Genomic DNA, 52,288 nt, shown 5'->3' on the forward strand with positions numbered 1-52,288 from the left:
ACGGAAGTGATTACTTCAACCCGAGAAAACGGGCCATCAGGAGCTTTCGACATAGTCGTACTCATAGGCGGATGCCTATGCCTTATCGGCTATGCCACCTGTTCGGTCAAAACGGGGTGCGCTCCACCTGCTGCCCGGCAGTTCATCGACCGCATCGGGGCGCTCTCCGCGCAGACGACCGCCATCGCCGCGGCCGAGCGGGCGATGAACGAAGCGCTGTTCGAACTCTACGATCTCTCGGCGGATGAACGGCTTCTTGTGGAAAGGTCGAACGCATAGGCAAGGAGGCCGATGCGGGACTCGATCCCACCGGGTGCAAATGGCTAGTGTGCGGGATGAGCCAATTGCCCCTCTTCGCCAAGCCCGTCGTTGCCCCGCGCCCGGTTGATCCGGTCTTTATTCGCAAGCACTTGACTGCGCTCGTCCGGCTCGTTCGGAACGCCGAACGCATGCCCTTCGATGCCGGGGAGGCGGAGAGCTGGGAGACCCGGTTCCCCGATCTCGCGAGACTATTGCCCGGGGATGAAGGCGAGCAACTCCACGCGGCGTTCGCCGCGGAGCTTGCCAGGCTGCGTCGAGAAGACTGACCGCGACCGCGGAGGCGTCCGAGGCCCCAGTGCCGCATGGCAGCGCCGCGCTCCGGGCTTGGTACCGGCAAGCCTGGAGCCGCTAGCTATCCATCTTCAGCGCGGCGATGAACGCCTCCTGCGGGATGTCGACCTTGCCGAACTGGCGCATGCGCTTCTTGCCCTCCTTCTGCTTGTCGAGGAGCTTGCGCTTTCTGGTGGCGTCGCCGCCGTAGCATTTGGCGGTGACGTCCTTGCGGAGCGCCGAGATGGTCTCGCGGGCGATGACCTTGCCGCCGATCGCCGCCTGGATCGGGATCTTGAAGAGGTGGTTGGGGATCAGCTCCTTCAGCTTCTCGCACATGCCGCGGCCGCGGCGCTCGGCCTGGGCGCGGTGGACCAGCATCGAGAGGGCGTCGACCGGCTCGCCGTTGACGAGGACGCTCATCTTCACCAGGTCGCCCTCGCGATAGTCGGCCATGTTGTAGTCGAAGGAGGCGTAGCCCTTCGAGATCGATTTCAGCCGGTCGTAGAAGTCGAACACCACCTCGTTGAGCGGCAGCTCGTAGCTGACCATGGCGCGCTTGCCGACATAGGAGAGGTCGGTCTGGATGCCGCGGCGCTCCTGGCAGAGCTGCAGGATGTTGCCGAGATAATCGTCGGGGGTGAGGATCGTCGCCTTGATCCACGGCTCGAGGATCGCCTCGATCTTCATCACGTCCGGCATGTCGGCCGGGTTGTGCAGCTGGATGGTGGTGCCGTCGGTGAGCTTGATGTCGTAGACCACCGAGGGGGCGGTGGCGATGAGGTCGAGGTCGAACTCGCGGGAGAGCCGCTCCTGGACGATTTCCAGATGCAGCAGGCCGAGGAAGCCGCAGCGGAAGCCGAAACCGAGGGCCGCCGAGGATTCCATCTCGAAGGAGAAGCTGGCGTCGTTGAGCCGCAGCTTGCCCATGGCGGCGCGCAAATCGTCGAACTGGGCGGCGTCGACCGGGAACAGGCCGCAGAACACCACCGGCTGGGCGGGCTTGAAGCCGGGCAGCATGGTGGTGGTCGGGCGCTTGTCGTCGGTGATCGTGTCGCCGACGCGGGTATCGGCGACCTCCTTGATCGAGGCGGTGATGAAGCCGAGCTCGCCGGGGCCGAGCGCGTCGACCTGGACCATCTTGGGGGTGAAGACGCCGACCCGGTCGACCGGGTACTTGGCGTCGGTGCCCATCATGCGGATGAGCTGGCCCTTCTTCAGCTCGCCGTCGATGATGCGCACGAGGACGATGACGCCGAGATAGGCGTCGTACCAGCTATCGACCAGCATCGCCTTCAGCGGGGCGCTGCGGTCGCCGTCCTTGGGGGCGGGCAGGCGATGGACGATCGCCTCCAGCACGTCCTCGATGCCGAGGCCGGACTTGGCGGAGATCATCACCGCGTCCGAGGCGTCGAGGCCGATGACGTCCTCGATCTGCTCCTTGACCTTGTCCGGCTCGGCGGCCGGCAGGTCGATCTTGTTGAGGACCGGGACGATCTCGAGATTGTTGTCGAGGGCGAGATAGACGTTGGCGAGCGTCTGCGCCTCGACGCCCTGGGCGGCATCGACGACGAGCAGCGCGCCCTCGCAGGCGGCGAGCGAGCGCGACACCTCGTAGGCGAAGTCGACATGGCCGGGCGTGTCGATGAGGTTGAGGACGTAGGTCTCGCCGTTCCTGGCGGTGTAGTGCAGGCGCACGGTCTGCGCCTTGATGGTGATGCCGCGCTCGCGCTCGATATCCATCGAGTCGAGGACCTGTTCCTTCATGTCGCGCAGCTCCAGCCCGCCGGTCGACTGGATCAGCCGGTCGGCGAGGGTGGATTTCCCGTGGTCGATATGGGCGACGATCGAGAAATTGCGGATGTGGTCGAGGGGCGTGTTCGCGGGCATGGTGCTCATGGCCGCGATATAACGATTTTTAGCGGTGTTGAAAGCAGGGTTTCTTGCGCGGGGCGCCCGGCATCACGAGAAAAGCGGGTGGCGGGCGACCGAAACACGGCCGCCCGCTCGGGTTTCGTCAGTCGCAGATGGTGACCGGGCCGATATTGACGCAGCTGCCGCGGCGGCCGCGTCCACCGATCACCCGGCGGCAGAGATCGCGGTTGTTGCGCCGGAAGCGCGGGTCGCGCTGGCAGCTGCGGACGAAGTCGCGGCGGTTGTAGCGCCGACGGCTTTCGCGCCGGCGGCGGTCGCGGCGGCGATAGTCCCGGCGGTAGCGGCGATCGTCCCAGCGCTGGGCGACCTCGTAGCTGTCCTCGGCATCGGCGAGCGGGCCCGGCGCGGGCAGGGGCTCGGCCGCCGCGGCCGGCGCTGCCCGCAGCAGCGACGGGGCGACGACGGCGAGGCCGCCGACGACGCCAAGGCCGACGAGAAACCGGCGGCGCGACAGTTCCGCTGCCGGTGCCGGTGTCGCCCGGCCCGTAGCGAACAGCGTTCTGAGTTTATTCCACATGCTTCATTCTCCCGTCCCGCCGCAGCGGGTCTGATCGGCCAACCCTTTGGACGACCGATCGATTTTCGTCCCTTGCCGCAAGATAGAGGCGCGATGCCCCCGGTCTACGGCGCGTTTCAAATGCAGCCCATCACGGCAGGGAGATGACGCCGATTTGTTGCGAATGATTTGCAATTGCATTGACGCGGTGCGGCGGCGGGTCTATCTGGTAGACTGTAATCCTTCCAATGAGGCGAACGACCCATGCGCACCGTCCGGTGGACCATCGCCCTTCTCGTGGCAGCGGGCCTCCTCGCCAGCCCCGTGGCGGCACAGGAAAAGCTCAAGGTGGTGACCACCTTCACGGTGATCGCCGACATGGCGCGGAACGTCGCCGGCGACGCGGCGGAGGTGGAATCGATCACGCGGCCCGGCGCCGAGATCCACAATTACCAGCCGACGCCGCGCGACATATTGAAGGCGCAGGGCGCTGAGCTTATCCTGTGGAACGGACTCAATCTCGAACTCTGGTTCGAGCGGTTCTTCCAGAACCTCTCCGAGGTGCCGAGCATCGTCGTGTCGGACGGCGTCGTGCCGATGGGCATCGCCGCCGGCCCCTACGAGGGCAAGCCCAACCCGCATGCCTGGATGTCGGGCGAGGCGGCGAACATCTATATCGACAACATCGCCGAAGCCTTCGGCGCGGCCGACCCGGACAATGCCGACACCTATACGGCCAACGCCGAGGCCTACAAGGCGGAGATCGCTTCGGCGCTGGAGCCGATCCGGGTGGAACTCGCGACGATCCCCGAGGAAAAGCGCTGGCTGGTCACGAGCGAGGGGGCGTTCAGCTATCTCGCCCGCGACTTCGGGCTGAAGGAGCTGTTCCTCTGGCCGATCAATGCCGATGCGCAGGGCACGCCGCAGCAGGTGCGCCAGGTCATCGACACGATGCGCGCCAACGATATCGGCTGCATCTTCTCCGAAAGCACGATCTCGCCCGATCCCGCCGAGCAGGTGGCGCGCGAGACCGGCGCGACCTATGGCGGCGTCCTCTATGTCGACTCGCTGAGCGAGGCGGACGGGCCGGTGCCGACCTATCTCGATCTCCTGCGCGTGACCTCAGAGACCATCACCGCGTGCCTTTCCCGATGAACGAGATGGCACGATGAACGAGATGGGGCCCGATCTTCATGAAGCCGCCCGGGCGGAAGCCGGCGGCGGCATCCGCGTGACCGACGCGACGGTGACCTACCGCAACGGCCAGACGGCCCTGCGGGATGCGAGCTTCGCGATCCCGACGGGCACGATCGCCGCGCTGGTCGGCGTCAACGGCAGCGGCAAGTCGACCCTGTTCAAGGCGATCATGGGCTTCGTTCGCGTCGCCAAGGGCGAGATCCGCGTGCTCGGCCTGCCGGTGCGCGAGGCGCTGAAAAAGGGCCTGATCGCCTATGTGCCGCAGGCCGAGGAGGTCGACTGGAGCTTTCCGGTGCTGGTCGAGGACGTGGTGATGATGGGCCGCTACGGCCACATGAATTTCCTGCGCATTCCCTCGGCCAAGGACAAGGCGGCCGTCGACACGGCACTCGCCCGCGTCGGCATGGCGGATTATCGCAAGCGCCAGATCGGCGAGCTTTCGGGCGGCCAGCGCAAGCGGGTGTTCCTGGCGCGGGCCCTGGCGCAGGACGGCCGGGTGATCCTTCTGGACGAGCCGTTCACCGGCGTCGACGTCAAGACCGAGGACGCGATCGTCCAGCTGCTGCGGGACCTCAGGGAAGAGGGCCGGGTGATGCTGGTCTCGACGCATAATCTCGGCAGCGTACCGGAATTCTGCGACCGCACGATCCTGCTCAAGGGCACGGTGCTCGCCTACGGGCCGACGCCGGAGATCTTCACCCAGGCCAATCTGGAACGCGCCTTCGGCGGGGTGCTGCGCCATTTCGCCTTCGAGGCGCCGGAGGGGGGCGGCCGCGGCCCCGTGGGCGTCCTGTCCGACGACGAGCGGCCCTTCGTGCTCTACGGCGCCGGCGAGATGGCACCTGATCCGGCGGCGGCGCCCGCAAAGGTCCTGCCGTGATCGAGACGCTGCTCCAGCCCTTCGCCTATGGCTACATGGTCAATGCGATGTGGGTGTCGGCGCTGGTCGGCGCGGTCTGCGCGTTCCTCTCGGCCTATCTGATGCTGAAGGGCTGGTCGCTGATCGGCGATGCGCTGAGCCACGCCATCGTGCCCGGCGTCGCCGGCGCCTACATGCTGGGCCTGCCCTTCGCGCTCGGCGCCTTCCTGTCCGGCGGGCTCGCGGCCGGCGCCATGCTGTTCCTCAACCAGCGCACGCGGCTGAAGGAGGACACGATCATCGGCCTGATCTTCACCTCGTTCTTCGGCCTCGGCCTGTTCATGGTCTCGCTGTCGCCGGCCTCGGTGAACATCCAGACCATCGTGCTCGGCAACATCCTCGCCATCACGCCTTCGGATACGCTGCAGCTGGCGATCATCGGCTTCGTATCGCTGGCGGTGCTCGGGCTGAAATGGAAGGACCTGATGGTCACCTTCTTCGACGAGAACCATGCCCGCTCGATCGGCCTGAACCCGACGCTGCTGAAGATCGTGTTCTTCACCCTGCTCAGTGCCTCGACCGTGGCGGCGCTGCAGACGGTCGGGGCTTTCCTGGTCATCGCCATGGTGGTGACGCCCGGCGCCACGGCGTATCTCCTGACCGACCGCTTCCCGCGGCTGATCCTGATCAGCGTCGCCATCGGCGCCATCACCAGCTTCGTCGGCGCCTATGCCAGCTTCTTCCTCGACGGGGCGACCGGCGGCATCATCGTCGTCCTGATGACGTCGATCTTCCTCGTCACCTTCGTCTTCGCGCCGAAGCACGGCATGCTGGCGGCCCGTCGGCGACGGGCCGAGGCGCTGGAGCCGTCGCCATGAGCTTTTTCGAGACGGCGCTGCTGCCGCTGCAATTTCCCTTCATGCAGAACGCTCTGATCATTTCCGTGCTGGTCGCGGTGCCGGCGGCGCTGCTCTCCTGCTTCCTGGTGCTGAAGGGCTGGTCGCTGATGGGCGACGCGATCAGCCATGCGGTGCTGCCGGGCGTGGTGATCGCCTATATCGTCGGCATCCCTCTCGCCATCGGCGCCTTCGTCGCCGGCGTGACCTGCGCGCTCGCCACCGGCTTCCTGCAGGAGAACAGCCGGATCAAGCAGGACACGGTGATGGGCGTCGTGTTCTCGGGCATGTTCGCGCTGGGCCTCGTGCTCTACACGCAGATCCAGACCGATGTGCATCTCGACCACATATTGTTCGGCGACATGCTGGGCATCGGCTGGGGCGACATCATCGAGAGCGGCATCATCGCGCTCGTGGTCGCAGGGATCATCCTCGCCAAATGGCGCGATGTCCTGCTGCATGCCTTCGACCCGGCGCAGGCGAAGGCGGTCGGCCTGCCGGTGCGGGTCATCCATTACGGGCTGCTCTGCCTGTTGTCGCTGACCATCGTCGGGGCGCTGAAGGCGGTCGGCATCATCCTCGCCATCGCGCTGCTGATCGCGCCGGGCGCCATTGCCTTCCTGCTCACCCGCTCGTTCGGCATGATGCTGTTGACGGCGACGCTGGTCGCCGCCGGTGCATCGCTCGCGGGGGTCTATCTGAGTTTCTTCATCGACAGCGCCCCGGCGCCGACCATCGTCCTCCTGATGACCATCGTCTTCATCGGCGCGTTCATCGCGACGACCTTGCGAACCCGGGCGGGCGAGAAACGGCTTTCGTCCGAAAGGGCATAGGGGAACAAGCGCGCTGCTTTGCGCGTCTTCGGACATGGCACGCGAGATCGAACGAAAATTCCTGGTGGCGAACGACGACTGGCGGAGCAAGGTCACCGAGACCGCGCGCCTGGCGCAGTTCTATCTGTTCACGCGTCCCGACGCCTCGGTACGGGTACGCATCCGGGACGAGACGAGCGCCCGGCTCACCATCAAGACCGGCAGCGGCGCCGATCGCGGCGAGTTCGAATACGACATTCCCCTGGACGATGCCGAGACGCTGCGCGAGAGCCGCATCGGCAATCTGGTCGAGAAGACCCGCCACATCGTACCGCTTGGCGCCTGGCGGGTCGAGGTCGACGTGTTCGAAGGGGTACTGGCCGGGCTGGTGCTCGCCGAGATCGAGCTGACGGACATCACCGACGAACCGCCGCTGCCGGCATTTCTCGGCCGCGAGGTGACCGGCGATCCGCGTTTCCTCAATGCGCGGCTGGCGCTCTACGGGCTGCCCGTAGCGGACTGACGTCGCGGCGAAGTAACCCTTGCCGCCGCCAACGTCGGCCCATAGGTCATCAGCCAACAGAAGGACGATGGTGGATGGCCTACAGATTCGACCCCGCAGCACCGCTCGACGCGGAATTTCGGCGCATCGCCGGCGAACAGATCCACAAGGCGGAGCACGAGCTCGCCGACGAGGCGGGCGACCGGCACGAGGCGGTGCACGATGTGCGCAAGCGGCTGAAGAAGCTGCGTGGCCTGATCCGGCTGGTGCGCGACGCGCGGCCGAAATTCTACGTCGAAGAGAATGCCCGCTTCCGCGACATGGCCCGGGCGCTGTCCGGCGTGCGCGATCGCGCGGCCCTGGTCGAGTCGCTCGACGCGCTGGAGGCCCACTACAAGGACGAAGGTGCGGCCAAGGCGTTCGAGCCGATCCGGCAGCATCTGGTGGCGCAGCGCGAGGCGGCTGCCGGCGGCGATCTCGCCCCCGCCATCGAGGCGACGCTGCGCAGCCTTGCCGAGGCGCGCAGCCGGCTCGACGCTTTCGCCGTCGGCAAGAAGAACAAGGCCGGCGACGCCGCCGCCATCGTCGCCAGCGGCTTTGCCCGCATCGTCGGCCAGGCGCGGGACGAGATTCGCGACGCCGTGAAGCGCGGGGAGGCGACAACCTTCCATGATCTGCGCAAGCGCGCGAAATATCATTCGATGCATCTGAAGCTGCTGGGGCCGCTCTGGCCGGAAGCGATGGCGCCGCTGGAGAACACGGCAAAGACGCTCGGCGACGATCTCGGGCTCGACCATGACTACGCTGTGCTGCGGGCGGAGATGGAAGCCGCGCCGGACGATTTCGGCCCGCAGGACGGGCAGGCGGTGGTGCTGGCGCTGATGCAGCGGCGCCAGGCGGAACTGCGCCAGGTCAGCCTCGACGCGGCGCAGCGTCTCTTCGCCGACGATGCGTCGGCGGCCGAACAGCGCATCAGCCGGCTCTGGCACGTCGCGGAAGAGCGCGCCAAGCGTGACGAGGCGGCTGCGGCGACGGACGGAGCGGCCGCCAACGCGGCCTGACGCTGTCGGCGGGTCCCGCTTACTACCTGTGGCAAGCGGCGGCATGAGCAGGGTCATTCGAGGGGAGACAGCATGGCCGAGGCCTTCATCTGCGACTTCATCCGCACGCCGGTCGGCCGCTTCGGCGGGGCGCTGTCCGCCGTGCGGGCCGACGATCTCGGCGCGGTGCCGATCCGGGCGCTGATGGAGCGCAACGAAAGCGTCGACTGGGCGGAGCTGGACGAGGTCTTCTACGGCTGCGCCAACCAGGCCGGCGAGGACAACCGCAACGTCGCGCGCATGTCGCTGCTTCTGGCCGGCCTGCCGGACAGCGTGCCCGGCGTGACGCTCAACCGGCTCTGCGGCTCCGGCATGGACGCGGTGGTCACTGCGGCGCGGGCGATCCGGGCAGGCGAGATCGAGCTGGCGATCGCTGGCGGGGTGGAGTCGATGTCGCGGGCGCCCTTCGTCATGCCGAAGGCCGAGACGGCGTTCTCCCGCCAGGCGGCGATCTACGACACGACGATCGGCTGGCGCTTCGTCAATCCGCTGATGAAGGCGCAATACGGCGTCGACTCGATGCCCGAGACCGGCGAGAACGTCGCGGCCGACTATCAGATCTCCCGCGCCGATCAGGACGCGTTCGCGGCTCGCTCGCAGCAGCGGGCGGTGGCGGCGCAGAAATCCGGCCGGCTGGCGCGCGAGATCGTCCCCGTCGCGATCGCCCAGAAGAAGGGCGAGCCGATCCTCGTCGAGGCCGACGAGCATCCGCGCGGCGACACGACCGAAGAAAAACTCGCCAGACTGCCGACGCCGTTCCGCAAGGAGGGCGGCACGGTGACGGCCGGCAATGCGTCCGGCGTAAACGACGGCGCGGCGGCGCTGATCGTCGCCTCCGAGGCGGCAATGCTGCGCCACGGCCTGACGCCGATCGCGCGCATCCTCGGCGGCGCGACCGCCGGCGTGCCGCCGCGGATCATGGGCATGGGGCCGGCGCCCGCGACGCGCAAGCTCTGCGCGCGGCTCGGCATCGCCCCCGGTGATTTCGACGTGGTCGAGCTCAACGAGGCCTTCGCCAGCCAGGCCATCGCGGTGCTGCGCGAGCTGGGGCTCGACCCGGCGGCGGCGCATGTCAACGCCAATGGCGGGGCGATCGCGCTCGGCCATCCGCTCGGCGCTTCGGGCGCCCGGATCACCGGGACGGCGGCGCTGGAGCTTACCGAGCGGGACGGCCAGCTGGCGCTGGCGACGATGTGCATCGGCGTCGGCCAGGGCATCGCCATCGCGCTGGCGCGGGCCTGAGCCTCACCAGGCGGCGCGGTAGATCGCCAGCGCATCGGCCTCGCCGACGGTCCGCGGATTGTTGACCAGGAGCCGCTGCTGCAGCATCGCGTCCGCCGCCATGGCCGGCAGGTCCGCCTCGCCGACGCCGACATCGCGCAGGCGCTGGGGCAGGCCGAGCCGCTGCGACAGGTCGGAGAGCGCCGCGATGAAGGCGGCGCAGCGGCCTTGGGTGCCCGGCTCTTCGGCAAGCACCGGGAAGGCGTCGGCGGCGATCTCGGCATAGAGGTGGGCAGCCTCGGGCGCGTTGAAGCGCAGCACATGCGGCAGGACGAGGGCGTTGGAGAGGCCGTGCGGCACGTGGAAGCGGCCGCCGATCGGGTAGGCCAGCGCATGGACGGCGGCGACCGGCGAATTGGCGAAGGCCTGGCCGGCGAGCATCGAGCCGAGCAGCATCGCCTGCCGGGCGCCCAGATCAGCGGGGTCGGTCACCACCGTCTCGATATGCGCGCCGAGCAGTTGCAGGGCCTGGCGGGCCAGCATGCGCGACAGCGGATTGTTGTTGGGGCTCTTCGAGGCATAGGCCTCGATGGCGTGGACCATCGCGTCGATGCCGGTGGCGGCGGTGATCGCGGCGGGCAGGCCGAGCGTCAGCTCGGCGTCGAGGATGGCGATGTCCGGCAGGATCAGCGGCGAGGAGACGCCGCGCTTCTCGTTGTCGCCAACGGTGATGATCGAGACGGGCGTCACCTCCGAGCCGGTGCCGGCCGTGGTCGGGATCAGCACCAGCGGCAGGCGCGGGCCGGCGGCGTTGTCGACGCCCCAGGCGTCGTCGAGGTCCTCGTTCGAGCCGAGCAGCAAAGCGGCGAGCTTGGCGACGTCCAGCGACGAGCCACCGCCGAAGCCGACGACGCCCGTCACGCCGGCGGTGCGGCCAGCTTCGACGGCGCGCTCCAGCGTCGCGCGCTTCGGGTCTGCCTCGACGGCGTCGAAGAGAGTGACCGACACGCCTTCGGTTTCAAGCGCGGCGATGGCCGGGGCGCCGAGGCCGAGGGCGGAGAGGCCGGGATCGGTGACGAAGAGCACCCGGTCGCCGAGCCGGCCGGCGGCGATGGCGCCGAGGCGCCTGGCCGCGCCGGGCTCGCAGACGATCGACGCCGTGGTGTTGAAGATGAACGGTGTCATGCCTGTCTCCCCCATGCTCGCCCTCTTTCTGCGGCGAGCACGGGGTCCGAGGCAAGGGCGTCAGAGCATCGGGCGACCGCCGGTGACCGGGATCACCGCGCCGGTGATGTAGCTCGCCTCGTCGGAGGCCAGCATCACGTAGGCGCCGGCAAGTTCCGCCGGCTGGCCGGCGCGGCCGATCGGGGTGTTCTCGCCGAAGCTCTCGACCTTGTCTTCCGGCATGGTGGAAGGGATCAGCGGCGTCCAGATCGGGCCGGGGGCGACGGCGTTCACCCGGATGCCGCGGTCGGCGACATAGCCGGCGAGACCGGCGGTGAAGTTGGAGATGGCGCCCTTGGTCGTCGCGTAGGCGAGGAGCATCGGGGTCGGGTTCTTGGCGTTGATCGAGGAGGTGTTGATGATCGAGGAACCCGGCTTCATCTGCGGCACGGCGGCCTTCGACAGGTAGAACTGGCTGTAGATGTTGGTGCGGAAGGTGACGTCCCATTCCTCGGCGGTGATGTCCTCGATGCGCTCGAAGGCTGCCTGGTGGGCGGCGTTGTTGACGAGGATGTCGATGCGGCCGAACTCGGCGACGGTCTTCTCGACGAGGCCGATGCAGAAGGCCTCGTCCTTGATATCGCCTGGGCAGAGGACGGCCTTGCGGCCGGCCTTCTCGACCCAGCGGGCGGTTTCCTTGGCATCGTCGTGCTCGTCGTAATAGGAAATCAGCACGTCGCAGCCCTCGCGGGCATAGGCGATGGCGACGGCGCGGCCAATGCCGGAATCGGCGCCGGTGATCAACGCGGCGCGGCCATCGAGCCGGCCCGAGCCGCGATAGCTCTCCTCGCCGTGGTCGGGCCTCGGGGTCATGGCCGAGGTCTCGCCCGGCATGTCCTGCTTCTGGGACGGCTGCGGCGGCTGCGGATGGCCGGTGTTGGGGTTGGTGGTCATGGAAAAGCTCCGTGGAAAAGCGTGAGCCCGGCGCAGGTCCGCCGGCTCGGTCCCCCGGTCAATCCCGGTCTTCGCCATGTGTTCCCGGCCGCTTGCGTAGCTGCCACTTGGCCTGCGCCATGATGGCGTTACGGGCGGCGCGGCAACCAGCCGAGCCCGTCGGCGGTGGCACCGGCGGGGACGTATTCGCAGCCGATGAAGCCGGCATAGCCGATGTCGGCGAGGGCCGAGCGGACGGTAGCGAAGTCGATGGTGCCGCTGCCCGGCTCGTGGCGGCCGGGATGATCGGCAATGTGGACATGGGCGATCGTGTCGCGGCTCGCGTGGATCGCCGTGATCGGATCGTCGCCGGCCGCGACGGTGTGGAAGATGTCGAGCAGCAGGCCGAGATTGGCGTGGCCGGCTTCTGCGATCGCCTCGCGCGCCGCGGCGGCGGTGGGCAGGAAGTAATCCGGCACGGCGCCGGGGCTCATCGCCTCGACGATGATGCGGATGCCGCGCCTCTCGGCTTCCTCTGCGGCGAGGGCGAGGTTCTCGAGATAGCAGGCGCGGTGTTCGGGCCGCCGTTCCGCCTCGGGCAGGACGCCGGCCATGGCGTGGAGCATGCGGACGCCGATCGCCTCGGCGTAGTCGAACGCCTCGGCAAGGTTGGCGCGGAACTCGTCGCGGCGATCGGGAAAGATCGCGATGCCCTTCTCGCCGCGGGCGGCATCGCCCGAGCGCAGGCCGAACTGCACGTAGGGCAGGCCCGCCTCGCGCAGCAGCGCGGCCATCGTCTCGGCCGGCACCGAATAGGGCGCGGGATGCTCGATGGCGGAAAACCCTGCGGCGCGGGCGGCCTCGATGCGGGCCTCGAGCGGCCATTCGTTGAACAGATAGCCGATATGGGCGCTGTAGCGGGACGTGTCGGTCATCGCGGCTTTCGTTCGGGTCTGGCTCAGCTCGGGAAGGCGCGATTGATCTCGGCGATCTGGGCGGCGTCGAGCGGGCTGGTCTTGCGGTCGCCGAGCAGGAAGAACAGCTTCGCCGTCTCCTCCAGCTCCTCGTAGGTCCAGGCGGCGTCGCGCAGCGACTTGCCGGCGACGATCGGGCCATGGTTGGCGAGCAGCATCGCGTGGTGGTCCTTCGCGACCTTGCGCACGGCACCGGCCAGCGCCTGGTCACCCGGCCGGAAATACGGGACGAGCGGCAGCCGGCCGACGCGCATCACGTGGTAGGCGGTGAGCGGCGGCAGCACGTCGTCGGTCGTCTCGTGGCAGAGACACGAGACCGCGACGCAGTGCGTCGAGTGCAGATGGACCACGGCCTGCGCCGTCGGCCGCTCATCATAAACCGCGAGGTGGAAGAAGGCTTCCTTGGACGGCGGGTCGCCGTCGAGCAGGCGTCCGTCGGAGGCGAGATGCGACAGGCGGGCGGGGTCGAGATAGCCGAGCGAGGAATTGGTCGGCGTCAGCAGTAGCGTTCCGTCGTCGAGGCGAATCGACAGATTGCCGGCGCTGCCGTGCGCCAGCTGCCGGTTATAGAGCGTCTCGCCGGTCCGGGCGATCAGCTCGCGCGCCGCATTGATCTCGTGCGGCGCGGTCATCGCGGCGCGTCGCCGGCGAGGGCCGAAAGGGCGCGGGCGAAGAAATCGGGGCCGCCGAAATTGCCGGATTTCAGCGCCAGCGCGACGCGGTGGCGTTCGCCGGTGAGGATCGGCACGCCCGGATCTATCTCCGGCCCGACGGTCAGCGCACCGAGGTCGAGCGCCTGCGCCACGGCGCCGGAGGTCTCGCCGCCGGCGACGACGAGGCGGGTGACGCCTTTGGCGACGAGCGCCCGGGCGGTTTCGGCGAAGAGGGCGTCGAGCTTTTCCGCCACTGCCTCGCGGCCGAACTGCGCCTGCGCGGCCGCGACGTCTTCCGGCTTGCCGGAGGAGTAGACCAGCGGCGCCGGATCGGCGGAGCCCTGCAGGAATTCGCAGAGGGTCGCGACGGTGACGGCGCCGGACATCACGTCGCCGACGGCGATCGCCAGCGTCGGGTGATCCTTGGCATGGTGTTCGATTTGGCCAAGCGTCGCGCGCGAGCAGCTGCCGGCAAGGATCGCGCCCGGGCCGGCAATGGCGACGGGGCTCGGGTTGCGGCCCTGGGCGTGGCCCTTCGCGATGAAGTTGGCGGGCAGGCCGATGGCGATGCCGGAGCCGCCGGTCAGGAACGGCGCGTCGGCGAGCGCCTCTCCCAGCGCGACCAGATCGTCGTCGGTCGCGGCATCGGCGATGACGAGGATCTCGCCGCGATCGCCGGCCTCTCGCAGCGCGTCGCGGATGGCCTCTGGCCCGCGCCGGACGACCGGGGCGGCGACGAGCCCGACCGGCGCCTGGCACTGGCGGGCGAGCCAGCGCCGCAGGTCCGGGTCGGTCATCGGCGTCAGCGGATGGTTCTCCATGCCGCTTTCGCTGAGCAGCCGGTCATGCACGAAGAGATGGCCCTGATGCACGGTGCGGCCGACCGTCGGGAAGGCCGGGCAGGCGACGACGCCGCTGACGCCGAGCGCATTCGCCAGCGCCTCGCCGACCGGGCCGATATTGCCCTCGGGGGTCGAATCGAAGGTCGAGCAGTATTTGAAGACGATCTGCCGGCAGCCCTGGGCCTGCAGCCAGGCGAGCGCCGCCAGCGACTGCGCGACGGCCTCGGCGGCGGGGATCGAGCGGCTCTTCAGCGAGACGACGCCGGCCTCGATGTCCTTGGGCGCGTCTTCGCCCGGCACGCCCATGAACTGCGAGACCTTGAGCCCGCCCTGGCCGGGAAGTCCCTTGGCCAGCGTGTTGGCGATGTCGCCGGCGCCGGTGAAGTCGTCGGCGATGACACCGATCAGCATGGCCCTGTCTCCCCAATCATCTGCTTCATGCGCGTTACCGCCGCTTCCGGCGCCGTGAACACCGGCACGCTCACGGCGGCGCGTACGGCTTCGGCGGCGCGCGAGGTCGAGAAATGCGCCAGCATGATTGCGTCGTGGCCGGAAAGTTCCGGCGCACGGTCGGCGACCAGACGGTTGTGCGTGGCGGCGTCCCCCTTGCGCAGCAGGTCGATCGCCTCCGCCACGACGATTGTCTCGAGCGTCGCGTCCGAACCGGTCTCGGCGGTGAAGCTATCGAACTCGGCTTCCATGGTCGAGACGGCCGGGCCGAAGGTCGCCAGCATGCCGATGCGGCTGCCGGCGGCGATCGCCGCGCGAAACATCGCCTCGTTGGGTCGCAGCACCGGGATCGGCAGGATTTCGCTCATCCGGTCGATCGCCGGGCCGAAGGCCGAGCAGGTGACGAGGATGCCGTCGGCGCCGATGCGCAGCGCATAGCGGCCGAAATCGACGAAGCGCTCGATCAGCTCTTCGGAGATCGTCGCGCCTTCCTTGGCCCGGTCGAGCGTCAGCCCGTCGTCGAGGAGGTTGACCGCCTCCGCCTCCGGCCAGAGCGCCGCCATGGCGGAAGCGACCGGCTCCATGGCGACCGGGGTCGCGTGGTAGAGGACGATACGGGGTCTGGCTGCCATCGGTCGGTCTTTCGATACGGTCAAATGCGGGCGAGGCGCGAGGTCAGGCCGCCCGCCTCGTAGGCCGCGCCGGCCGCGGCCGAGGTGAAATGCGCGATCAGCCGGGTGGCATCATCCGGGTTCTCCGCGTCCGCGAAGGCGGCGACGGAGAAATCCGTGCCGGCCTGGACCGCCTCGGGCAGCGGGCCCGCGATCTGGATGCCGTCAACCGACATCAGCTCGCTGATCTGCTGGATGGCGAGGTCTGCCTTGCCGGCGACGATCTGGCCGGCGGTGAAGCCTTCCGGGATGATCGTCGCCCTGGCGTTGACCGCCTCGGCGATGCCGAGCTTCTCGATCAGCTTGGCGAAATAGATTCCGCTGGCGCCGCCGCGCGAATAGGCGACCGAGCGCGCCCCGAGGAGGGCGGCCTTGAGGTCCTCGACCGTCTCCAGCTTCGGCGCCGGCGCGTCGCCGGCGACCGCTACGCCGATCTTCGCCGTGGCGATGGGGGCGACGCTGGATGCGACGACAATGCCGCGCTCGACGAGCTCGGCCATCGACTTGTCGATCAGGATGATCGCATCGGCGCGGGTGCCCGCCGCGATGCGCTGCATGATGACGGTGGTGGGGTTCCAGGTCACGTCCGGGGTGATCCCAGTCGTTTGCGTGAAGGCCGGCAGGAGGCGGCGCTTCAGGGCGACCTCGACGGCCAGCGTGCTCATCAGTTTCAGGGGCATGATGTTTTCCTTGGGTGGGCGACCATTGCCGGTCGCCTGCATGGCTCGGGCGTCCGGCTCAGTCGCGCGGGCGGACCGGGGCGAGGTAGCTGGAGTCGAGGTCCTGCGGCCGCTTGACGCCGATGAGGGCGAGGTCGCGGTCGATTTCCGCGCGCAGGATGCCGATCGCATGCGACACGCCGTCGGCGCCGCCGATCGCCGCCGCATAGAGGAAGGGCCGGCCGAGGAAGACGAAGTCGGCGCCGAGCGCCACCGCCTTCAGGACGTCGGTGCCGCGGCGAAGGCCGCTGTCGATCATCACCTTCATCGCGCCCTTCTCGGACGCGACCTCGGCGAGGCAATCGAGCGGGGCGACGGCGTAGTCGAGCTGGCGGCCGCCATGGTTCGACAGGATCACTCCGTCGACACCGCATTCACGGGCGATACGGGCGTCGCTGGCGGTCATGATGCCCTTGACGACGAGATTGCCCTTCCAGTTGCGGCGGATCGCCTCGACATGGGACCAGGCGAGTTCGTCGCGCTTCTTGGTGTTGCGCACCAGCTTCGACATCATCGGCGGCCCGCGCTCGGCGTCGGTGTTCTCGAAATGCGGCGTGCCGTGCTTCCAGTAGGTGCGCAGCACCGTGCCGAGCAGCCAGGACGGGGCGAGCGCGCTCTGCAGCATGACGTTCGGCGTCATCTTGATCGGCATCGAGAAGCCGCTGCGGATATTGTGCTCGCGGTTGCCGAGCAGCGGCGTGTCGCCGGTGACGACGAGGGTCTCGTAGCCGGCCGCACCGACCCGATCCACCAGCCGGTCGATGCGCGGCTGGTCGCCGGCGAGATAGGCCTGGAACCAGGCATCGGGATTGGCGGCGTGGACGTCCTCGAGGCTGATCAGCGAGGAGCCGCTGAGGATCATCGGGATCTTAGCGTCGCGGGCGGCCTCGGTGAGCTGCAGGTCGGCGCGGTAGGCGATGAAGGCGGCGCCGCCGAGCGGCGCGATGCCGAAGGGCGAGGAATAGTGTTTGCCGAACAGGGTGACGCCCTGGTCGCGGCCGGACACGTCGACGAACATGCGCGGCAGGAAGCGGTGCTCGGCGAAGGCGTCGCGGGCGGCGCGCAGCGATGCGCCGGTCTCGACGGCGCCGGAGACGTAGCCGAAGACCATGCGCGGCAAATGGCGTTTCGCGTGGCGCTCGAAATCGTCGAGAGCGAGGAGGTCGCGGAACTTGCGCGGCGTCGGCTTCTGCGGCTGCGGCAGGCCGGCGCCCGGATCGGCGCGGGTTTCACTGGCCGGGGCGGTCGTTTCGGCAGGCGCTGCGGTCGGCGCGGCCGGGCTCGGCGAGGGGGCGGCCTTGGGCGCATCGCCCGCCCGTCTCATTGTATCAACTTCCATACCTGCCTCCCGACAACGCTATCGTCCTCACGCCTACACATTGTCAACAATATCGTCAACATCCTTCGGCGGCGCATTCAGGCCGTGGCGAGGTCGGACAGGCGACGGTGGGCGGGGCGGCCCTTCTCGGACCGCCCCGTCGTTTCAGATCGTCAGAATGCCGCCCGACGGTCGGTGCGGGCAAGCCTTGCGAGCAGGCGCTCGACATCGGCCTTGGTGGCGGCGCTGAGCTTCGGCCCCGGCGTGCGCAGCGTGTCGTTTGCGATCGCCCCGCGCCTGGCCAGGATGTACTTGCGGACCGACAGGCCGATCACCGGCTGCTGCTCGTAGCGCAGCAGCGGCAGATGCGCGTCGAACAGGTCCTGCGCCGCGTCGATATCGCCGGCGAGGCTCATGTCGACGACATCGCGCAGCATCTCCGGGAAGGCGTAGCCGGTCATGGCGCCGTCGGCGCCGCGCTGCATCTCGAGTTCGAGGAACAGCGCGCCGTTGCCGCAGAGGATCGAGACGTGACGGAGCGAGCCGTCGCGCTCCCAGTCGCGCAGCGCCGAGATCTTGTCGAGGCCGGGCCAGTCCTCGTGCTTCAGCATCACGCAGGAGGGGCTGTCGTTGATGATCCGCTTGATGACGCCCGGCGTCATCTGGACGAGGGTCGCCTGCGGATGGTCCTGCAGGACGAAGGGGATGTCCGTGCCGATCTGGGCGATCGCCTGGGCGTAGTAGCCGACGATCTGGTCGTCGGTGCGCATCGAAGAGGGCGGTGCGATCATCACGGCGGCGGCGCCGGCCGCCATCGCCTCGCCGGCGAGGCGCCGCATGGCGGCAAAGCCCGGCGCAGAGACCCCGACGATGATCGGCCGGCTACCGGCGCGGGCGATCACCTGGCGGACGATCTGCAGCGATTCCTCGGGCTCGAGCTTCTGCGCCTCGCCCATGATGCCGAGGATGGTCAGCCCGTCGGAGCCGGCCTCCCAGTAGAAGTCGGTCATCCGGTCGACCGAGGCGGCGTCGAGCGAGCCGTCGGGCAGGAAGGGCGTGGGCGCGATGGCGAAGACGCCCCTGGTGTCGGAAGAAAGCATGTCTGTCATATCCTATTTCGAGGCGTCGTAACGCGCCTTGGTCTCGGCATTCATCGGGTAGAGGCCGGGCAGGCTGGCGCCGTTCTCCACTTCCTCGACGATCCAGGCTTCCATGCGCTCCTGCTCGGGGCCTTCGGCGAGGACGTCGTCGAGCAGCGCTTTCGGGATGACCACGGCACCGTCGTCGTCGGCGACGATGACGTCGTCGGGGATCACCGCGACGCCGCCGCAGCCGATGGTCTCCTGCCAGCCGACGAAGGTGACGCCGGCGACCGAGGGCGGGGCGGCGAAGCCGCGGCTCCAGACCGGCAGGCCGGTGCGCGTGACGCCGGCGACGTCGCGCAGCACGCCGTCGGTGATCAGCCCGGCGACGTTACGCTTGGCCATGCGGGCGCAGAGAATGTCGCCGAAGATGCCGGCATCGGTGACGCCCATGGCGTCGGCGACGACGAGGCAGCCCTCCGGCATCGCCTCGATGGCGGCCCTGGTCGAGATCGGCGAGCCCCAGGAGGCCGGCGTCGCCAGATCCTCGCGCGCCGGCACGAAGCGCAGCGTGAAGGCGGGGCCGACGAGGCGGGGCTGGCCCGGCCTGAGCGGTATGGCGCCGCGCAGCCAGATGTTGCGCAGGCCCTTCTTCAGAAGGATCGTGGTGATGGTGGCGGTCGAGACATCCTTGAGGACGGCGATCGCTTCAGCGGTGAGTGTCATGTCGGTTCCCCTTGATCAGATGCTCGGAACATAGCCGCCATCGACGCGGATGACGCTGCCGGTGACGTAGGACGACCGGGTCGAGGCGAGGAAGGCCACGACGTCGGCATATTCCTGCGGGTCGCCATAGCGGCCGAGCGGAATGGCGCCGGTGCTCTCGGCCACGACGCTCTCGAGGCTGCGGCCCTCGCGCTCGGCCTTCTTCTCGTCGAGGAAGCCGATGCGGCCCGTGGCGATGCGGCCGGGCAGGACGACATTGGCGGTCACGCCGTCGCGGCCGACTTCGCCGGCCAGCGTCTTCGACCAGCCGAGCAGCGTCGAGCGGAGCGCGTTGGAGAGGCCGAGATTGGGGATCGGCGCGACCACGCCGGACGAGGTGGAGGTGATGATCCGTCCCCAGCCGCGCTGGCGCATGCCGGGCAGCACGCAATCGGTGATGGCGAAGACGGAGAGCACCATCGCCTCGAAATGCTTGCGCCAGAGATCGACGGGCTGGCCGGCGACGCCGCCGGGAGGCGGGCCGCCGGTGATCGACACGAGGATGTCGACGAGGCCGAGCTCGGCTTCGATGCGACGGACATTGGCGGAGACCACGTCGAGATCGGCGAGGTCCCAGGCAAGCGCCATGGCCTTGCCGCCAGCGGCCTCGATCTCGCCGACGGTGCGCGCGGCGGCTGCTGCGTCGAGGTCGGCGACCGCGACCTTGACGCCTTCGCCGGCCAGCGTCGTGGCGATGCGGCTGCCGAGCCCGCCGCCGGCGCCGAGCACCAGGGCGGTCTTCTGTGCAATCCCGAGATCCATGCAAACACTCCTTCTGCGAATCGGGCGGAGGGTGCGTGTCTCGAACACAAAGATGAAGTACGGTCTCCTTCGTTCACCCTGAAGGAAATGTTGGTTCCCATGGATAGCAGCCATCTGGCGACCCTCGTCCGCGTCGCGGAGAAAGGCTCGTTCGTCGCGGCGGCAAACGATCTGGGCATCACCGCGACGGCGGTGGCGCAGCGTATCCGAGCGCTGGAGTCGGAGATCGGCGTGGGGCTGGTCGCCCGCTCGGGACGGACGGTGCGGCTGACCGAAGCGGGCCATGCGGTGATGGCGCGCAGCCGCGAGGTGCTGCGGCAGATCAGCGAGCTGCGGACCGCGGCGCTGGGCGGGGAGATCGTCGGGGAGTTACGGGTGGGGGCGATCGCCACGGCGCTGACCGGGCTGTTCCCGCAGGTGCTGGAGCGCCTGACCGAGCGCCATTCGGGGCTCGACCTCTATCTCGAGCCGGGCACGTCCGCCGGGCTCTACGACCGGGTCGTGTCAGGGGCGCTGGATGTGGCGGCGCTGGTGCGCCCGTCCTTCGACATGCCGAAGGCGATGAGCTTCCATCTGTGGCGGCGCGAGAAACTGGTGCTGCTGGTGGCGGCCGACGACCGGCGCACCGACGTGGCGGCGATCCTGCGCACCTCGCCCTTCATCCGCTACGACCGGCGGCAATGGGGCGGACGTCTGGCGGCGTCGTTCCTCGACGCCATCGGCATCGCGCCGAAGGAGCGCTTCGAACTCGACGCGCTGGACGCCATCGCGATGATAGTGGCGCGCGGGCTCGGCGTGTCGCTGGTGCCGGACTGGGCGGGGCCCTGGCCGGACGGGGTGCGTCGCCTGACGCTGCCGGAGCCAGCGCCGGTGCGCGAGCTCGGGTTCCTGCAGCTCGGCAATTCCCCGCGGACGCATCTCGTCCGCGTGCTGATGGAAAGCGCCTGGGCCGTCGAGCCGCCGCCGCACCGCGCCGAAACCGGCGGCGGTGCTGCGTCTAGCGGCTGATCAGTCGATCGAGCCGGGGAAGCGCATGCGGTATTCCATCTCGCGGCGGCGGGCTTCAACGATGCTCGAGCCGAAACCGGCGAGGGAAGCCTTCATGCGGGTGTAGAACGTCGTGGTGCGGGGGGTCTTGGACATTGTTCGTCTCCGTCTCTTGTACGAGACAGAACCTAGGCGCTTTCGCACCGCACAGTCAGATGCTGCACTGCATGGGACCCATGCGGTCAGTGGGCAGATGGTTGGCGGGATTGTTGACAATCGCCGGGCACGAATGCGCTCGGCGACCCGATCGCGTTCAGCCTAGGCCGCCCGCCTCGCCTTCTCCGCCCGGATCAGCCTCATCATCGTCGCGGGATCCGGCAAACGGGCCGAAGAAGGCTTCGAGGCGGTCGAGGTCATCGGGGCTCATGTTGGTCAGGTCGACAGTTGGGATCGGGCCCCCGCCGGGTTCGGCATGCTGGTGGGACTGCGTCGGCTTACCCCAGCCTTAGTCGAGAACGTGGTTCGCCGCCGTGGCGCGGGCGGCTGCAGGCGCAGCCTTGTCGATCATGATCGACGTCAGGACGCGGATAGCCATCTCCGTATGTCGTATGATCGCGGGCTATCTCGGTCAGCGTGCGCTTCTGCTGAGCGTTGATTTTCGTGGACGAGCCCGACCTGCGACCGGCGCTTGGTCGCTTTCCGCCGCGAGCCGTGTTTGATTACTTTTGAAAATTTCGTTTCGCGCTTGAACCGGTTTCAGCGCTTCGTGAGGTGCGATGTCAGAGCCTGTAGGGCAGCGTTTCAGCCAGTTGTACATGCGTCACTCCGAACTGCTTCCCGATAGTGGTCGTATGCGGAACCGACTCAGTTCCCTCTATTGCTCCGTCAGGGGTGATCTCGAAACATTCGGAAGCCTGATGAGTCGGGAGCTTGGCCTGCAGCTAGGACAATACAATTATCCGTCGTCCTGGCTGCGGATAATGAATGCAATAGAGCTCCGTGATGTTCTGGACTCAGTTACGATTCGCTATCAGTGCATTGACCATTATGATGAGCATCAGCAAAGACGAGAGCGAAAGAGCTTTTTGGCTGAAGCTCGCCGAATATTTCAGGAAGAGCAGGTCCGCTATCGGATTGACGATGAAGCTGGCGTTCACTTCGCTCAGGACAGCGAATTCGAGAGGATGCGCGTTTCCACGATCGCATCTCTGACCGATGCTCGCTTCGATGGAGTTCGGGCCGCGTTCGACGAGGCGTTCGTCTGTCTTGATCGCCAGCCCGTAGACGGAAAGGGCGGGCTGCGGTCAGCATTCTTTGCGTCCGAGGCTCTTTTCCGACTGATGTTTCCGACAGCGCATCAACTAAGTGGGGGGGAGGTGCGGAAGCATCTGCAGCCGTTGGTGGACGCGGTATATGCCGCACAGAAGCCGGCGATCTATCTGGCTCAGAAGCAGGTGCAATCCTTCACGGATTGGATCGATGGCGCTCACTTTTACCGACATGAGCCTGGGACAGAAGATCCGGCTCAGCCACCCCTCGAGCTAGCCATCTTCATGATCTCGCAGGCGGGCGGGTTCATCCGTTGGCTGGCGTTCCTCGATGCCAAGCGTCCGCGCTGACAACTGTCTGGGTGACATTGGGCTGAGCATGGCAGCCGAACTAGCCAAATGCCTCCCGACACTCGGGATCGCCCTCACCACGCCCTTGATGCCGCCTCGCGCCCTGGCCTCGGCGAGGATGCGGCGGCGCTCGGCACACGATCTGCAGGCAATGTTGCCTCGCCCCTCAATTCGCTTTTCTCTTGTCTTGGGTAAAGGCCTATTGGAGCATCTGGCTGAAGATGAGGCGAGGAACAATCTCACAATGGACCCGACTCTTGTTCCGCTGCTATCCGCCTTGGCAGGTGCCGTCATCGGCTCAACCACCACACTCATTACACTGCTCGTACAGACCCGGGCGGCGGAGAGACGACCTCGCAGAGAGTTCTTGACAAAGCTCGCCGTCGAAGAAAGGAACAAGCAAGTCGAATTGCCCAACTCACCGGCAATGAATTTGCTGTTCCACCAGCGCTCGCCTATCTCGCGCATTTTCAGCGTGTCATGGATGTGCTTGAGCAAGGCCGCCTCACACCCTAAAGCTAGAGAGCTTGCGGCGCAGAATGCCGAGTTGATGCAAGAATTGGTAGAAACCCACGAAAATCTGCCAGCAGGCTAGCAGGAAGAACGCCGCCTAGAGGCCCGCCGCTCACGACTTGTGCTACAGACTAGGCACGTTTTCGGCATCCGGCCTTCCGTTCGGCTATCTGCCGGCGGCGCGGTGAACCTCTGGCCCTGCTGATTCTAGCGAGAATAATGTCGATGCAGCCTCTGAAGCTTTCTGTTCTCTTCGTGTTGGGGACAACCTCTTGGACCAGCGCGAACGCCGTCGAGTGCGAAGCCGTGATCTCAGAGCTACGACGCGCTCCCCTACCTGATTTTATCGTAAAGCCTATGGAACATGCCCCTGTAGGATATTGGGACATCGAGGGTATTGATGATATCCAGGCTGGGATAGCGTGCTCACAAGACGGTATGTTTTCAAACATCGGCGTCAGTGTTGTCGAAGGGCAGCAATTTTCATACGAGTACCTCGAAAACATGATGCGGGCAGTGATGGCTGCGGTTGTCCCTGGAATCAGCGATCCTGAAGCACTCTTCGCTAAGTTAAACAGAATTTCTGCGGAAGACGCTGCCAGAAGAGAAAAAGAAAGCGGCGCGTTCTATGGAGCTGCATACGAGACGATTGGCGGCTACACCTTGGAAATAAACTACTCCAACATGGGCGGCAGACGCTTTGGCGTAGGACTGGACTGAGCAGTACCGCCGTCAAAATTGCCGGACAAAAGTAGCCGCTTCGAAATTTGCCGCCGAGGCCCGCTTGGATCTTCAAGCTCCTGCCGTCTCGTAGATCGCACGATCATGAGGCTGGGGCCCCAGGAGACCGCGTCACATTAGTTGTTCCTTAAGCGGGAGCGATCATGGCGACGTTTACCTCGCTACACCACCAACCCGCTCCATCGGCCGGCGGCGCTCCGCTTGGCGCTCTGCCCAGCTGAAGTCCTGATTGTCGGGGTCGTTTGCGGGGATGGCATCTGCGGCGCGCCATGATCCGATGCCGTCCTGCGGCTCGAATGATGCGTTTGATGCACTCTCCCCGATCTTGCCAACAGCCATACCCGAAACAGCGGCCGAGCCGCTGGCGCAGTTCCATAACAGGCGCCGAGCGCCGGGACTCCCTGCAACCCGGCCCTTCCCGAAGCAACGCGGAAGCATGACCATGGGTTATGCGGCGGCGCGCCCTAGATCCGGCTTCCCGACGCTGCGGCTGCGGATCCTGCCGCGCAGCGGCGCCGGTGCGCGAGGCGCGCGCCGTCTTGAAATCGATGCCGGCGCGTTGCTACCCAGCATGCACGCCCGGCTCACGAACCGGCAAGGCGAGGCGCATGTGGGGCGATCTTTCGACGACGGTTCTTATCGTAGCGTTTCTGGCGGCCGGCGGGGTCATCTTCTTCTCGGGGCTGCGGATGGCTGGCCTCGCGGACAAGATTGCGGACCGGACCGGGCTCGGAGAGGCGATCATCGGCGCCGTCCTGCTGGGCGCCGCGACCTCGCTCAGCGGCATCATCGTGTCGGTCACGGCGGCCCTCGACGGGCGCGCCTCGCTGGCCTTCGCCAACAGCGTCGGCGGCATCGCGGCCCAGACGGTGTTCCTGGCGGTGGCCGACATGTTCTATCGCAAGGTCAATCTGGAACATGCCGCGGCGGATCTCGGCAACGTGTTCCAGGGCATCGTCCTGATGGTGTTGCTGACGTTGCCCTTCGTGGCGCTGACGACGCCCGAATACACGATCTGGGCGGTGCATCCGGTGTCCTTCGCCATCCCGCTGGTCTATGCGGCCGGGCTGGTTGCCGGCCGGCGGGTGCACGAAGCGCCGATGTGGACGCCCGTCGAGACCAACGCCACAAAGACCGACCAGCCGGAGGAAGAGGACGCCGAGAGCAAGGCCGAGAGCACGCTTCGCCTCTTCCTGACCTTCGGTCTCCTGATGCTGCTGATGGGTGTCGCGGGCTACGTCATCGCCAAGACGGCGTCGGAGCTCGCCGACCGGGTGCAGATCTCCGACACGCTGGTCGGCGCCCTCGGAACCGCCTACGTCACCTCGATGCCGGAACTGGTGACGACCGTCGCCGCCGTCAGGAAGGGCGCGCTGCAGTTGGCGGTCGGCGGCATCATCGGCGGCAATACGTTCGACACGCTGTTCCTCACCGCTTCCGACGTCGCCTATCGCGATGGGTCGCTCTATCACGCGGTCGGCGACCAGGACTATTTCTGGATCGTCTCGGCCCTGCTGATGACGGGACTCCTGATCGGCGGCCTGATCCTGCGCCAGCGCCAAGGGCCCGGACGGATCGGGACCGAGAGCCTCCTCCTCCTGCTCATCTACGCCGGGGCCGTGGCGCTCCAGGTCGTCGTCGGGTGACGACGCTGGCCGACGGCTGGAGAACAAGCACCGGCGCCAGGCGACATCGCCGGTTCGCCTGCCGGACCCTGCCATCGGCACGGCTGTCATCACTATCCGATATCTGCGGCAGACACCGTCGTCTCGACCAATGCGCCTGACCGGTTTCGTTCCAGCGTGATGGTGCGCCGAAGCCGTGACCGAGAATTCTCCGCTTCGGCGGCCTAGAGAGAGTAAGTGAATGAACCACTCGAACGGCGACCACGTCATCACGGAGCGCCCCTATTTCCTGAAGACGCTCGCCGCGATCGGGCTCCTCGGATGTGCGGTGCTGGTCATCGGCATGTTCATCGCGCAGGCGATGGTCCCGGATTATCACTGGGTCTCGGACACGATCAGCGACCTCGCCGCCGGCGAATGGGAGATCGTCATGGACGTTTCCCTCTACGGCTTCGCCGCCGGCCTCTTCGCGGTTTCCCTCGCGGCGGCGCATGCGCATCTGGGCGGGGCAGGCTGGTCCATCGGCGTCTTCTCGCTCGCCATTCTCGCGGCACTCGTCGTCATCATCGGATCACGCAACGAATATGGCGACGGCGACGATGACGGCGTGGTGATCCACATCTACCTCGTCTATGGGATCGGCGCGCTCTTCACGCTGGCGCCGCTCTGCATGGCGAGCGCCATCGGCGAGCGGAGCGCCGTGACGCGACGCATCCTGATCGGGCTGATGGTGGCATGGGTGGTCCTCTGCCCGGTCTTCCTCTTGTCGCCGACCAGCATCGACGGCCTGCTGGAGCGGGTGCTGGGCCTGATCGCCTGCGCGATCGTCGTCACGCTCTGCGTCTTCTTCTTCCAGCGAGGGCAGGATGCCCGCGATCTCGACGACTGATACCTGGCGCCGTCGCCGCCGATGCGGCTAGCCTGCCGGGCCGGCAGGGACCCGACCGCCTCAACCCTCCTCGTCGCCGGCGAAGCGGGAACGGTAGGTCTTGACGTAGTAGTTCTTGGCCGGGGCGAGATGGTTGCGGCAGAGCTCGACGAGGGCGGCGCGGTCGCCGCCGCGGACGGCGGCGACCATCTTGGCATGGTCCTCGGCCGCCCACAGGAGGTAGGGCTTGTCGTTCAGGAAGATGTGCCGGTAGGCATGCGACTTCTGGGCGAAATTGGCGATCGCCTCGATCAGCGCCTCGTTGCCGCAATGGGCGAAGAGCTTGCGGTGGAAGTCGATATTGTCGCGGAAGACCCGGCGCTGGTCGCCCGACAGGATCGCTTCGTGGTGGGACTTCTGGATCGCGTCGAGCTCGGCGATGGCGGCCTCGGGCAGCGGCAGCGGGATGAGCGAGGCGGCATGCGCCTCGATCAGTTCGCGCACGCTGTTGATGTCCTCGACTTCCTTGGCGTCGTAAAGCCGGACGACGGCGCCGCGGTTGCGGTAGCGCTCGACGAGGCCGAGCCGCTCGAGTTCGGCGATCGCATGGCGCACCAGATGGCGCTTGGCGCCGAAGCGGAGGGCAATTTCCTCCTCGACCAGCCGCTCGCGCGGGTGCAGGCGGCCGAAGACGATGTCCTCCTCCAGCCGGGTGACGATCTCGGCGGAGATGTCCTCGCCGCTGCGTCGCTTGCCGCCGGGCCGTGCCGGGTCGTCGCGGGTGTCCTTGGCCAGATGGGACATCATCAGGTCTTCCTTCGCACGCCGCTCCGAGATTTGCTCCACCCATAACCTCTTAGCGGGCCCAGCGGCTAGGGATCCATCCGCCGAGCTTTTCCAGACTTACTCGCGGCTTCCCGCGACGTCGCCGCCGGCGGGCTCGGCGCCCTTGACCGGCTTGGTACGGAACCGCCGGGCCAGCGAGCCGAAGAGCGGCGTCGCCTGCAGGATCGAAAGCAGCGCGAAGGCCAGCAGCGTCGCCGAGATCGGGTTCTCGATGAACACCGTCCACTGGCCGCCGCCGATCAGCAGCGACTGCTGCAGCGTCGTGTCGAGGATCGGGCCGAGGATGAGGCCGATGACCAGCGGCGGCGTCGGGATGCGGAAACTGTCGAAGGCAAGGCCCAGCATGCCGAAGGCGATCATCAGCCCGATATCGAAGACCGCGTTGTTGATCGCATAGGCACCGATCACCGACAGCACCACGATGACCGGGCCAACGACGCGGTTCGGGATCTTGGTGACGGCGACGCAGGCCCGGGTGAACAGCAGGCCGACGAGGAACAGCGCGACATTGGCAAACAGCACCGCCCAGAGCAGCGTGTAGGTGACGTCGCCATAATCCGTCATCAGCGACGGGCCCGGCAGGATGCCGTGCACCATCAGGCCGCCGAGCAGCACGGCCGTCGAGGCCGAGCCGGGAATACCGAGCGCGATGGTCGGGATCAGGGCGCCGCCGACGACGGCGTTGTTCGCCGCTTCCGGCGCGACGATGCCGGCGGGGTAGCCGGTGCCGAACTCGGCCTTGTTGCGCGAGAACCGCTTGGCCTCGTTATAGGCGAACCAGGAGGCGGTATCGCCGCCGGTGCCGGGGATCAGGCCGACGAAGACGCCGATGACCGAGGAGCGCAGGCTGTTCGGCAGCATCTTCAGGAACTCCGGTCCCGTCGGCAGCATCCGGTCGGTGACGTTGGAGACCCGGGCGTTCTTGTTGGTGTTGCCCTGCATGATCAGGCGCACCGCCTGCGGGATCGAGAACAGGCCGATCAGCGCGACCGTGAAGTCGATGCCGCCGAAGAGCTCGAGGAAGCCGAAGGAGAAGCGTGGCGTGCCGGTGGTGAGGTCCATGCCGACCATGCCGAGCAGCAGGCCGATGGCACCGGACATCAGGCCGAGAATGGTCGAGCCCTGCGACAGCGAGCCGATGATGGTGATGCCGAGGACGGCGATGGCGAAGATCTCCACCGGGCCGAAATTGAGGACGAGGCGCCCGAGCAGCGGCGCCACCGTCAGCAGCACGATCGCCGAGATGACGCCGCCGATCAGCGAGGCGGTGAGCGACAGGCCGAGCGCCTTGCCGGCCTGGCCCTTCTGCGCCATCGGATAGCCGTCGAGGACGGTGGCGGCAGCGGCCGGCGTGCCGGGCGTGCGCAAGAGGATGGCGGCGATCGAGCCGCCGTACATCGCCGCCAGATAGAGCGAGGCGAGCAGCGCCAGGCCGGTCTCCGGCCGGAAGGAATAGGTCAGCGGCAACAGCAGCGCGATCGCCATCGTCGCCGACAGGCCGGGCATCGCGCCGACGAACATGCCGACCGTGACGCCGATCAGGATGGCCGCGAGATTGGCCGGTTCGACGACGTTGGCGAGACCGATCCAGAAGAAGGATTCCATCGCGAGGTTCCTCAGAAGGCCGGATAAAGGGGGATCGACAGGTTCAGGAACCAGACGAAGATGCCGAAGATGACGGCGGTGACCGCCACGATGGTCGACACCGCCGTCACCAGTCCGATCGGACGCAGCACGGCCAGGGGAATCGCCAGGAAGAGCGGGGTCGCGATGAGATAGCCGATGCGGGTGATGCTGAAGGCGTACAGGATGATCAGCGCCAGGAAGCTCGCCCCGATGACCAGGCTGCGCCAGTCGGTCGGGGTGTCCGAGCCGGGCCCGGCTTCGGCCAGAGCGGTTTTCGGGCGCAGCCGCGACCAGACGACCTGGGCGATCGCGGCCGCGGCGAGCAGGATGATCACGACGCTGAGGAGGTCGGGCAGCCGCGCGGCGGTGGCGGGATAGGCCGCGGCCTCGCTCCTGAAAAATAAGGCAAGCGCAATGGCGGCGAGGGCGACGACGATCTGACCCATCTCGGGATTCCTGGATGCTGACGGAAGGAGGAAGCGGCGCGCCCGAAGACGCGCCGCCGGTGCGTCGCCTTACTGGGCGGCCTGCACGTCGTCCTTGATCTCCGCCCAGAGAGCCTGGAACTCGCCCTCCTGCTTCTTCAGGAAGGCGGCATACTCGTCACCCGGGATGAAATCGACCATCAGCCCCTGCTTGTCGGCGGCGGCCTGGAAGTCGGGATTCTCCATCACCTTCGCGAGGGCGTCGATGATCTGCTGGCGGGATTCCTCGGGGAAATCGCCCGGGCCGCTGTAGCCGCGCGAGGAACCGGCGACGAGATCGTAGCCGAGTTCCGTGGCGGTCGGCACGTCCGGCAGGCTTTCGAGGCGCTCCGCCGAGAAGACCGCGAGGGGGCGCAAATTGCCTTCCTGGATCTGCGAGTAGGTGACGCCGACATTGGTGAAGCTGGCGTCGATCTTGCCGCCCATGGCGGCCGTCCAGGACGGGCCGTCACCCTGGAACGGGACCTTCTGGAGCTGGACGCCGGACTCCCGCTCGAACTGCAGCGAGGTGAAGTAGTCGTCGCCGCCGACACCGGAATTGCCGACGGTCACGGTGCTCGGGCTTTCCTTGGCCGCGTTGACGAAGTCCTCGAACGTCTGGAACGGCGAGTCGGCCGCGACGACGGCGATGCCCGGATCGGTGACGATGTTGGCGATCGGGGTGATCTCGTCGATCGTGTAGGTGATCGACGGGTTCATGATGTAGTTGGTCTGCAGCATCGGCGTGTTGGTGATGCTGACCGTCGAGCCGTCCTTCGGGGACTGCTTGGCAAGGCGCGTCCAAGCGATCGCGCCGGTGGCGCCGGGAATGTACTGGTTGATGAAGTTGACGCCGAGCTCCTCGGCGAGGAACGGGTGGACGAGCTGGGCGAGGGCGTCCGAGCCACCGCCGGCCTTGAAGCCCTGCAGGACGTTGATGTCGCTGGCGGCGGTATATTTTCCGTCCTGCGCAAGGGCAGGGGAAACGAACGCCGTCGTGGCGGCAAGAGCCGCGGCGAGTACCAATTTCATAGTGAACCTCCCAGTTCTGTCATGCGCTTCTCGGCGCGAGCGGCACCATAGGCAGTCGGTTTCGTCGTTGTCAAACAGATTGTTGACAATCTTGACGGCGGTATGGTTGGTGGCGCGCAAGGATAGTGCCGGGGAGAATCGAATGACGGACCGTGACGGACGCGGACTGAAGAAGGGGCTGACGAGCTATGGCGATGCCGGCTTCTCGCTGTTCCTGCGCAAGGCCTTCATCAAGGGCATGGGCTATTCCGACGACGCGCTGGAGCGGCCGATCGTCGGAATCGTCGACACGGCCAGCGGCTACAATGCCTGCCACGCCAATGTTCCCGACCTCATCGAGGCGGTGAAGCGCGGCGTCATGCTGGCCGGCGCGCTGCCGGTGCCGTTCCCGACCATCTCGATCCACGAATCATTCTCGCATCCGACCTCGATGTTCCTGCGCAACCTGATGGCGATGGACACCGAGGAGATGATCCGGGCGCAGCCGATGGACGCCGTCGTGCTGATCGGCGGCTGCGACAAGACCGTGCCCGCCCAGCTGATGGGCGCGGCGAGCGCCAACGTGCCGGCGATCCAGCTGGTCACGGGGCCGATGCTGACCGGCCGCCACCGCAGCGAGCGCGTCGGCGCCTGCACCGACTGCCGGCGCTTCTGGGCGCGGCACCGGGCCGGCGAGGTCGACGCCACCGAGATCGCCGAGGTCAACGACCGGCTGGTGCCGGGCGCCGGCACCTGCGGCGTCATGGGCACGGCCTCGACGATGGCACTGACCGTCGAGGCGCTCGGCATGATGGCGCCGGGCGGTGCCACTGCGCCCGCCGTCTCCGCCGACCGCCGCCGCATCGCCGAGACCACCGGCCAGATCGCCGCGCAGCTCGCCACGCAACCGCTGCTGCCTTCGGCGATCATGACCGAGAAGGCCTTCGAGAACGCCCTGACCGTGCTGCTGGCCACCGGCGGGTCGACCAACGGCATCGTGCATCTGGCGGCGATCGCCGGACGGTGCGGCCTGTCGCTCGACCTCGACGCCTTCGACCGGATCGGCCGCAAGGTGCCGGTGCTGGTCGACCTGAAGCCCTCGGGGCAGAACTACATGGAGGATCTCCACGCGGCGGGCGGCCTCGTCTCGATCCTGCGCGAGCTGAAGCCGCATCTCCACCTCGACTGCCTGACCGTCACCGGCCGCACGCTGGGCGAGGAGATGGACGCCGCCCCCGCCGGCTGGCAGCAGGACATCGTCGCGCCCTTCGATGCACCGGTCTATCCGGAAGGCGGCATGGCGGTCGTGCGCGGCAATCTCGCGCCCGGCGGCGCCATCGTGAAGCAGTCGGCGGCGACGCCCTCGCTGCTGACGCATCGCGGCCGCGCGGTGGTCTTCACCTCGATCGCCGACATGGCCGAGCGGGTGGACGCTCCGGATCTCGATGTCGGTCCGGACGACGTGCTCGTGCTGCAGAATGCCGGGCCGATCGGCGCGCCGGGCATGCCGGAAGCCGGCTACATGCCGATCCCGCGCAAGATCGCCGCGACCGGCGTCAAGGACATGGTGCGGATCTCCGACGCCCGGATGAGCGGCACGGCCTCCGGAACGATCGTCCTGCACGTCACGCCGGAATCGGCGGCCGGCGGGCCGCTGGCGCTGGTGCGCACCGGCGACATGATCGAGCTCGACGTGCCGGGGCGGCGCCTGCATCTCGACGTTTCCGACGCCGAACTCGCCGAGCGCCGGCTCAGCTTCAAGGCGCCCGTGCACGAGGGCTCGGACCGCGGCTACAAGAAGCTGTTCCTCGACACGGTCCTTCAGGCCGACGAGGGATGCGACTTCGACTTCCTGGTCCCTGAAAAGACCGGCCGCGTCCCGAAGGACCGCTGAGCAGCGTCATCCGACATCCGACGAACGTGGCGCCCGCGGGCGCCACCCATGCGAGGGCCGATCGTGATCCTGTCCGTTGATCCGACCACCGGCGCCGAACTGGCGCGCTACGACGAGCATTCGAGCCAGGCCGTCGAGGCGGCGCTGGCGGCCGCCGCCGATGCCCAGGCCAGATGGCGCGGCGTCCTCATTGCCGAGCGGGTGCAATTGCTGACGCGCATGGCGAAAGCCCTTCGTGCCGGCCGCGACCGCTACGCCGCGATGATCACCGCCGAGATGGGCAAGCCGATCGCCGAGGCCGAGGCCGAGATCGAGAAATGCGCCACCACCTGCGAGTTCTATGTCGAGGCGGCGCCGCGCTTCCTGGCCGACGAGCGCGTTGAGACCAACGCCGCCGAGAGCCTGATCCTCTATGATCCGATCGGCGTCGTCCTGGCGATCATGCCGTGGAACTACCCGTTCTGGCAGGTCATCCGCTTCCTCGCGCCGGCCTTGGCGGCCGGCAACGGCGCCATCCTCAAGCACGCCAACAACGTTCCTCAATGCGCGCTGGCGATCGAGGCGCTGATGCGGGAGGCGGGCTGCCCGGAGGGCCTGTTCGCGACGCTGCTGGTCGGCTCCGACAAGGTCGCCGGCCTTATCGCGGACGACCGGATCGCCGCCGTCACCCTAACCGGCTCGACGGAAGTCGGCGCCATCGTCGCGGCGCAGGCCGGAACGGCGCTGAAGAAGCAGGTGCTGGAGCTCGGCGGCTCCGACCCGTTCATCGTGCTGGCCGATGCCGACATCGAGGAAGCCGCAAGGGTCGCCGTCAAGGCGCGCTACACCAATGCCGGGCAGTCCTGCGTCAACGCCAAGCGCTTCATCGTCGAGGACAGCGTCGCCGACCGCTTCGTCGAGGCCTTCGTGGAACATGTGAAGGCGCTGAAGCTCGGCGATCCGATGCAGCGCGACACCGATATCGGGCCGATGGCGCGCGGCAATCTTCGCGACAGCCTGCATGCGCAGGTCGAGCGGACGCTTTCGGCCGGCGGGACGCTGAAGACCGGCGGCAGGAAGGTCGAGGGGCCGGGCTACTGGTACGAGCCGACCGTCATCGACAACGTGACGCCCGACCAGGCAGCGTTCTGCGAGGAGACCTTCGGCCCGGTCGCCGCCATCGTGCGGGTCAGGGACGCCGAGGCAGCGATCCGCCTCGCCAACCAGACGGAGTTCGGCCTCGGCGCCGCGCTCTGGACGGCAGACATCGGGGCGGCGCGGGGCTTCGCGCGCCGGATCGAGGCGGGGGCGGTGTTCGTCAACGGCATGACCGCGTCGGATCCGCGCCTGCCCTTCGGCGGCATCAAGCGCTCGGGCTACGGGCGCGAGCTTGGCGCCCACGGCATTCGCGAATTCACCAATATCAAGACGCTCTGGATTGGCCCCGCCAAGGCGGCGCAGGCGCCGCTCACCGAAACCGAGAGAAAGGCCTCCTGATGACCAGCTCGAAACCCGGCATCTTCCGCCCCGACCAGATCACCCCCCGCGAGCGCGGCGGCGGCGCGAAAACGACCCCGCTGGTCAACCGCGCCAGCGGCACGACCAGCTTCATCAACGGCATCACCGAGTTCGCGCCCGGCGCGGCGATCCCCGTGCACAGCCACAATTGCGAGGAGAGCGTCATGCTCCTCGAGGGCAACGCCATCGCCGAGATCGACGGCGAGCGGCATGTGCTGAAGCCGCTCGACACGACCTTCATCCCGGTCAACCTGCCGCACCGCTTCATCAACGCCTCCGACACCGAGCCGATGAAGATCCTGTGGATCTACGCCAATGTCGACGCGACCCGGACGATCGTCGCGACGGGCGACACGCGCAGCATCGACGACGAGCACGCCGCGCCGCCGGCCGGCTGAGACGCGCCAGGCGCGAACCCCGCGTTTATGCGCCGCCAGCGGCTGACGGCGCGACACGCGCTCTGACGTCCCGGGTTCCGCTCTGCCCGGTTATCGACCTGCGCCTATTCTGCGGGCCGGCGAAGGGGCGATGTCGGCCGCGACCGGATCGGGTGCGGGCATCGGCGCGTCCAGCCGGAGGGGCGCGACGGGAGCACCGTGAGCGTCGGGCAGGGGAGCCGGACCAGCCCGAGATACGTCCGGCAACTCTTTGTGGCCAGATCGGTGATCCACTGCCGCGATGGCGTCCGGCGGTTGGCTCAGTCAACGATTTTCCGGTGACTGCACGGCGGAATCACCTCGGTGCGGATCGCGACCGGTAGATCTCACGGCGACCGCGGAGCCGGCGGCCCGGAACGGTCGTTCGAGCCTTCCCGGCAACGCAACGATCGCCGATCCGCCGCGGGGCCAGCCTGTCGCCTAGGCACCGGCGCAGCAACTTGCGCCGACGTCAGCATTCCGGACTGTGCGATAGGTCGAATGGTGCCCAGGGACGGAGTCCTTAGTAACCGCTATCCGATTGAAAACAAAAAGTAATATCTTCCATCATCAATTCGATACGTCACCGTTACGTCTCCTGGCAGCGTGCTTAGGGCAAAGCTCACTCTTTCTCACCCTGTCTCATGCGGTCTCAATCTACCGCGTTGAGCAGCCTCGGGGCGACCATCCCCGGAATGTAGGCATCGGAGATGTGGGCCTGGCAGTGGGAGCTGAACGCGGCGACGAGCTTCGTCTTGCGGAGCGACCTCAACGTTGCCACTCCGATCGTCATCGGTCGGTGGTCTCCCTCGAGGCGCACCCGCACGAGCCGCCGCCCGTCCAACGCGAAATCGGAGCGCGGCGTGACGTTGAATATCGAGAAGCCGTACCCGTTTGCCACCATCGTGCGGACCACCTCCTGGTGGGCGGAGCGCGCTGCGATAGCCGGCTCGAGCCCCTGCTTCAGGAAAAGCGCAAGGAAGTATTCCCGGCTGATGGGCAGATCGAGCAGGATCATCGGGTTTTCCGCCAGTTCCGTCAGCGTCACGGATGACAGGCACGCCAAGGGGTGGCTCTCGCTTACCAGCACATGCGGCGGCAGCTCGACCAGCGGCGTGAACTCAATGTCGTCCGGGACGTGAAGGTCGTAGCAGAGGGCAAGATCCAGCTCGGAGTGCCGGATGCCGCGGAAGAGTTCCTCGTGGTCGCCCTCCATATGCCGCATCGTGACCGCCGGAAACGCCGAGGTGAAGGAGTAGGTCAGCTCCGGCACGAGCATCGGCGCGAGCGTCAGCATGCAGCCTAGCGACAGCGAACCGCGGACTTGGTCGGTAGTCTCGGATGCCAGCAGGTAGAGACCTTCGGCTTGAGCGATCAAGCTTTTGGCCTCCCGCAGAAGCTCGCGTCCCACCGGCGTAAGCGACAGCCCCTGGGCGTGATGCCGGACGAAAAGCTGGACGCTGAGTTCCTGCTCCAGATGGGAGATGGCCGTCGAGATGGATGGCTGGGAAATGTGGATCCGCTCGGAGGCGAGCGTGATGCTGCCGGCTTCGCCGGCAGCGATGAAATATTCAAGTTGGCGCAGCGTATAGCGCATCGAGACCTCGGGCACGGGATGCTTCCCAGGCCCTATAGCACCGAATCACTCGTCGCCGGGAACGCCGTAGCTCGGGGCAGCAGAGGGATCGAGCGCCCGCGTCACGTAATCGGCAAGCTGCGGCTTGTAGATAGTCCATAGCGAGGACAGGTCCTCGATCGGGCAATTCTCGCTCCAGTCGACCCTCAGATCGGCGACCGGCCAAGACACCTGGTCGACCAGCTTCATGCCGGCAGAACGAACGGGACCAGCTTCGCCGCCGGCAGCGAGTGCCGCCTTCATGACGGCTACCAGACGGTCGCCCAGATGGCCGGAGGACGCCGCGAAGGCCTCGACCATGCGAGCCGGTACATCCGGGTTTGCCAGAAGATTTCCGCCGCAGGCGACATCCTGCCCCTTGGCCTCAGCCCAGGTGCCCAGCGCGCGCGGACCGGAATGGATGGCAGAGTTACCCTTGCAGTCCACCGAAAGGACCTGCCGGTACTCCATGTGACCCGACGATGCGCGCAGGACATCGATGGTCTGGGGGGCGCTGGCGCCCAGGGCCATGAGATCGAGCGCCCGGATCCCCAGCGCGGGGTCGGTCACGTTCTGGCTTGCGACCACACCGACGCCGGCCCTCGCATGAGCACAGCGGGCAGCGACTGCCGGGGATGAGGACGATACGGCCACACCGAACATGCCCGTGTCGGCGCAGCGTGCGACGATGGAAAATGTCATTGCGCATCCTCCGGGATGACCGCGATCGAATCCACCTCGACCAGCCACTCGGGTCGGGCAAGCGCCGAGACGACGATGCCGGTGGAGACGGGGTAGACGCCCTTCAGCCACTTGCCGACGACGCGGTAGACGTCTTCGCGGTAGCGGGGATCGACGATGTAGATCGTGATCTTGCAGACATGCTCGAGCTTGGCGCCGGCCTCGCCGAGCAGCATCGCGATGTTCGCCATCGCCTGTTCGGTCTGCCCTTCGACGTCGCCGACCGCCACGCTCTTGGACGTCTCGAGGTCCTGACCGATCTGGCCCCGCACGAAGACCATGCTGCCTTTGGCGACCACTGTTTGGCAGAGATCGTTGTCGAGGTTCTGCTCGGGATAGGTGTCCTTGGTATTGAATTTGCGGATGCGCGTGTGCGCCATGGTATCCTCCATCAGGCGGGGCAGGTCGTCGGGATCTTCAGCCGGTTCAGGTTCCAGACAGGGCCACGCGCCCGGCCGGTGCCGGACTCGTTTCGCTGTCGTGCTCGGCAGACGGCCGGTAGCTCATGTAGCCGCGCCGGGTCACGATGTGGTCGGCAATGTATTTCGCGTCATGCCAGACGCCCCAGATGAAGCTCGAACCCCGACCGGATAGCCAGGGCAGGCCGAGGAAGTAGATTCCCGGCTCGCTAGCGACGCCGCGCTGGTGGTCAGGCCTGCCGCTCCCGTCGAAAGCATCCACCTTGAGCCAGCTGTAATCGGACGAGAAGCCCGTGGCCCAGATGATCGCCGTCACGCCCGCCCGCTTCAGATCGATGTTCAGCACCGGATCGGTCACGCAGGCGGGATCCGCCGCGAAGTGGCGCGCTTCGGGTTCTTCCGGCAGGTCGAGGCCGTTTCGGGCAATGAAGGCGTCTGCCTCCTCTAGAAGGGCGAGGTAGTTCTCGTCGCCGCGCCGTATGTTTTCGGCCAGATCCGGCGCGAAGGTCAGGACGCCGGCGTCGAACGACTCCGTCCGGCCGACCAGCGTGATCCCGTTCGCGGCCAGGCGGCGGAAGTCGATCGTCTCGCCACCGTGAGCGCCGCTCACGGCGATGGTCACGTGTTCGGTGCCCGGGGCCTGCGCCTGGACGTCCCACTTTCCCAGAACACCAAGCCACCAGACGAAGTCCCTGCCGCGGTAGAAGCGTGGGGGGCGGTCGTGCGGCCCGACGGAAAGGTAGACCTGCCGGCCTGCCCGGGCGAGTTCGTCCGCAATCTGCACGCCGGATGATCCCGAACCGACCACAAGCGCCGCGCCGCTCGGCAATTGCTCGGGATTGCGGTAGGCGCTCGAATGAAGCTGGGTAACTCCGGAGTCCTCGGGCACGATCGGCGGGATCACCGGGTTCTGGAATGCGCCCGTGGCGGCCACTACGTTCTGGGCTTCGATCGTGCCTCCGGACGTCGTGACGCGAAAGCCGGGGCGGCCGGCAAGCTTCTCGACATTGTTCACCGTCACGCCGCAGCGGACGGGGCCGCCGAACCTGGCGACGTACGTCTCGAAATACTCGGCGACTTTGTCCTTGGGGACGAACGCATCGCCGTCGATGCCGGCGAACTCCATGCTAGGGAAGCGATCGTGCCATGCCGGCCCGTTGGCGACGAGGGAGTCCCACCGTCCGGTCCGCCAGCGCTCCGCAATCCGTGCGCGCTCCAGCACGAGATGCTGCAGGCCCCGCCGGGTGAGATGCTCGCTCATCGCGACACCCGCCTGCCCGCCACCAACGACGAGGGTGTCGACCGTCTCGACTGACATTTCCGTGTCCTTCTCCGGCGCCGAACGCGCACCTGATGGAAGTCTGCGTAAGGGCCTAACGGAGTGCCCGTCCTTCAGAAATTACGATTTGGTTCAGCCCTGCTTCGGCGTTTCGGAAGGCTGGTGTGGCGGCCTCCGGCATCGGTTCGAAAGCCTCAGACGAGAAGCTTCGCCAGCAGCCGGTCCATCATCCGATCGGCGCCGACAAGCTGGTCGAGGGCGACAAACTCGTCCGGCCGGTGCCCCTGATCCATCGAGCCCGGCCCGCACACGACCGTCGGAATGGCGAGGTTCGCCTGGAACAGTCCGCCCTCCGTCCCGTAGGCGACCTTGAAGGTGCGCTCGTCCTCGACGAGTGCCTTCGCGAACGCCACAACCTCCGAATCCGGGGACGTATCTAGCGCCGGGTACGCGTTCACCGTCTCTATATCGATCGCGGCGCATTCGAACCGGGTGGTCTCGCGCGCGACGATGGCGTCGGCGTCGCGCCGCAGGCGTTCCAGAATATCCGCGGCGTCGTCCGCGGCGACATTGCGGATCTCGAAGTCGAGCGTGCACTGCTCCGGCACGATGTTCAGCGCCGTGCCGCCGCCGATCCTGCCAACATGGATGGTCGTGTAGGGCACGTCGTAATCGGCATCCTTACGGCCGCCGGTGGCGAGTTCGGCCTGCCGGAAGCGCAGCCTATCGACGAAGTCGCAGGCTAGATGGATCGCATTCAGGCCATGCGGAGCGAGCGCCGAATGGGCGGCGACGCCGCGTGCACATGCCCTGGCGGCCAGCTTTCCCTTGTGCCCGAGCGCGACACGCATTGAGGTGGGTTCGCCGACGATGCAGAAACGTGGCTGCCAGGTTCGGCCCGACATCTCCTCGATCATCGAGCGGACGCCGACGCAGCCGATCTCCTCGTCGTAGCTGAGCGCGAGTTGGAGCGGCGTTCTCAGCTTCGCGCCGACTGCCCTGTCAACGAGTGCGAGGGCGGCCGCGACGAAGCCCTTCATATCGGCGGTCCCGCGGCCATAGGCGCGACCGTCCCTGACGCCCATGCGGAACGGCTCGGACGACCAGGCCTGGCCGTCGACCGGCACGACGTCCGTGTGGCCGGACAGCATGATGCCCGGCCTGTCCTTCGGACCGAGCGTCGCTAGGAGATTGGCCTTCCTGCCGTCCGGCGTGGCGATCAGTTGGCTTTCGATGCCCCGCTCGGCCAGGAAGCTCGCGACGAAGTCGATCAGGTCGCGGTTCGGATCGCGGCTTACCGTCGGGAAGGCAACGAGGCGGTCGAGAAGGTCGAGTGTCAGGGTCGACACGGGGGCTTGCCCTCACAGATAGAGATGACGGAGTTCATCGCTTGCCAGGAGGTCCGATGCTTGGCCGGAGACGACGACGCGACCCTTCACCAGCATAATGCCGCGATGGGCGATCGACAGCGCCGTCTCGGCATTCTGCTCGATCAGCAGCACGGTGGTGCCGTTCCGGTTGATCTCGGCCACCGTGTCGAAATATTCGTCGATCAGCTTCGGCGAGAGACCTAGAGAGGGCTCGTCCATCACGATCAGCTTCGGCGATCCGACGAGCGCCCGGGCAAGCGCCACCATGGCCTGCTCGCCACCCGACAAGGTGCCGGCACGCTGTGCGATGCGTTCCCCGATGCGGGGAAAGATCGCCAGCATCTCATCCAGCCGGTCCTCGAAACGGTCCGGCGCCTTCTGCGCCTCGAACCCGAGACGGATATTGTCGCGCACCGAAATTTCCGCGAAGAGCCGCCGACCCTCCGGCACGAAGCCGACGCCGAGCCCGCTCAAGGCCTCCGTACGCACCTTCGAAACGTCGTGTCCCAGGATCTCGATACGACCGCCCGTAAGCGGCAGCAGCCCCGCGATCGCGCGGAAGGTCGTGGTCTTGCCCGCTCCGTTCGGCCCGAGGATGCATACGAGCTCACCCGGCCTCACCTCGAGCGTCACGTCGCGCAACATCGCCACGACACCGTAATCGGTGTCGACCTTCTCCAGCTTAAGCATTCTGCGCCGCCTTCCTGCCGAGATAGGCTTCCTGCACCCGCGGAATCAGCCGGACCTCCTCGAACGGCCCATCGGCGAGCTTCTGGCCGTAGTCGAGCACCATGACGCGGTGTGGCAGGGCCGCGACGAGGCGCATGTCGTGCTCGATGATCATCAAAGACAGGTCGGGACGGGCTGCGCACAGCGCCCGGATATCGTCCATCAACGCGTCGGTGTCGGCATCATCCATGCCGGAAGACGGCTCGTCGAGGAGCAGGACCTTCGGTTCGCTGGCAAGAGCGCGCGCGATCTCCAGCCGGCGTCGGTCCGCCTGCGGCAGTTCTCCCGCCAGCCGGTGGCGCTGCTCGAAGAGATCGCGCGAGACGGCCTTCAGGAGTTCCTCGGCGATCGATACGGAGGCGGCCATCTCGCGGTCGGCGCGGCTGCGCCGGAAGATCGCGTCGATGACGCCGGACCGGGTCTTCGAGTGCCGACCGATGACGACGTTGTCGATGACGCTCAGGTCGGAAAACAGCCGGCTCGACTGGAAGGTGCGCGCGATGCCGCGTCCGACGATCCTGTGCGGCGGCACGCCGTTCAATCGTTCGCCCTCCAGCCTCACCTCGCCCGACGACGGGACGTAAAGCCCGGTAATGATGTTCAGGAGCGTCGACTTTCCCGCGCCGTTCGGGCCGATGATGCCGAGGATCTCGCCGCGTCTCAGGTCGAAATCCACTTCGGCCATCGCGACGAGGCCGCCGAAGCGCATGGTCAGGCTCCTGCCCGAAAGGATGACGGGTGCCACCATCTCAGCGCCCTCAGTAGCGGCGCAGGCGCTGCGGGAAGATTCCCTGCGGCCGGATCATCAGGAACGCGATCACCGTCACGCCGAAGAAGAGAATACGGTAGTCGGAGAAGGCGCGCAGTTTCTCGGGCAGGAGCGTGAGCAGGAAGGCCCCGACGATCACGCCGAGGATGTTGTCCATCCCGCCGGCGATGACCATCGTCATGATCGTGACGGAGACGAGGAACGTGAAGTTGTCCGGCGAGATGTAGCCGACGTAGAAGGCGTAGATGGTGCCGGCGAAGCCGGCCAGAAAGGCATCCACGGCAAACGCCAGCACCTTGTACCAGGTCGTGTTGATGCCCTGGCACCGGGCCGCCAGATCGTCGGCGCGCAGCGCGTTCCAGGCGAGGCCGACGCGCGAATTGTGGAGCCGGGAGGCAAAGAGTATCGCGACGGCGACGAGTAGCGCCGACAGGTAATAGAAGTTCGCCTGCGACGGGAGCTGCACCCCAAAGATGGTGAGCGGAGAGGCGAAGGAGTGGCCGAAGAGCTCCGGCACCGGGATGCCGACGAGGCCGTTCGGACCACCCGTGAATTCCAGGTTGTTGAGCAACTGGTGTACCACCACGCCGAAGGCGATGGTGACGAGCGCCAGGTAGCTTTCGCGGGTGCGCATGGAGGGCAAGCCGAGGAGAAAGCCGAAGATGGTCGCCACGATTGCCGCGGCCGGCAAAGCGAGCCAGAAGCTGACGTCGAAGTTCAGGGCGAGAAGAGCCGACGCATAGGCGCCGATGCCATAGGATGCGCCGGTGGCGAAATTCGGAATGTTGGCGCTTCCGAGCTGGAAGTTCAGCGCGAGGGCGAGGACAGCGTAGAGCTGCGCGATGACGCAAAGGTGGAAGGCATAGGTGTTGCCGTCGAGGACGAACGGGAACGCCAGGACCAGCATCAGGCCGAGCACGATGGCTGCGCCCTTCTGCCTGTCGAAAGCGTCCTCGATCCGGCGCTCGAGAGCCGGAACCTGCTGCATAAGGACGAGAGCAAGCGCGAAGATCGCGAGCAGCCCGACGACGTAGCGCCAGTCCTCGGCCAGGAGGAACTCACGCAGGAAGGCGGCGCCGAGGATTTCCGTGACGATCACGATCAGGAGCCCGGAGACGGGGAAGGCGGTGGCCCTGGCGGTGACGCGGTTCGTGCTCATCGTCAGACCTTTTCAACGACGGTCCGGCCGAAGATGCCGGAGGGCTTGAAGACGAGGACGGCGATCACGAGCAAGAACACGAAGACCAGCCTGTAGGAGGCGCCATTCGGTACGACCGCCTGGACGAAGGTGTCGAGCCCGGCGATGAGCAGGCTGCCGACAATGGCACCGGCCATCGAACCGAGACCACCGACGACGGCCGCCGAGAAGCCGATGAGCCCGACCTCCACGCTGAAATCGAAGCGCACGAGATTGGCATAGCCGGCAAAGAAGAGGGCGCCGACCGCGCCGACCGCTGAAGCGATGAAGAAGGTGAACCGGAATATCCGGGTGGGGCTGATCGACATGAGGCGCGCTGCGTCGCGATCCTGCGACACGGCACGGATGTGCAGGCCCAGCCTGGTCTTGTTGAGGAGCGCGAACAAGGCCGCGACCGCCACGATGGCGCACACGACCGCGACCATGCTGAACCAGGAGACTGTGACGCCGCCGACCATGAACTCTCCGCTGACGAAACGCGGGAAGGAGTGCGGATTGCTGCCGTTCGGAAACAGGTGGCGGATCAGTTCGCGAAGAACGATGCCGAGGGCGACCGTGGCGACCAGCGCCATCATCACGGGCGCGTCCCGGAAACGGCGGATTACCAGGATCTCCAGAACGACGCCGAGCAGGCCCGTAAGCACCAGCGCGAGAAGCAGGCAAAGAAGCAGGAGCACCGGCGAGCCCGCGACGACGGGGAAGCTCGCGATCACCGCCTGCACGGCCCCGAGTGCCACGAACGGCGCCACAAAGGAGACGTCACCGTGCGAGAAATGGATGATGTTGAGGACACCGAAAAGAAGGCTGAAGCCGACGGCGATCAGGGAGTAGATGCTGCCCAGAACAATCCAGTTCAAAAGCTGCTGGAGCAGCAGATCAGTCATTGCAATCCTTCCCGGCCCATCGTCGGCGCCATGACGCGGGTCATCCAACCTACCCCGGCGAACTTGCGGCTACGCTAAGCACGGGGTTCGCGTTCGGGCTAAATCGTTTTTTCCGAAGTGACGGATCGATTATCCTGAGCCCTGCCTTCTTTTGCGGCATCGGCAAAGTTTATGAACACGCTTCAGAAAAACCAAAGCGTGACATCCGCATATGCGATTTCCAATTCCGGGGATGGCGGCAGTAGACTTCTCTACTGCCTTTCATGATGAACCGCCGCCGGACATCGGCGGCAAAGGGATGGAGCAAGTCGAGTGCGAAACAGAACAAGCATCTTGCGCGGAACGACAGCCGCAATGGCCGTTGTGGCCGCTATCGCGACGGCAGGCGTGGCTCAGGCGCAGGAAACGGTCAAGATCGGTTTTCTCGGGCCCCTGAGCGGCGGTAACGCCCAGCAGGGCCTCACCGCCCGCAACGGTTTCCAGCTTGCCGTTGACCAGGCGAATGCCCGCGATCTGCCCTTCGACATCGAGCCGGTCATCCTTGACGACGGTGCCAATCCCCAGACCGGTGTATCGGCCGCGTTGAAGCTGACCAACGATCCGGACGTGGTGGCCGCGACGGGCCACTGGAACAGCGGCGTCGCCCTCGCCACAGCCCCGGTGATCACGCGCGCCGCGATTCCCTTCGTAATCTGGGGAGCGATCAGTCCCAAGATTACCGAGACCAACAATCCACTCCTGTCGCGTGTCGTCACGACGCTCGTCAACACGAACGAGCCGTTGGCGAAGTGGGCGGTCGAGAACGTCGGCAAGAACATAGCCATCGTTTCCGATACCAGCGACTACGGGGCCGCAAACGTGACGGCCTTCTCCGAGCCCTTCGAGGCCGCCGGCGGCACGATCGTCACGGCGGAAACCGCACCCGTCGGCACCACCGATTTCCGAGCGACGCTCACGAAGATCAAGAGCGGCAATCCCGACGCGATCTATTTCGGCGGTGTCGTGACGGAAGCGGGCCTCGTGCGCCAGCAAATGAAGGAAGTCGGCCTCGACGTCCCGATGATCGGCGTCGACGGCTTCTACGATCCCGAGTTCATCAAGATCGCCGGCGACGCGGCGGAAGGCACGATGGTCGGCATCGTCAAGGAGCAGGAGAACGACAAGCTGGCCGAAATGAACGCGGCTTACGAAGCGGCGGGCTTTGCCGAGCCGGCCGGCACCTACACCAAGAATGCCTACGACGCGGCGAACATCATCATCGCCGCCATCGAGAAGGCCGGGACGGACCGCGCCGCCGTAGCCGAAGCCATCCGCGCGACCGAATATGATGGTGCAATGGGCCGTACGAGCTTCGACGAGAACGGGCAGACCAAGCTGCCTGTCGACCTGGAAATCCGGGTCGTGCGGGACGGCAACTGGGAGACGCTCGAGCAGTAAGGCTGTCCGCACCGGACAAAGTATCCGCAACCCTAGGCCCCAGCGCGTAGCCTGGGGCCTAGGGTTGCGAGGGGACGGGCCAAAGGCGGGAGCGAATGTCGCCTGCCTCGATCGCCCCGGCAGCGGCGGGTTCGCCGCGACCTTGCAAGGCATCGAGCAGCATGGCCGCCGCTGTCTCGTGCTGGAGGCCGATGTCCGTGAGGCGAGCGCGCTCGCCGACGCGGTGGCGCGTATCGAGGCCGAGTTGGGGCCGCTGTCGGTGGCGGTGAACGCAGCCGGCATCGCCAACGCGACTGCCGCCGAAGACATGTCCGAAGAGCAGTGGCGAAACATGCTCGACATCAACCTGACGGGCCTATTCCTCACGGCGCAAGCGGAAGCCCGGGTGATGCTGCCGCGCCGGCGCGGCTCCATCGTCAACATCGCCTCCATGTCCGGCTCGATCGTCAATCGCGGGTTATTGCAGGCGCACTACAACACGTCGAAGGCGGGGGTGATCCACCTCACGCGAAGCCTCGCCATGGAATGGGCGGAGCTCCGAGCCGACCGGTCAGCCAGTGACCGAGCCGCCAGTTCGCGCCATCGGTCCAGACGTCGGTCAGCGCCGGGAAGAACGGATAGGGCCGCGCGTCCCAGGTCCAGGCGGCGCATTCCGGCACATGCACCATTCCGCCGCCGTAGACACTGGAGACAGAATTGTTCGCCGGGGTGCCCCACCAAAGATGCATCGCCTCGAGATAGGCCCGCTGGATGGCATCGTCGCGCCAGCCCCGCGAGAAATACGGTGTGAAGCTCTCGGACGACTTCGGGTCGAAGAAGACGTTCGGCTGGTTCGTGCCGCGGTCGATGGCCGGACAGCCGAGTTCGGTGAACCAGATTGGCTTCGACTCCGGCACCCATGCAGTGGGCGTCCCGCTCTCCACCCCGCCCGGACGGTCGTAGTGCGGGTTCGACCACCAAGCGCGCAGGTCCTTGTAACGAAAGACCCACGGCTTGCTGGCGGCGCCATCGCTGATAGGCGTCCGGACCTGCGCGGCGCGATCCAGATCGGAAGCGTAAAACCAGTCGAAGCCTTCGCCGCCTGCGATGTTCGCCTGCAGGTAGGCGCGGTCGTAGATCGCCGGCCAGCCGTCCTGCGCATCAAGATGCTCGAACCCGTCGCGCCAGTCGGAGAGCGGCATGTAATTGTCGATGCCGACGAAATCGATATCAGGATCGGCCCAGAGCGGATCGAGGTGGAAGAACACGTCGCCACTGCCGTCGCCCGGCTGGTGGCCGAAATACTCCGGCCAGTCGGCGGCGTAGCCGATCTTCGTCCCAGCGCCGAGGATCGAGCGCACATCGCCAAGAAGATCCCGGTACGCCTGCACGGCCGGATAGGTGGACGCGCCCGAGCGGATTGTCGTCAGCCCGGGCATCTCGGTGCCGATCAGGAAGGCGTCGACCCCGCCCGCCGCTGCGCAGAGATGGGCGTAGTGCAGCACCATGCGCCGCAGACCCCAGTCGCCAGCCGCGCCGGTCCAGCTGACGCTCTCGCCCGAGACGTTGAAACTGGCAGGTGTCGCCGCGCCGAACAGCGCTGCGACCTGCGTGGCCGCCGTGGAGGTCTTGTCCACGGCCCCGGCGTAGCCTGCCGCCGGAGAGCAGGTGATCCGCCCCCGCCAGGGGAAGGCGGGCTGGCCCGTCTCGGCGGCATTGTCGGAGTACGGGTTGGGGAGGCTGTTGCCGGGCGGCACGTCCATCAGGATGAAGGGATAGAAGGTGACGCGTAGCCCGCGGGCGTTCATCTCCTGGATGGCCTGTACGACGGCGAAGTCGGACGGCGTGCCGCCATAGACAGGGCGATCCTCTGCGTCGCGACTGACAAGAAAGGCATTGGCACGGCTGACGCCGTTGACCGTCCAGGAGGCGGGCGTGGTCGACTTTGCCGACACCTCGACACCCGGCCGCACCTTGCAGGAGCCCGCGCGCAGGTCGTCGCCGAACTAGGCCACGACGAGGCTGACGCTCTCGACGGCGGGCGCCATCGCCTGCAGCCGGTCGAGCGCCACCACCATGTCGGTCGCGTCCGGCAGCGCATTCAGGTTCTCGGCCTGCGTCGCCCCGCCGTCGGATTTGCGGATGGCCTGCGTCGCGTAGGTGAACTCACCTGAGGCCGGGATCATGGTGACGGCGCGGATCAGCCCCTCGGCGGTGTCGGGATCCGCAAGCGGACGGAAGACCTCAAAGGAGAGCTGCGGCAGGCGGTTGCCATAAGTGGAAAGCGCCAGCTCCTCGAAGACGACATACGCGGTGCCGAGATAGGCGGGCGTGCTGGCCGCGCCGGTTTTCGCGGCGATGAACGGATCGGGACCTTGTGCCTCGCCGCCGGGATACCAACGCCACGTGACCCCGGAGAGGTCCATCGGCTTTGCCGTCGGCCCAGATGCGGCCGATGCCGGTGATCGGGCCCTCGCACAAGGCGACGGCAAAGGACGCATAGTAGAGATACTCGGTGGTTTTGACCTTGCCGCCCCCGCCGCCCTTGCCGCCGCCCTGAGTGGTGGTCTTCGTCTCCTCGCGGAAATCTGTCGCCCAGATGATGTTGCCACCCATCCGCATCCGGCCATAAAGGCGCGTAATGACGGCTCCTTCCGTGGACGAGGTGATCCGCAGCGTGTCGAGCCGCGCGCCCTCGATCCGCTGCGTGGGCGCCAGCGACGAGACGATCCAGCTTTCGACGACTGAGCCGATGGCGGAGCCGATGAAACCGCCAATGGTGGCGGCACTGACGCCGAGGATGGCACCGCCGATGCTGCCGCCGATGGCAGCGCCAACGGCACCGAGAACGAGGGTGGCCATGTCAGGGTCTCAGCGTTGCGGGAACAGGAAGGCGAACGCGATGCGCCGCCGCCAGGCGTGCGCCAGCGGTTCCTCGACCACGCCGAGCCGCTCATAGGCGTGGAGGAAGGTGTCGTTGCCGGTCAGTATCCCGACATGCTTGGTGATGGCGCGTGGCTTCATGCGGAACAGGACGAGCGCGCCGGGGCCGGCCTCCGAGGCAGTAATCTCCGGCATCATCCGCCGCACCCCCTCGGCCAGAACCTCGCGCGGGCCGGTCTCGCCCCAGTCGCGGCTGTAAGGCGGGATCGGAAACGGCTCAGGGCCCACCACCTCGCGCCAGATGCCGCGCGCCAACCCGAGGCAGTCGCAGCCAACGCCCTTCAGGCTGGCATGATCGTGATAAGGCGTGCCGCGCCAGCTGCGGGCTGTGGCGACAACGCGGTCCGGATCGGCCCCAACAATGACGGCGGCGTTCACAGTACCGCCCCGTCGTGCCCACCGTCCTTGGTGGCATAGCGGAGTACCGCGTCCTGGCCGGGGATATGCGGGAAGCCGCGGAAGTTGGCGACGTTGGCGAACTTCGCGCCGCAGGTCTCCATACGCTTGTCGCAGCCCGCGCGGACGATGAAGTCGTCGCCCTCGGCGATGGACCGCACCGGTGCTTCGAGCAGCGTTAGCACCGCGATGCCGTCGGTCACGTCATGCGCGATGATCTCTGCCCGCCGCCCTGCATTGACGCCGCTCGTCCACTCAACCGTGCCGAAGGTGAACCAGCCTGAGGAGAGGCCGCCGAGACCCGAGGCGGTAAAGGCGCGGTCGCACAGGATGTCGATGGCGGCGCCGGTGCCAGTGAAAACGGGATCGTCGAGATCGACTCCGCAGCGTGCATCTCCGAGCGCCGCGTCGCAGGTCGCCTGGAATGTCCGCCCGACCGTCTGCCCCAGCACATGGGCGAGCGAGCGCACTTCGGCAACGAAGAACAGCCGCCCGCGCCGGATCTGGCCGATGGCGCCCCGGCGCATCAACAGACGTTGTGTCGGGTCCGACCAGTTCACCCGCCAGACCTCGACCTCCGCGTTATCCCAGCGGCCGTCGAGGATGTCCGTCTCGGTGATTCGGTCCGAGGTCAGCACGCCTTCGGCATCCTGCGCATCGACCGAGAGGTCCGAGCCCGAGCGCACCTCGGACGCCGTCAGCCCGCTTTCGGGCTCGAAGTCGGTGCCGTCGAAACTCAGCGTCCGGTCGTGGTCTGTGAACCCGAAGGTCACGCCGTCCGCGCGCAGGATGCGCCAGCACCAGGCGAGTGTCGTCGTTCCATCGTCGAGATGGGCCTGCAAGTCGTTGTCGAAGGTCTTCATCGGCGCAATTCCAGAAGCGGGATGGACGTGATCGAGCCGAGCCGCTCGAGGTCGAGGGTGACGTCGAGCACGTCGGTGTCGAAGCGGACGGGCACGTCGAATTCGAAGCCGGCGGTGACTGCGACGCCAGCGCCCGGCGCGGCACTGAAAGTGACGAGGTCGGTTGTGGTGTCGGCCGACCAGCCGGACGGCTGCTCGACACCGCCCAGCGCGATGCGCACGGTGCCCGCGACCGGCTTGGCGATGGTCCGCGTCCAGGCCTGCGCACCGGAGGCGTAGCGCTTGACCAGCTGGAAGGCGGTAGTCGTGCCGTCCCCGGTGCCGATCGACTGATCGGGGGACGATGGTGTGCCGGATGGCAGGCAGGACTTGTGGTCGCCCCAATCCTTGAAACGGAAGCCATGCAGGCGACCATTGCGGGCTTCGAAGAAGGCGACGACCGCCGCCAGATCGTCGGCGCGGCGGATGCCGTAGGCGACATCGTAGCGGCGCCGCGAGTTGGCCCAGCTGGCATTGCGCTCCTCGTCGCCCGAGGCCAGTTCGACGATCTGCGTGCGTCGTTCCGGCCCGCCGCGCGCGCCCCGGCTGATGGTGTCGGGAAACCGAACCTCGTGAAACGCCATCACATGCCCCTCCGGCCGAGCGAGACCGCGCGGGCAATGTCTGCCGCGACCTGCGTGCGCGATTGCCGGAAGCTTTCGACATCGCGGGCCATGATGGTGACGTTGACCCCGCCGCCTGCGCCGTAGGACTGAGCCTCGCGGCGTGACAGCACCCGCTCGCCCCGCTGCAGGATCGCGGGCACCTCGTCGTGGCGCAGCCCGGCCATGCCGCCCGAATGCATCCGGGGTGCCGCCGCCAAAGCCATCGCCGGGACCATCCGCGACGGTGCGGCCGCTCCAACCATACCGCCCGCATGAAGAATGTTCGCGAAGATCCCGCCCGCACCGCCGAGGGCCCCAGAGAGCGCATTGGCGATCGGCCCGAGGATGAACCGGCGCGCAGCCAGCTTGGCGAGATCGGCCAGCAGCGACGTCACCAGGTCGCCGAAGTTTAACTTGCCCGTCTTCACGAACTCGCCGACGGCGTTTTCGGCACTGGTGAAGGCGCTGACGAGGCTCTGGCCGATATCGCCACCGATCTCGCGCGCCTTCGTGGCGTAGCCGGACAGTGCCTTGGTGACCGCCTGCCATCCGGTGACGGCCGCCTCGGCGTCAGGCTTCGCGGCGGCGGCGGCGGCCCCGGCGGCAGCACCTGCACCCGTGGCGGCGCGTCCTGTGTCGTCCAATGCGGTGCCCAGCTCGGTCGCCGCAATCGCCGCATCCTGAAGCGCTGCTTCGGACTCCGCCCCGCTGCCTGCAACGGCCGTCTTCAGCGCATCCCAAGCCGCCAGCGGCCGGGTGGCGGCATCGCTCAACATGCCCGCGGCTTCGCGGTATCCCTCGGCCCGGACCCGAGCATCCTCGGCCGCCGCCCCAAGCCCCAGATCAGGCGCGTCGACGTAGCTGCGCTCAAGTGCTGCCGAAAAAGCATCGACCGCCGCAGCTCCTGCCGTCTCGGCCGCGCCCGCGAAGGGGTTGTCAATCCGGCCGAGCGCCACCGGATCGAGCGTGCCGATGCGCACCCCACCTTCGCCGGTGGCCCATTCGGGGAGCAGGTCCAGCGCGCCGTTCAGCGCCGAAATGAAGCCGTTGATCCGAGTGACAACGCCATTCAGCATCGCCTCGACCCCACCGATCAATCCGTTTGCCGCCTGGAACGCGAAATCGCCAATGGCGCTGGGGAGACGTCCCCAGATCGCCTTCATCGCATCGAACGCACCTTGAAAGATTGCCACGGAGCGGTCGCCGAAGCTGACAACCCCGGTGATGGCGCCGTCGAGCGCAGTCAGCGCCGTGGCCTTCAGCTCTTCCCAACCCGCCGCCATCCGGGCCAGCACCGCGTCGAGCGCGAGGCCTACACGACCCCACACTTCGGAGGCCAGATCGGACAGCAGTCGAAACGCCTCGCCGACGCCCCCCACGCGTTCGACAAGCCGGGTGAACTGGTAGACAAGTTCGCCCGCACCGACGATCAGCGCGCCGATACCGGTGCGGATCAACGCGCCGCGCAGAACCACCAGAGCGGTAGCGAGCCCGCGCACCGACAGTGCCGCTGCGGCCATGCCCGCCACCCAGCGGCCCGCAAGGAAGGCGGCGAAGGTCGCGGCGTAGGTGGTCAGTCGGCCGATGTTATCGAAGAGGCGCGGATGGCGATGCCGAGCGGGCCGGTGCGACTGGCCACAGCCGCCATCGCATCCGCGACGGCTTCCAGCGCGGGCGCGGCGGCGACGGCGAGCTGGTTCGACAGCCCACGCCAGATCAGCCCGAGCCGCGAGATGGCATCGTTCGTCCGCTCGATCTGGTCGGCGTCCTGCTCTGAGACCACGACCCCAAAAGCGAGAACGTCCTCGGTTGGCGAAAGCGACGGCGCGTTCCTCGTCGGAGGCGGCTTCCGGCAGGTTTTCCACCACGGGATCGCTGCGCGTCGCCACCATCAGCGCCGTGGTCAGCGGGCGCAACTGCACCCGCACGCCGGGCGCGAGATCGTGCCAGCGCGGCGCGTTCGTCAGATCGAGCGTCAGCATCAATACGTCTCCACATCGTTTACGAGGGTTGCGGTGCACATCCGGCCGATGGTGCTGTCGCGCGCTGCCTGCCAGTCGAAACTGGCCTGCACGCCCTGAGGCCCGGAGATCTCGATGCGCGGGCGCGGCAGATAGACGGCGTGCACGGTGAAGGTGAAGCTCTCGCCCGAGGGCAGGACGTAGGCGAATTCCATCTCGCAGGCCTCGCCGTTGATGGCTTGTGTTACCAACGTCTGATCGGCGAAGCGGACCTCGATGCGGCCGGTCAGCGCGGCGATGGACGGGTCCGCCCCGTCGATGCGGCCGTCACTGCGGATGGTCTCGATGCGGTCGAGGTTGTTGGCATAGGTGATCTCGGCGGAGACCACGTTGCCGAGGGCCGAGCCGTTGCGGGTGATCGCCCCGTTGAAATGCCCGAAGCGCTTCAGTTCCAGCGCGGCGGGCGTTCCAGCGCCAGTGATCGTGCCGACCGTCTCGCCCTGCGCCACCAGCCGCGCCGTTGCAGTCAGCAGACCCGAGTGCTGCATCTGCCAAGTGATCTGGTCGAGCACGCAGCCGGAATACATCGCATAGCGCGGCACCTCGGGCATGACGGTCTCGATCGACATGCTTGGCAGCGTCCACGATCCCGACTGGAACTCGTGACTGTACGGGGCTTCTGCGCCAGTCGTGGTAGGATCACCAAAAGCCGCCTTTAGCCAGAAGCCGAAGGCCTCTGCGTCAAGCGGCACGACGACATCGCCATCGGCCGTGACCGCGTCCTTGATCGGCGCAAGCGGATCGCGGCCGTAACCGAGAAGCTCCGAGTTCAGCAGCGGCTGCTCGGCGCCGAGCGAGGTGCTCGCGAAGGGCATGCGGGTGAAACGTAACCCTACGCCGTGGGCCGCCTAGTTTCGAGGCGTAGGACCTGCTGTTTTCCGTCGGCCATGGGCTAGCCACGGTGCAAGCAGCGAGGATAACCACGTGCCCATTCACCGAATGGAGATTGTGA

53 protein-coding genes and 2 pseudogenes are annotated in these 52,288 nt (G+C 67.0%); 20 read left to right on the forward strand and 35 right to left on the reverse strand.

From position 1 onward, the window contains the following. Positions 1-279 (forward strand): hypothetical protein (locus GTW51_RS19550; RefSeq protein WP_163045738.1); only part of this gene is annotated, 279 nt, incomplete at its 5' end. A gap of 65 nt (positions 280-344) precedes the next feature. Beyond that, positions 345-587 (forward strand): hypothetical protein, encoded by a 243-nt coding sequence (locus GTW51_RS19555; RefSeq protein WP_163045739.1) that lies wholly within the window; start codon positions 345-347, stop codon positions 585-587. An 82-nt stretch (positions 588-669) separates the two neighbouring features. On the opposite strand, the gene lepA is transcribed toward GTW51_RS19555, so the two are convergent. Both lepA and GTW51_RS19565 read right to left on the reverse strand, forming a co-directional pair. After that, the gene (gene lepA / locus GTW51_RS19560; RefSeq protein ID WP_425483291.1) at positions 670-2,490 is read right to left on the reverse strand and encodes a translation elongation factor 4; all 1,821 of its coding nucleotides are present in this window, start codon (positions 2,488-2,490) and stop codon (positions 670-672) included. Positions 2,491-2,608: 118 nt separating this feature from the next. Then, positions 2,609-3,043, reverse strand: a complete 435-nt coding sequence (locus tag GTW51_RS19565; RefSeq protein ID WP_163045740.1) for a hypothetical protein — start codon at positions 3,041-3,043, stop codon at positions 2,609-2,611. Between the two features lie 243 nt (positions 3,044-3,286). Here GTW51_RS19565 and GTW51_RS19570 point away from each other — a divergent pair, with 243 nt between their 5' ends. The 7 genes from GTW51_RS19570 to pcaF all read left to right on the forward strand — a co-directional run bounded on the left by GTW51_RS19570 (position 3,287) and on the right by pcaF (position 9,630). Continuing rightward, complete coding sequence (locus tag GTW51_RS19570) at positions 3,287-4,177, forward strand: metal ABC transporter substrate-binding protein (protein ID WP_163045741.1); 891 nt, start codon at positions 3,287-3,289, stop codon at positions 4,175-4,177. 13 nt (positions 4,178-4,190) lie between these two features. Then, positions 4,191-5,099 (forward strand): manganese/iron ABC transporter ATP-binding protein, encoded by a 909-nt coding sequence (locus GTW51_RS19575; protein WP_281354634.1) that lies wholly within the window; start codon positions 4,191-4,193, stop codon positions 5,097-5,099. Then, positions 5,096-5,956, forward strand: a complete 861-nt coding sequence (locus tag GTW51_RS19580; RefSeq protein ID WP_343034066.1) for a metal ABC transporter permease — start codon at positions 5,096-5,098, stop codon at positions 5,954-5,956. Before GTW51_RS19575 ends, GTW51_RS19580 begins: the two co-directional genes overlap by 4 nt. Then, positions 5,953-6,807, forward strand: coding sequence for a metal ABC transporter permease (locus GTW51_RS19585; protein WP_163045742.1), 855 nt, complete (start codon positions 5,953-5,955; stop codon positions 6,805-6,807). The genes GTW51_RS19580 and GTW51_RS19585 overlap by 4 nt, the downstream gene beginning before the upstream one ends. Positions 6,808-6,841: 34 nt before the next feature. Beyond that, positions 6,842-7,309 carry a CYTH domain-containing protein gene (locus GTW51_RS19590; RefSeq protein WP_163045743.1) on the forward strand — a complete coding sequence of 156 codons (468 nt, stop codon included), beginning with the start codon at positions 6,842-6,844 and terminating at the stop codon, positions 7,307-7,309. A gap of 74 nt (positions 7,310-7,383) precedes the next feature. Further along, positions 7,384-8,349, forward strand: coding sequence for a CHAD domain-containing protein (locus GTW51_RS19595; RefSeq protein WP_163045744.1), 966 nt, complete (start codon positions 7,384-7,386; stop codon positions 8,347-8,349). A 72-nt stretch (positions 8,350-8,421) separates the two neighbouring features. Further along, positions 8,422-9,630 carry a 3-oxoadipyl-CoA thiolase gene (gene pcaF, locus GTW51_RS19600; RefSeq protein WP_163045745.1) on the forward strand — a complete coding sequence of 403 codons (1,209 nt, stop codon included), beginning with the start codon at positions 8,422-8,424 and terminating at the stop codon, positions 9,628-9,630. Between the two features lie 3 nt (positions 9,631-9,633). On the opposite strand, the gene GTW51_RS19605 is transcribed toward pcaF, so the two are convergent. The 11 genes from GTW51_RS19605 to GTW51_RS19655 all read right to left on the reverse strand — a co-directional run bounded on the left by GTW51_RS19605 (position 9,634) and on the right by GTW51_RS19655 (position 19,942). Beyond that, positions 9,634-10,794 carry an iron-containing alcohol dehydrogenase gene (locus tag GTW51_RS19605; RefSeq protein WP_163045746.1) on the reverse strand — a complete coding sequence of 387 codons (1,161 nt, stop codon included), beginning with the start codon at positions 10,792-10,794 and terminating at the stop codon, positions 9,634-9,636. A gap of 60 nt (positions 10,795-10,854) precedes the next feature. Beyond that, entirely contained in the window at positions 10,855-11,727 is an 873-nt protein-coding gene (locus GTW51_RS19610; protein WP_163045747.1) for an SDR family oxidoreductase, read from the reverse strand. 128 nt (positions 11,728-11,855) lie between these two features. After that, positions 11,856-12,641, reverse strand: coding sequence for a hydroxypyruvate isomerase family protein (locus GTW51_RS19615; RefSeq protein ID WP_163045748.1), 786 nt, complete (start codon positions 12,639-12,641; stop codon positions 11,856-11,858). Between the two features lie 23 nt (positions 12,642-12,664). Then, positions 12,665-13,312: a 3-oxo-tetronate 4-phosphate decarboxylase gene (gene otnC / locus GTW51_RS19620; protein ID WP_163045749.1), complete on the reverse strand. Its 648-nt coding sequence runs from the start codon at positions 13,310-13,312 to the stop codon at positions 12,665-12,667. Continuing rightward, positions 13,309-14,586, reverse strand: a complete 1,278-nt coding sequence (gene otnK / locus GTW51_RS19625; RefSeq protein WP_163045750.1) for a 3-oxo-tetronate kinase — start codon at positions 14,584-14,586, stop codon at positions 13,309-13,311. The genes otnC and otnK overlap by 4 nt, the downstream gene beginning before the upstream one ends. Next, complete coding sequence (locus GTW51_RS19630) at positions 14,580-15,257, reverse strand: aspartate/glutamate racemase family protein (RefSeq protein WP_163045751.1); 678 nt, start codon at positions 15,255-15,257, stop codon at positions 14,580-14,582. Before GTW51_RS19630 ends, otnK begins: the two co-directional genes overlap by 7 nt. A 20-nt stretch (positions 15,258-15,277) precedes the next feature. Beyond that, entirely contained in the window at positions 15,278-15,976 is a 699-nt protein-coding gene (locus tag GTW51_RS19635; RefSeq protein ID WP_163045752.1) for a molybdate ABC transporter substrate-binding protein, read from the reverse strand. 58 nt (positions 15,977-16,034) lie between these two features. Next, on the reverse strand, positions 16,035-17,354 hold the full coding sequence (locus GTW51_RS19640) for an alpha-hydroxy acid oxidase (RefSeq protein ID WP_246233289.1): 1,320 nt from the start codon (positions 17,352-17,354) through the stop codon (positions 16,035-16,037). A gap of 152 nt (positions 17,355-17,506) precedes the next feature. Further along, complete coding sequence (locus GTW51_RS19645) at positions 17,507-18,433, reverse strand: dihydrodipicolinate synthase family protein (protein ID WP_163045753.1); 927 nt, start codon at positions 18,431-18,433, stop codon at positions 17,507-17,509. A gap of 12 nt (positions 18,434-18,445) precedes the next feature. Next, a complete protein-coding gene (locus GTW51_RS19650; protein ID WP_163045754.1) occupies positions 18,446-19,141 on the reverse strand; it encodes a ribonuclease activity regulator RraA in 696 nt (231 codons plus the stop codon). 15 nt (positions 19,142-19,156) lie between these two features. After that, positions 19,157-19,942 (reverse strand): SDR family oxidoreductase, encoded by a 786-nt coding sequence (locus tag GTW51_RS19655; protein WP_163045755.1) that lies wholly within the window; start codon positions 19,940-19,942, stop codon positions 19,157-19,159. A gap of 99 nt (positions 19,943-20,041) precedes the next feature. Between GTW51_RS19655 and GTW51_RS19660 the strand changes: the two genes are divergently transcribed. Further along, entirely contained in the window at positions 20,042-20,950 is a 909-nt protein-coding gene (locus GTW51_RS19660; protein ID WP_163045756.1) for a LysR family transcriptional regulator, read from the forward strand. Here the strand turns inward: GTW51_RS19660 and GTW51_RS24395 are convergent, their stop codons facing one another. Beyond that, positions 20,951-21,085, reverse strand: a complete 135-nt coding sequence (locus GTW51_RS24395; protein WP_281354635.1) for a hypothetical protein — start codon at positions 21,083-21,085, stop codon at positions 20,951-20,953. It abuts the gene before it with no gap. 761 nt (positions 21,086-21,846) lie between these two features. On the opposite strand from GTW51_RS24395, the gene GTW51_RS19665 reads away from it, so the two are divergent. The 5 genes from GTW51_RS19665 (at position 21,847) to GTW51_RS19685 (ending at position 26,316) form a co-directional block, all read left to right on the forward strand. Further along, positions 21,847-22,548, forward strand: coding sequence for a hypothetical protein (locus tag GTW51_RS19665; RefSeq protein WP_163045757.1), 702 nt, complete (start codon positions 21,847-21,849; stop codon positions 22,546-22,548). A gap of 28 nt (positions 22,549-22,576) precedes the next feature. Further along, the gene (locus GTW51_RS19670) at positions 22,577-23,143 is read left to right on the forward strand and encodes a hypothetical protein (protein WP_163045758.1); all 567 of its coding nucleotides are present in this window, start codon (positions 22,577-22,579) and stop codon (positions 23,141-23,143) included. A gap of 143 nt (positions 23,144-23,286) precedes the next feature. Further along, entirely contained in the window at positions 23,287-23,781 is a 495-nt protein-coding gene (locus tag GTW51_RS19675) for a hypothetical protein (RefSeq protein WP_163045759.1), read from the forward strand. A 629-nt stretch (positions 23,782-24,410) separates the two neighbouring features. Continuing rightward, positions 24,411-25,448 (forward strand): sodium:calcium antiporter, encoded by a 1,038-nt coding sequence (locus GTW51_RS19680; RefSeq protein ID WP_163045760.1) that lies wholly within the window; start codon positions 24,411-24,413, stop codon positions 25,446-25,448. Positions 25,449-25,668: 220 nt separating this feature from the next. Beyond that, complete coding sequence (locus tag GTW51_RS19685) at positions 25,669-26,316, forward strand: DUF998 domain-containing protein (protein WP_163045761.1); 648 nt, start codon at positions 25,669-25,671, stop codon at positions 26,314-26,316. A gap of 60 nt (positions 26,317-26,376) precedes the next feature. Here GTW51_RS19685 and GTW51_RS19690 read toward each other — a convergent pair whose 3' ends face one another. The 4 genes from GTW51_RS19690 to GTW51_RS19705 form a co-directional block, all read right to left on the reverse strand. Beyond that, the gene (locus GTW51_RS19690; RefSeq protein ID WP_163045762.1) at positions 26,377-27,102 is read right to left on the reverse strand and encodes a GntR family transcriptional regulator; all 726 of its coding nucleotides are present in this window, start codon (positions 27,100-27,102) and stop codon (positions 26,377-26,379) included. A 96-nt stretch (positions 27,103-27,198) separates the two neighbouring features. Beyond that, positions 27,199-28,746, reverse strand: coding sequence for a tripartite tricarboxylate transporter permease (locus GTW51_RS19695; protein ID WP_163045763.1), 1,548 nt, complete (start codon positions 28,744-28,746; stop codon positions 27,199-27,201). Between the two features lie 11 nt (positions 28,747-28,757). Beyond that, positions 28,758-29,213 (reverse strand): tripartite tricarboxylate transporter TctB family protein, encoded by a 456-nt coding sequence (locus tag GTW51_RS19700; RefSeq protein ID WP_163045764.1) that lies wholly within the window; start codon positions 29,211-29,213, stop codon positions 28,758-28,760. A gap of 69 nt (positions 29,214-29,282) precedes the next feature. Continuing rightward, the gene (locus tag GTW51_RS19705) at positions 29,283-30,263 is read right to left on the reverse strand and encodes a tripartite tricarboxylate transporter substrate binding protein (RefSeq protein WP_163045765.1); all 981 of its coding nucleotides are present in this window, start codon (positions 30,261-30,263) and stop codon (positions 29,283-29,285) included. 142 nt (positions 30,264-30,405) lie between these two features. Here GTW51_RS19705 and GTW51_RS19710 point away from each other — a divergent pair, with 142 nt between their 5' ends. Genes GTW51_RS19710 through GTW51_RS19720 form a run of 3 tightly spaced genes read left to right on the forward strand, consistent with a single transcriptional unit; the run spans position 30,406 to position 34,031 of the window. Next, a complete protein-coding gene (locus GTW51_RS19710) occupies positions 30,406-32,136 on the forward strand; it encodes an IlvD/Edd family dehydratase (RefSeq protein ID WP_163045766.1) in 1,731 nt (576 codons plus the stop codon). Between the two features lie 48 nt (positions 32,137-32,184). Further along, complete coding sequence (locus GTW51_RS19715) at positions 32,185-33,612, forward strand: NAD-dependent succinate-semialdehyde dehydrogenase (protein WP_203566195.1); 1,428 nt, start codon at positions 32,185-32,187, stop codon at positions 33,610-33,612. Beyond that, positions 33,612-34,031 carry a cupin domain-containing protein gene (locus tag GTW51_RS19720; RefSeq protein ID WP_163045767.1) on the forward strand — a complete coding sequence of 140 codons (420 nt, stop codon included), beginning with the start codon at positions 33,612-33,614 and terminating at the stop codon, positions 34,029-34,031. Before GTW51_RS19715 ends, GTW51_RS19720 begins: the two co-directional genes overlap by 1 nt. A 670-nt stretch (positions 34,032-34,701) precedes the next feature. Here the strand turns inward: GTW51_RS19720 and GTW51_RS19725 are convergent. The 9 genes from GTW51_RS19725 to GTW51_RS19765 all read right to left on the reverse strand — a co-directional run bounded on the left by GTW51_RS19725 (position 34,702) and on the right by GTW51_RS19765 (position 43,053). Further along, a complete protein-coding gene (locus GTW51_RS19725; RefSeq protein WP_163045768.1) occupies positions 34,702-35,646 on the reverse strand; it encodes a LysR family transcriptional regulator in 945 nt (314 codons plus the stop codon). A 45-nt stretch (positions 35,647-35,691) separates the two neighbouring features. After that, the gene (locus GTW51_RS19730) at positions 35,692-36,366 is read right to left on the reverse strand and encodes a DUF1028 domain-containing protein (RefSeq protein WP_163045769.1); all 675 of its coding nucleotides are present in this window, start codon (positions 36,364-36,366) and stop codon (positions 35,692-35,694) included. Beyond that, positions 36,363-36,785, reverse strand: coding sequence for a RidA family protein (locus GTW51_RS19735; protein WP_163045770.1), 423 nt, complete (start codon positions 36,783-36,785; stop codon positions 36,363-36,365). The genes GTW51_RS19730 and GTW51_RS19735 overlap by 4 nt, the downstream gene beginning before the upstream one ends. A 46-nt stretch (positions 36,786-36,831) precedes the next feature. Then, positions 36,832-38,142 carry a flavin-containing monooxygenase gene (locus GTW51_RS19740; RefSeq protein ID WP_163045771.1) on the reverse strand — a complete coding sequence of 437 codons (1,311 nt, stop codon included), beginning with the start codon at positions 38,140-38,142 and terminating at the stop codon, positions 36,832-36,834. Between the two features lie 155 nt (positions 38,143-38,297). Beyond that, positions 38,298-39,452 carry an acetylornithine deacetylase gene (gene argE, locus GTW51_RS19745; RefSeq protein ID WP_343034067.1) on the reverse strand — a complete coding sequence of 385 codons (1,155 nt, stop codon included), beginning with the start codon at positions 39,450-39,452 and terminating at the stop codon, positions 38,298-38,300. A gap of 12 nt (positions 39,453-39,464) precedes the next feature. Further along, the gene (locus GTW51_RS19750; RefSeq protein WP_163045772.1) at positions 39,465-40,163 is read right to left on the reverse strand and encodes an ABC transporter ATP-binding protein; all 699 of its coding nucleotides are present in this window, start codon (positions 40,161-40,163) and stop codon (positions 39,465-39,467) included. Next, positions 40,156-40,950, reverse strand: a complete 795-nt coding sequence (locus GTW51_RS19755; RefSeq protein ID WP_163045773.1) for an ABC transporter ATP-binding protein — start codon at positions 40,948-40,950, stop codon at positions 40,156-40,158. Before GTW51_RS19755 ends, GTW51_RS19750 begins: the two co-directional genes overlap by 8 nt. 10 nt (positions 40,951-40,960) lie before the next feature. Continuing rightward, the gene (locus GTW51_RS19760; protein WP_163045774.1) at positions 40,961-42,130 is read right to left on the reverse strand and encodes a branched-chain amino acid ABC transporter permease; all 1,170 of its coding nucleotides are present in this window, start codon (positions 42,128-42,130) and stop codon (positions 40,961-40,963) included. 2 nt (positions 42,131-42,132) lie between these two features. Further along, entirely contained in the window at positions 42,133-43,053 is a 921-nt protein-coding gene (locus tag GTW51_RS19765) for a branched-chain amino acid ABC transporter permease (RefSeq protein WP_163045775.1), read from the reverse strand. Between the two features lie 354 nt (positions 43,054-43,407). On the opposite strand from GTW51_RS19765, the gene GTW51_RS19770 reads away from it, so the two are divergent. Both GTW51_RS19770 and GTW51_RS19775 read left to right on the forward strand, forming a co-directional pair. Next, positions 43,408-44,490 (forward strand): branched-chain amino acid ABC transporter substrate-binding protein, encoded by a 1,083-nt coding sequence (locus tag GTW51_RS19770; RefSeq protein WP_163045776.1) that lies wholly within the window; start codon positions 43,408-43,410, stop codon positions 44,488-44,490. Between the two features lie 40 nt (positions 44,491-44,530). After that, positions 44,531-45,019: pseudogene (locus tag GTW51_RS19775) on the forward strand (SDR family NAD(P)-dependent oxidoreductase); the annotation flags it as partial. Between the two features lie 7 nt (positions 45,020-45,026). Here the strand turns inward: GTW51_RS19775 and GTW51_RS23630 are convergent. From GTW51_RS23630 to GTW51_RS19805, 8 genes and pseudogenes are all read right to left on the reverse strand, one after another. Further along, positions 45,027-46,442 (reverse strand): annotated as a pseudogene (locus tag GTW51_RS23630) (baseplate multidomain protein megatron); the annotation flags it as partial. 33 nt (positions 46,443-46,475) lie between these two features. Beyond that, positions 46,476-46,655, reverse strand: a complete 180-nt coding sequence (locus tag GTW51_RS23635) for a hypothetical protein (protein WP_203566197.1) — start codon at positions 46,653-46,655, stop codon at positions 46,476-46,478. 58 nt (positions 46,656-46,713) lie between these two features. Next, entirely contained in the window at positions 46,714-47,331 is a 618-nt protein-coding gene (locus GTW51_RS23640) for a hypothetical protein (protein ID WP_203566198.1), read from the reverse strand. Between the two features lie 9 nt (positions 47,332-47,340). Beyond that, entirely contained in the window at positions 47,341-47,790 is a 450-nt protein-coding gene (locus GTW51_RS19785; protein WP_343034068.1) for an NlpC/P60 family protein, read from the reverse strand. Beyond that, positions 47,787-48,671, reverse strand: coding sequence for a DUF2163 domain-containing protein (locus tag GTW51_RS19790; RefSeq protein WP_163045777.1), 885 nt, complete (start codon positions 48,669-48,671; stop codon positions 47,787-47,789). The genes GTW51_RS19785 and GTW51_RS19790 overlap by 4 nt, the downstream gene beginning before the upstream one ends. Then, the gene (locus GTW51_RS19795) at positions 48,668-49,294 is read right to left on the reverse strand and encodes a DUF2460 domain-containing protein (protein ID WP_163045778.1); all 627 of its coding nucleotides are present in this window, start codon (positions 49,292-49,294) and stop codon (positions 48,668-48,670) included. The genes GTW51_RS19790 and GTW51_RS19795 overlap by 4 nt, the downstream gene beginning before the upstream one ends. After that, on the reverse strand, positions 49,294-51,297 hold the full coding sequence (locus GTW51_RS19800; RefSeq protein ID WP_203566199.1) for a phage tail tape measure C-terminal domain-containing protein: 2,004 nt from the start codon (positions 51,295-51,297) through the stop codon (positions 49,294-49,296). The genes GTW51_RS19795 and GTW51_RS19800 overlap by 1 nt, the downstream gene beginning before the upstream one ends. Further along, positions 51,297-52,151 carry a phage tail tube protein gene (locus GTW51_RS19805; protein ID WP_163045779.1) on the reverse strand — a complete coding sequence of 285 codons (855 nt, stop codon included), beginning with the start codon at positions 52,149-52,151 and terminating at the stop codon, positions 51,297-51,299. Before GTW51_RS19805 ends, GTW51_RS19800 begins: the two co-directional genes overlap by 1 nt. Between the last annotated feature and the right edge of the window lie 137 nt (positions 52,152-52,288).

It is taken from the genome of Aurantimonas aggregata (genome assembly GCF_010500835.1).
Taxonomy (GTDB): Bacteria; Pseudomonadota; Alphaproteobacteria; order Rhizobiales; family Rhizobiaceae; genus Aurantimonas; species Aurantimonas aggregata.

Excerpts from the sequence above, each read along its gene's own strand:
- lepA (WP_425483291.1), bottom strand. The coding sequence starts at position 2,490 with ATGAGCACCATGCCCGCGAACACGCCCCTCGACCACATCCGCAATTTC.
- GTW51_RS19565 (WP_163045740.1), bottom strand. The coding sequence starts at position 3,043 with ATGTGGAATAAACTCAGAACGCTGTTCGCTACGGGCCGGGCGACACCG.
- GTW51_RS19570 (WP_163045741.1), top strand. The coding sequence starts at position 3,287 with ATGCGCACCGTCCGGTGGACCATCGCCCTTCTCGTGGCAGCGGGCCTC.
- GTW51_RS19575 (WP_281354634.1), top strand. The coding sequence starts at position 4,191 with ATGAACGAGATGGGGCCCGATCTTCATGAAGCCGCCCGGGCGGAAGCC.
- GTW51_RS19585 (WP_163045742.1), top strand. The coding sequence starts at position 5,953 with ATGAGCTTTTTCGAGACGGCGCTGCTGCCGCTGCAATTTCCCTTCATG.
- GTW51_RS19590 (WP_163045743.1), top strand. The coding sequence starts at position 6,842 with ATGGCACGCGAGATCGAACGAAAATTCCTGGTGGCGAACGACGACTGG.
- GTW51_RS19595 (WP_163045744.1), top strand. The coding sequence starts at position 7,384 with ATGGCCTACAGATTCGACCCCGCAGCACCGCTCGACGCGGAATTTCGG.
- pcaF (WP_163045745.1), top strand. The coding sequence starts at position 8,422 with ATGGCCGAGGCCTTCATCTGCGACTTCATCCGCACGCCGGTCGGCCGC.
- GTW51_RS19605 (WP_163045746.1), bottom strand. The coding sequence starts at position 10,794 with ATGACACCGTTCATCTTCAACACCACGGCGTCGATCGTCTGCGAGCCC.
- GTW51_RS19610 (WP_163045747.1), bottom strand. The coding sequence starts at position 11,727 with ATGACCACCAACCCCAACACCGGCCATCCGCAGCCGCCGCAGCCGTCC.
- GTW51_RS19615 (WP_163045748.1), bottom strand. The coding sequence starts at position 12,641 with ATGACCGACACGTCCCGCTACAGCGCCCATATCGGCTATCTGTTCAAC.
- otnC (WP_163045749.1), bottom strand. The coding sequence starts at position 13,312 with ATGACCGCGCCGCACGAGATCAATGCGGCGCGCGAGCTGATCGCCCGG.
- otnK (WP_163045750.1), bottom strand. The coding sequence starts at position 14,586 with ATGCTGATCGGTGTCATCGCCGACGACTTCACCGGCGCCGGCGACATC.
- GTW51_RS19630 (WP_163045751.1), bottom strand. The coding sequence starts at position 15,257 with ATGGCAGCCAGACCCCGTATCGTCCTCTACCACGCGACCCCGGTCGCC.
- GTW51_RS19635 (WP_163045752.1), bottom strand. The coding sequence starts at position 15,976 with ATGCCCCTGAAACTGATGAGCACGCTGGCCGTCGAGGTCGCCCTGAAG.
- GTW51_RS19640 (WP_246233289.1), bottom strand. The coding sequence starts at position 17,354 with ATGGAAGTTGATACAATGAGACGGGCGGGCGATGCGCCCAAGGCCGCC.
- GTW51_RS19645 (WP_163045753.1), bottom strand. The coding sequence starts at position 18,433 with ATGCTTTCTTCCGACACCAGGGGCGTCTTCGCCATCGCGCCCACGCCC.
- GTW51_RS19650 (WP_163045754.1), bottom strand. The coding sequence starts at position 19,141 with ATGACACTCACCGCTGAAGCGATCGCCGTCCTCAAGGATGTCTCGACC.
- GTW51_RS19655 (WP_163045755.1), bottom strand. The coding sequence starts at position 19,942 with ATGGATCTCGGGATTGCACAGAAGACCGCCCTGGTGCTCGGCGCCGGC.
- GTW51_RS19660 (WP_163045756.1), top strand. The coding sequence starts at position 20,042 with ATGGATAGCAGCCATCTGGCGACCCTCGTCCGCGTCGCGGAGAAAGGC.
- GTW51_RS24395 (WP_281354635.1), bottom strand. The coding sequence starts at position 21,085 with ATGTCCAAGACCCCCCGCACCACGACGTTCTACACCCGCATGAAGGCT.
- GTW51_RS19665 (WP_163045757.1), top strand. The coding sequence starts at position 21,847 with ATGAGTCGGGAGCTTGGCCTGCAGCTAGGACAATACAATTATCCGTCG.
- GTW51_RS19670 (WP_163045758.1), top strand. The coding sequence starts at position 22,577 with ATGGCAGCCGAACTAGCCAAATGCCTCCCGACACTCGGGATCGCCCTC.
- GTW51_RS19675 (WP_163045759.1), top strand. The coding sequence starts at position 23,287 with ATGCAGCCTCTGAAGCTTTCTGTTCTCTTCGTGTTGGGGACAACCTCT.
- GTW51_RS19680 (WP_163045760.1), top strand. The coding sequence starts at position 24,411 with ATGTGGGGCGATCTTTCGACGACGGTTCTTATCGTAGCGTTTCTGGCG.
- GTW51_RS19685 (WP_163045761.1), top strand. The coding sequence starts at position 25,669 with ATGAACCACTCGAACGGCGACCACGTCATCACGGAGCGCCCCTATTTC.
- GTW51_RS19690 (WP_163045762.1), bottom strand. The coding sequence starts at position 27,102 with ATGATGTCCCATCTGGCCAAGGACACCCGCGACGACCCGGCACGGCCC.
- GTW51_RS19695 (WP_163045763.1), bottom strand. The coding sequence starts at position 28,746 with ATGGAATCCTTCTTCTGGATCGGTCTCGCCAACGTCGTCGAACCGGCC.
- GTW51_RS19700 (WP_163045764.1), bottom strand. The coding sequence starts at position 29,213 with ATGGGTCAGATCGTCGTCGCCCTCGCCGCCATTGCGCTTGCCTTATTT.
- GTW51_RS19705 (WP_163045765.1), bottom strand. The coding sequence starts at position 30,263 with ATGAAATTGGTACTCGCCGCGGCTCTTGCCGCCACGACGGCGTTCGTT.
- GTW51_RS19710 (WP_163045766.1), top strand. The coding sequence starts at position 30,406 with ATGACGGACCGTGACGGACGCGGACTGAAGAAGGGGCTGACGAGCTAT.
- GTW51_RS19715 (WP_203566195.1), top strand. The coding sequence starts at position 32,185 with ATGCGAGGGCCGATCGTGATCCTGTCCGTTGATCCGACCACCGGCGCC.
- GTW51_RS19720 (WP_163045767.1), top strand. The coding sequence starts at position 33,612 with ATGACCAGCTCGAAACCCGGCATCTTCCGCCCCGACCAGATCACCCCC.
- GTW51_RS19725 (WP_163045768.1), bottom strand. The coding sequence starts at position 35,646 with ATGCGCTATACGCTGCGCCAACTTGAATATTTCATCGCTGCCGGCGAA.
- GTW51_RS19730 (WP_163045769.1), bottom strand. The coding sequence starts at position 36,366 with ATGACATTTTCCATCGTCGCACGCTGCGCCGACACGGGCATGTTCGGT.
- GTW51_RS19735 (WP_163045770.1), bottom strand. The coding sequence starts at position 36,785 with ATGGCGCACACGCGCATCCGCAAATTCAATACCAAGGACACCTATCCC.
- GTW51_RS19740 (WP_163045771.1), bottom strand. The coding sequence starts at position 38,142 with ATGTCAGTCGAGACGGTCGACACCCTCGTCGTTGGTGGCGGGCAGGCG.
- GTW51_RS19750 (WP_163045772.1), bottom strand. The coding sequence starts at position 40,163 with ATGCTTAAGCTGGAGAAGGTCGACACCGATTACGGTGTCGTGGCGATG.
- GTW51_RS19755 (WP_163045773.1), bottom strand. The coding sequence starts at position 40,950 with ATGGTGGCACCCGTCATCCTTTCGGGCAGGAGCCTGACCATGCGCTTC.
- GTW51_RS19760 (WP_163045774.1), bottom strand. The coding sequence starts at position 42,130 with ATGAGCACGAACCGCGTCACCGCCAGGGCCACCGCCTTCCCCGTCTCC.
- GTW51_RS19765 (WP_163045775.1), bottom strand. The coding sequence starts at position 43,053 with ATGACTGATCTGCTGCTCCAGCAGCTTTTGAACTGGATTGTTCTGGGC.
- GTW51_RS19770 (WP_163045776.1), top strand. The coding sequence starts at position 43,408 with ATGGCCGTTGTGGCCGCTATCGCGACGGCAGGCGTGGCTCAGGCGCAG.
- GTW51_RS23635 (WP_203566197.1), bottom strand. The coding sequence starts at position 46,655 with ATGATCCCGGCCTCAGGTGAGTTCACCTACGCGACGCAGGCCATCCGC.
- GTW51_RS23640 (WP_203566198.1), bottom strand. The coding sequence starts at position 47,331 with ATGGCCACCCTCGTTCTCGGTGCCGTTGGCGCTGCCATCGGCGGCAGC.
- GTW51_RS19790 (WP_163045777.1), bottom strand. The coding sequence starts at position 48,671 with ATGAAGACCTTCGACAACGACTTGCAGGCCCATCTCGACGATGGAACG.
- GTW51_RS19795 (WP_163045778.1), bottom strand. The coding sequence starts at position 49,294 with ATGGCGTTTCACGAGGTTCGGTTTCCCGACACCATCAGCCGGGGCGCG.
- GTW51_RS19800 (WP_203566199.1), bottom strand. The coding sequence starts at position 51,297 with ATGCTGACGCTCGATCTGACGAACGCGCCGCGCTGGCACGATCTCGCG.
- GTW51_RS19805 (WP_163045779.1), bottom strand. The coding sequence starts at position 52,151 with ATGCCCTTCGCGAGCACCTCGCTCGGCGCCGAGCAGCCGCTGCTGAAC.